The 57,671-nt window shown below is 73.2% G+C and carries 51 protein-coding genes (2 of these 51 only partly in view); 32 read left to right on the plus strand and 19 right to left on the minus strand.

What is annotated here, in order from left to right; all coding sequences use genetic code 11:
- Positions 1-93: the start of an amino acid deaminase/aldolase gene (locus tag ACFV88_RS20750; protein WP_385493136.1), read on the minus strand. The gene continues 1,107 nt to the left of window position 1, outside the view; 93 of the gene's 1,200 nt are visible here — the first part of the coding sequence; its start codon is at positions 91-93; its stop codon lies off the left edge, out of view.
- A 776-nt stretch (positions 94-869) separates the two neighbouring features.
- On the opposite strand from ACFV88_RS20750, the gene ACFV88_RS20755 reads away from it, so the two are divergent.
- Both ACFV88_RS20755 and mycP read left to right on the plus strand, forming a co-directional pair.
- Entirely contained in the window at positions 870-2,207 is a 1,338-nt protein-coding gene (locus ACFV88_RS20755) for a hypothetical protein (protein WP_385493137.1), read from the plus strand.
- Positions 2,204-3,376: a type VII secretion-associated serine protease mycosin gene (mycP, locus tag ACFV88_RS20760; RefSeq protein WP_385493138.1), complete on the plus strand. Its 1,173-nt coding sequence runs from the start codon at positions 2,204-2,206 to the stop codon at positions 3,374-3,376. The genes ACFV88_RS20755 and mycP overlap by 4 nt, the downstream gene beginning before the upstream one ends.
- 28 nt (positions 3,377-3,404) lie before the next feature.
- Here mycP and ACFV88_RS20765 read toward each other — a convergent pair whose 3' ends face one another.
- Positions 3,405-4,436 carry a serine hydrolase gene (locus ACFV88_RS20765; protein ID WP_385493139.1) on the minus strand — a complete coding sequence of 344 codons (1,032 nt, stop codon included), beginning with the start codon at positions 4,434-4,436 and terminating at the stop codon, positions 3,405-3,407.
- A 129-nt stretch (positions 4,437-4,565) separates the two neighbouring features.
- On the opposite strand from ACFV88_RS20765, the gene ACFV88_RS20770 reads away from it, so the two are divergent.
- The gene (locus ACFV88_RS20770) at positions 4,566-5,297 is read left to right on the plus strand and encodes an SseB family protein (protein ID WP_385493140.1); all 732 of its coding nucleotides are present in this window, start codon (positions 4,566-4,568) and stop codon (positions 5,295-5,297) included.
- A 72-nt stretch (positions 5,298-5,369) separates the two neighbouring features.
- Here the strand turns inward: ACFV88_RS20770 and ACFV88_RS20775 are convergent, their stop codons facing one another.
- Complete coding sequence (locus tag ACFV88_RS20775; RefSeq protein WP_385493141.1) at positions 5,370-5,765, minus strand: DUF1844 domain-containing protein; 396 nt, start codon at positions 5,763-5,765, stop codon at positions 5,370-5,372.
- Between the two features lie 377 nt (positions 5,766-6,142).
- Here ACFV88_RS20775 and infC point away from each other — a divergent pair, with 377 nt between their 5' ends.
- The 8 genes from infC (at position 6,143) to ACFV88_RS20815 (ending at position 15,141) form a co-directional block, all read left to right on the plus strand.
- Complete coding sequence (infC, locus tag ACFV88_RS20780) at positions 6,143-6,859, plus strand: translation initiation factor IF-3 (RefSeq protein ID WP_385493241.1); 717 nt, start codon at positions 6,143-6,145, stop codon at positions 6,857-6,859.
- A 106-nt stretch (positions 6,860-6,965) separates the two neighbouring features.
- Complete coding sequence (gene rpmI / locus ACFV88_RS20785) at positions 6,966-7,160, plus strand: 50S ribosomal protein L35 (protein WP_003947156.1); 195 nt, start codon at positions 6,966-6,968, stop codon at positions 7,158-7,160.
- A 101-nt stretch (positions 7,161-7,261) separates the two neighbouring features.
- Entirely contained in the window at positions 7,262-7,648 is a 387-nt protein-coding gene (gene rplT / locus ACFV88_RS20790; protein ID WP_073792201.1) for a 50S ribosomal protein L20, read from the plus strand.
- A 180-nt stretch (positions 7,649-7,828) separates the two neighbouring features.
- Entirely contained in the window at positions 7,829-8,674 is an 846-nt protein-coding gene (locus ACFV88_RS20795; protein ID WP_385493142.1) for a TrmH family RNA methyltransferase, read from the plus strand.
- Positions 8,675-8,833: 159 nt separating this feature from the next.
- Positions 8,834-9,964 (plus strand): ATP-binding protein, encoded by a 1,131-nt coding sequence (locus ACFV88_RS20800; protein WP_385493143.1) that lies wholly within the window; start codon positions 8,834-8,836, stop codon positions 9,962-9,964.
- Positions 9,965-10,193: 229 nt separating this feature from the next.
- Complete coding sequence (pheS, locus tag ACFV88_RS20805) at positions 10,194-11,318, plus strand: phenylalanine--tRNA ligase subunit alpha (RefSeq protein ID WP_385493145.1); 1,125 nt, start codon at positions 10,194-10,196, stop codon at positions 11,316-11,318.
- Positions 11,318-13,846, plus strand: coding sequence for a phenylalanine--tRNA ligase subunit beta (pheT, locus tag ACFV88_RS20810; protein ID WP_385493146.1), 2,529 nt, complete (start codon positions 11,318-11,320; stop codon positions 13,844-13,846). The genes pheS and pheT overlap by 1 nt, the downstream gene beginning before the upstream one ends.
- A 224-nt stretch (positions 13,847-14,070) precedes the next feature.
- A complete protein-coding gene (locus ACFV88_RS20815; RefSeq protein ID WP_385493147.1) occupies positions 14,071-15,141 on the plus strand; it encodes a PP2C family protein-serine/threonine phosphatase in 1,071 nt (356 codons plus the stop codon).
- Between the two features lie 65 nt (positions 15,142-15,206).
- Here ACFV88_RS20815 and ACFV88_RS20820 read toward each other — a convergent pair whose 3' ends face one another.
- On the minus strand, positions 15,207-16,067 hold the full coding sequence (locus tag ACFV88_RS20820; protein WP_385493242.1) for a 3-hydroxybutyryl-CoA dehydrogenase: 861 nt from the start codon (positions 16,065-16,067) through the stop codon (positions 15,207-15,209).
- Between the two features lie 205 nt (positions 16,068-16,272).
- On the opposite strand from ACFV88_RS20820, the gene ACFV88_RS20825 reads away from it, so the two are divergent.
- A complete protein-coding gene (locus tag ACFV88_RS20825; protein ID WP_385493148.1) occupies positions 16,273-17,532 on the plus strand; it encodes a glycoside hydrolase family 10 protein in 1,260 nt (419 codons plus the stop codon).
- Here the strand turns inward: ACFV88_RS20825 and ACFV88_RS20830 are convergent.
- On the minus strand, positions 17,523-17,735 hold the full coding sequence (locus ACFV88_RS20830) for a DUF1918 domain-containing protein (protein ID WP_385493149.1): 213 nt from the start codon (positions 17,733-17,735) through the stop codon (positions 17,523-17,525). The genes ACFV88_RS20825 and ACFV88_RS20830 overlap by 10 nt on opposite strands.
- 193 nt (positions 17,736-17,928) lie before the next feature.
- Positions 17,929-18,945, minus strand: coding sequence for a DMT family transporter (locus ACFV88_RS20835; RefSeq protein WP_385493150.1), 1,017 nt, complete (start codon positions 18,943-18,945; stop codon positions 17,929-17,931).
- Here ACFV88_RS20835 and ACFV88_RS20840 point away from each other — a divergent pair.
- From ACFV88_RS20840 to ACFV88_RS20850, 3 genes are all read left to right on the plus strand, one after another.
- Positions 18,944-20,410, plus strand: coding sequence for a PLP-dependent aminotransferase family protein (locus ACFV88_RS20840; RefSeq protein ID WP_385493151.1), 1,467 nt, complete (start codon positions 18,944-18,946; stop codon positions 20,408-20,410). The two genes, ACFV88_RS20835 and ACFV88_RS20840, sit on opposite strands and share 2 nt — an antisense overlap.
- A gap of 168 nt (positions 20,411-20,578) precedes the next feature.
- Positions 20,579-21,160, plus strand: a complete 582-nt coding sequence (locus tag ACFV88_RS20845; protein ID WP_385493152.1) for a histidine phosphatase family protein — start codon at positions 20,579-20,581, stop codon at positions 21,158-21,160.
- Between the two features lie 170 nt (positions 21,161-21,330).
- Positions 21,331-22,650, plus strand: coding sequence for a carboxylesterase family protein (locus ACFV88_RS20850; protein WP_385493153.1), 1,320 nt, complete (start codon positions 21,331-21,333; stop codon positions 22,648-22,650).
- Positions 22,651-22,682: 32 nt separating this feature from the next.
- Here the strand turns inward: ACFV88_RS20850 and ACFV88_RS20855 are convergent, their stop codons facing one another.
- On the minus strand, positions 22,683-23,153 hold the full coding sequence (locus tag ACFV88_RS20855; protein ID WP_385493154.1) for a hemerythrin domain-containing protein: 471 nt from the start codon (positions 23,151-23,153) through the stop codon (positions 22,683-22,685).
- Between the two features lie 272 nt (positions 23,154-23,425).
- On the opposite strand from ACFV88_RS20855, the gene ACFV88_RS20860 reads away from it, so the two are divergent.
- The 3 genes from ACFV88_RS20860 (at position 23,426) to ACFV88_RS20870 (ending at position 26,602) form a co-directional block, all read left to right on the plus strand.
- Positions 23,426-23,785 (plus strand): hypothetical protein, encoded by a 360-nt coding sequence (locus tag ACFV88_RS20860; protein ID WP_385493155.1) that lies wholly within the window; start codon positions 23,426-23,428, stop codon positions 23,783-23,785.
- 96 nt (positions 23,786-23,881) lie between these two features.
- Entirely contained in the window at positions 23,882-25,174 is a 1,293-nt protein-coding gene (locus ACFV88_RS20865) for a serine hydrolase domain-containing protein (RefSeq protein WP_385493156.1), read from the plus strand.
- A gap of 357 nt (positions 25,175-25,531) precedes the next feature.
- The gene (locus ACFV88_RS20870) at positions 25,532-26,602 is read left to right on the plus strand and encodes an NAD-dependent epimerase/dehydratase family protein (protein ID WP_385493158.1); all 1,071 of its coding nucleotides are present in this window, start codon (positions 25,532-25,534) and stop codon (positions 26,600-26,602) included.
- A gap of 66 nt (positions 26,603-26,668) precedes the next feature.
- On the opposite strand, the gene ACFV88_RS20875 is transcribed toward ACFV88_RS20870, so the two are convergent.
- The 8 genes from ACFV88_RS20875 to ACFV88_RS20910 all read right to left on the minus strand — a co-directional run bounded on the left by ACFV88_RS20875 (position 26,669) and on the right by ACFV88_RS20910 (position 33,506).
- The gene (locus ACFV88_RS20875; protein WP_385493159.1) at positions 26,669-26,974 is read right to left on the minus strand and encodes a hypothetical protein; all 306 of its coding nucleotides are present in this window, start codon (positions 26,972-26,974) and stop codon (positions 26,669-26,671) included.
- Between the two features lie 219 nt (positions 26,975-27,193).
- Entirely contained in the window at positions 27,194-28,264 is a 1,071-nt protein-coding gene (gene tsaD, locus ACFV88_RS20880; RefSeq protein WP_385493160.1) for a tRNA (adenosine(37)-N6)-threonylcarbamoyltransferase complex transferase subunit TsaD, read from the minus strand.
- 132 nt (positions 28,265-28,396) lie between these two features.
- On the minus strand, positions 28,397-29,014 hold the full coding sequence (locus tag ACFV88_RS20885) for a TOPRIM nucleotidyl transferase/hydrolase domain-containing protein (protein ID WP_385493161.1): 618 nt from the start codon (positions 29,012-29,014) through the stop codon (positions 28,397-28,399).
- 87 nt (positions 29,015-29,101) lie between these two features.
- Positions 29,102-30,043 (minus strand): hypothetical protein, encoded by a 942-nt coding sequence (locus ACFV88_RS20890; protein WP_385493162.1) that lies wholly within the window; start codon positions 30,041-30,043, stop codon positions 29,102-29,104.
- A 246-nt stretch (positions 30,044-30,289) separates the two neighbouring features.
- On the minus strand, positions 30,290-31,087 hold the full coding sequence (locus tag ACFV88_RS20895; RefSeq protein WP_385493164.1) for a hypothetical protein: 798 nt from the start codon (positions 31,085-31,087) through the stop codon (positions 30,290-30,292).
- A gap of 81 nt (positions 31,088-31,168) precedes the next feature.
- Positions 31,169-32,503 (minus strand): bifunctional folylpolyglutamate synthase/dihydrofolate synthase, encoded by a 1,335-nt coding sequence (locus ACFV88_RS20900; protein ID WP_385493165.1) that lies wholly within the window; start codon positions 32,501-32,503, stop codon positions 31,169-31,171.
- Between the two features lie 106 nt (positions 32,504-32,609).
- Positions 32,610-33,146, minus strand: a complete 537-nt coding sequence (locus ACFV88_RS20905; RefSeq protein ID WP_385493166.1) for a hypothetical protein — start codon at positions 33,144-33,146, stop codon at positions 32,610-32,612.
- 9 nt (positions 33,147-33,155) lie between these two features.
- A complete protein-coding gene (locus ACFV88_RS20910) occupies positions 33,156-33,506 on the minus strand; it encodes a hypothetical protein (protein ID WP_385493167.1) in 351 nt (116 codons plus the stop codon).
- A 290-nt stretch (positions 33,507-33,796) separates the two neighbouring features.
- On the opposite strand from ACFV88_RS20910, the gene argC reads away from it, so the two are divergent.
- The 5 genes from argC to ACFV88_RS20935 all read left to right on the plus strand — a co-directional run bounded on the left by argC (position 33,797) and on the right by ACFV88_RS20935 (position 38,953).
- Positions 33,797-34,825: an N-acetyl-gamma-glutamyl-phosphate reductase gene (gene argC, locus ACFV88_RS20915; protein WP_385493168.1), complete on the plus strand. Its 1,029-nt coding sequence runs from the start codon at positions 33,797-33,799 to the stop codon at positions 34,823-34,825.
- 118 nt (positions 34,826-34,943) lie between these two features.
- Complete coding sequence (argJ, locus tag ACFV88_RS20920; protein ID WP_385493169.1) at positions 34,944-36,095, plus strand: bifunctional glutamate N-acetyltransferase/amino-acid acetyltransferase ArgJ; 1,152 nt, start codon at positions 34,944-34,946, stop codon at positions 36,093-36,095.
- Between the two features lie 132 nt (positions 36,096-36,227).
- Entirely contained in the window at positions 36,228-37,211 is a 984-nt protein-coding gene (argB, locus tag ACFV88_RS20925; protein WP_385493170.1) for an acetylglutamate kinase, read from the plus strand.
- Positions 37,208-38,398, plus strand: coding sequence for an acetylornithine transaminase (locus ACFV88_RS20930; RefSeq protein WP_385493171.1), 1,191 nt, complete (start codon positions 37,208-37,210; stop codon positions 38,396-38,398). Before argB ends, ACFV88_RS20930 begins: the two co-directional genes overlap by 4 nt.
- A gap of 18 nt (positions 38,399-38,416) precedes the next feature.
- The gene (locus tag ACFV88_RS20935) at positions 38,417-38,953 is read left to right on the plus strand and encodes an arginine repressor (protein ID WP_385493172.1); all 537 of its coding nucleotides are present in this window, start codon (positions 38,417-38,419) and stop codon (positions 38,951-38,953) included.
- A gap of 68 nt (positions 38,954-39,021) precedes the next feature.
- On the opposite strand, the gene ACFV88_RS20940 is transcribed toward ACFV88_RS20935, so the two are convergent.
- Entirely contained in the window at positions 39,022-39,741 is a 720-nt protein-coding gene (locus ACFV88_RS20940) for a L,D-transpeptidase family protein (protein ID WP_385493173.1), read from the minus strand.
- Positions 39,742-39,913: 172 nt separating this feature from the next.
- On the opposite strand from ACFV88_RS20940, the gene ACFV88_RS20945 reads away from it, so the two are divergent.
- The 8 genes from ACFV88_RS20945 to ACFV88_RS20980 all read left to right on the plus strand — a co-directional run bounded on the left by ACFV88_RS20945 (position 39,914) and on the right by ACFV88_RS20980 (position 51,672).
- Positions 39,914-41,107: an argininosuccinate synthase gene (locus ACFV88_RS20945; protein WP_385493174.1), complete on the plus strand. Its 1,194-nt coding sequence runs from the start codon at positions 39,914-39,916 to the stop codon at positions 41,105-41,107.
- Between the two features lie 181 nt (positions 41,108-41,288).
- A complete protein-coding gene (argH, locus tag ACFV88_RS20950) occupies positions 41,289-42,752 on the plus strand; it encodes an argininosuccinate lyase (RefSeq protein ID WP_385493175.1) in 1,464 nt (487 codons plus the stop codon).
- 193 nt (positions 42,753-42,945) lie between these two features.
- Positions 42,946-43,497: a TetR/AcrR family transcriptional regulator gene (locus ACFV88_RS20955; RefSeq protein ID WP_385493176.1), complete on the plus strand. Its 552-nt coding sequence runs from the start codon at positions 42,946-42,948 to the stop codon at positions 43,495-43,497.
- On the plus strand, positions 43,494-45,065 hold the full coding sequence (locus tag ACFV88_RS20960; protein ID WP_385493177.1) for an MFS transporter: 1,572 nt from the start codon (positions 43,494-43,496) through the stop codon (positions 45,063-45,065). The genes ACFV88_RS20955 and ACFV88_RS20960 overlap by 4 nt, the downstream gene beginning before the upstream one ends.
- Positions 45,066-45,557: 492 nt before the next feature.
- The gene (locus tag ACFV88_RS20965) at positions 45,558-46,979 is read left to right on the plus strand and encodes a hypothetical protein (RefSeq protein ID WP_385493178.1); all 1,422 of its coding nucleotides are present in this window, start codon (positions 45,558-45,560) and stop codon (positions 46,977-46,979) included.
- Positions 46,980-46,997: 18 nt separating this feature from the next.
- Positions 46,998-47,900, plus strand: coding sequence for a hypothetical protein (locus ACFV88_RS20970; RefSeq protein WP_385493180.1), 903 nt, complete (start codon positions 46,998-47,000; stop codon positions 47,898-47,900).
- Between the two features lie 71 nt (positions 47,901-47,971).
- Entirely contained in the window at positions 47,972-49,048 is a 1,077-nt protein-coding gene (locus tag ACFV88_RS20975) for a hypothetical protein (protein WP_385493181.1), read from the plus strand.
- A gap of 35 nt (positions 49,049-49,083) precedes the next feature.
- The gene (locus ACFV88_RS20980) at positions 49,084-51,672 is read left to right on the plus strand and encodes a hypothetical protein (RefSeq protein ID WP_385493182.1); all 2,589 of its coding nucleotides are present in this window, start codon (positions 49,084-49,086) and stop codon (positions 51,670-51,672) included.
- Here the strand turns inward: ACFV88_RS20980 and ACFV88_RS20985 are convergent.
- The 3 genes from ACFV88_RS20985 to ACFV88_RS20995 form a co-directional block, all read right to left on the minus strand.
- Positions 51,623-52,642: a hypothetical protein gene (locus ACFV88_RS20985; RefSeq protein WP_385493183.1), complete on the minus strand. Its 1,020-nt coding sequence runs from the start codon at positions 52,640-52,642 to the stop codon at positions 51,623-51,625. The two genes, ACFV88_RS20980 and ACFV88_RS20985, sit on opposite strands and share 50 nt — an antisense overlap.
- A 123-nt stretch (positions 52,643-52,765) precedes the next feature.
- Positions 52,766-56,497, minus strand: coding sequence for an FxSxx-COOH system tetratricopeptide repeat protein (gene fxsT, locus ACFV88_RS20990; RefSeq protein WP_385493185.1), 3,732 nt, complete (start codon positions 56,495-56,497; stop codon positions 52,766-52,768).
- Between the two features lie 102 nt (positions 56,498-56,599).
- Complete coding sequence (locus ACFV88_RS20995) at positions 56,600-56,782, minus strand: hypothetical protein (RefSeq protein ID WP_385493186.1); 183 nt, start codon at positions 56,780-56,782, stop codon at positions 56,600-56,602.
- Positions 56,783-57,273: 491 nt separating this feature from the next.
- On the opposite strand from ACFV88_RS20995, the gene ACFV88_RS21000 reads away from it, so the two are divergent.
- Positions 57,274-57,671 carry the 5' end (the start) of an FxsB family cyclophane-forming radical SAM/SPASM peptide maturase gene (locus tag ACFV88_RS21000; protein WP_385493187.1) on the plus strand. It continues 919 nt past the right edge of the window, so the window shows 398 of its 1,317 coding nt (coding positions 1-398); the start codon lies at positions 57,274-57,276; the stop codon falls past the right edge of the window.

The raw sequence follows: 57,671 nt of genomic DNA on the forward strand, positions 1-57,671 counted from the left end.
GTCGAAGGCGTCCAGGTCCACGATCGCCAGCGGGGCGTCCAGCCCGGCGGTGGCCCGGTCGTAACGGGCCCGGTCGGCGGCGCGCGCAGTCATGCCCGCAGCCTGCCAGATGCGGTTACCGGGGGGTAGGGGGATGTACCGGGCAGATGCCGCCGGTGGCCGCTCCGGCTCCCCGATGAAGGTCATCAGCCCGTAGAGTGACGCGAACGCAAACGAACGACCGGGCCCGGGAACCACCCGCCGGACCGGTCGGCCGCATCGTCCGCCGCACGACCCGGTGGGACCGGTCGCGGTGGCCGGCCCCGTCACCGGCGGGTTCCGCCGCGGTCCCGTTGCCCGGTCGGCCCGGCCCGCGGCCGGGAGCCGGACGGCCCGACCGCCGAGGTCTTCGCGGGCGCGAGCCGTGCAGCGGTCGGCAGTGACCCGCCCGGGGCACGCACCGTCCCGGGCCCGCGGTGGGGTCCGGGCGCGGGCCGCTGGAGAGGAGCCGGGCAGCGGGCCCGGCACGGGTGACCCGGTCCCAGGGGGACCGGCCAGGAAACGGGGGGCGCATGAGCACGGACACGACCGGGCCTGCCCCCGCACACCCACCCGCCCCCCTGAACCCCCCTGTACCGCCCGCCCCCGCGCCGACCCGCGCCTTCCCGATGGACCCGGTGGGCGCGATGGACCTGGTGGGCCCGCCGCCCCCGCCGCTCCACCCACCACGCCCCTCGGCACCCCCGCGCCCCACCGGTGCGCCCCTCACGCGCCCCGGCGTCGATCTGCCCGCCCCCGCTCCGGACCGTCCGCCGACGGCGAGTTCCCGTACCCGCACTCCCGGAACTCGCAAGTCACTGGATACTCAAGGGGTGTTCGACGTTCGCGGAATGGCTGACGACAACCCGTTGCCGGACGGCCCGGGATACGCCGGCGCTCCCGGCCGGACCCGGCCGGGCCACGGCCCCCACTTCGGTGTGCCCGCACCCCCCACCGTCCCCCTGAGTCCACCCGGCCCCCCGGGCCCCACCCTGCCCCCGCCCCCGGTCGCCTCGGCCCGTTTCCCCGACGAGCCGCCGCCCGAGCCCCGCACCCCCGGCGCCCCGTCCCCGGGCGCCGCCGGGTCCGAACTGCCGGGCGCCGGGCCCGTGCACCCGCCCCGCCCCCCGTACCCGGGCCGACCGGCCGCGCCCCGCCGACCGACCCGGCCGGGACCGCGCTCGCCCCGCCCCCCGTACCCCGCGGTCGAGGAGCACCACCCCACGCCGCCGCCCGACCACCGCACCGGCGGCGGGTACTGGGACGACGACCCCCACGGCCCCCTCCCGCCCGGACCGGGCGACCCGCGCACCTGGCCCGCCCCGACCGGCCCCTACGAACCGGGGCCGTTCGACGACGAACCGGTGCACCGACTGCCCGGCGACGGACTGCGCGACCCCGCCGACCGGGACCCGGACCACCAGCCCGGCCGCTTCGCCCGTTACCGGGCCGCCACCGCCGCGAGCTGCATCATCCTCGGACTCGGCCTCATCGGCGGTGCCGTCACCGGCAGTTGGCTCACCGGGGACAGCACCGCGGCCCCCGGCCCCGCCGATCGTTTCGCCGCCCTGGCCGAGCTGTGGCACAGCACCCCGGTGGACGAACTCTTCCCCCGGACCGTGCGCGGCGAGGAAGCGGGCCCCGGCGGGGCGGACCGCCTGTGGCGCCGCGTCGCCGTCGCCCCCGACAGCACCTGCGCCAAGGGCCTCGACCCCCTGCTGCACAAGGCCCTCGACCCCGCCGGCTGCGAACGGTTGGTGCGCGCCACGTACACCGACGACACCCGCAGCCACCTCACCACCGTCGGCCTGCTGTTCACCGAGGCGGACGCCAAGGGAATGCGCGCGCTGCGCACCCGCGTCACCGAACAGGGCCTCGACCGGAGCCGCGAACTGATGCCCCGTCCGTACGCCGTCGCGGGCACCCCCGCCGCCGGCTTCGGGGACCAGCAGCGCGCGACCTGGACCCTGTCCGTCCTCACCGACGCCCCCGTCATCGCCTTCGCCGTGTCCGGGTTCGCGGACGGCCGCACCGTCACCGACCCGGAGCCCGCCACCGAGGCCGCCCGCGGCGACGGCACCTCCGCCGCCGCCCAGTCCGGACTCGGCCACGAGGCCAAGGGACTCGCGGACCGCATCGAACGCGGTCTGCGCGCCCGGGTCACCGCAGCCGCGGAGAAGACACCATGACCTCCCGTCACCGACCGGCCCGCCGCGCCACCACCGCCCTGGTCTGCGCCGGCCTCGCCACCGCCCTCACGCTCCTGCCCACCGCACCGGTCCACGCCGACAACATCCGGGCCCGCCAGTGGAGCCACGAGGCCCTCCGGGTCGAGGAGGCGTGGCGCACCACGAAGGGCGAGGGCATCACGGTCGCGGTACTCGACACCGGCGTCGACGACTCCCACCCCGACCTGACCGGCAACGTCCTGCCCGGCAAGGACCTGATCGGCTTCGGCGCCCAACGGGGCGACCGGCCCTGGGCACGGCACGGCACGGCGATGGCCGGGATCATCGCCGGCCACGGACACGGCCCCGGCAACGCGGACGGGGTCCTCGGCATCGCACCCGGGGCCAGGATCCTCCCGATCCGGGTGATCCTGGAGGACGGGGACCCGTCCCGCAAGAAGGCCCGCGACACCCGGGGCACCGCCCTCGCCGAAGGCATCCGCTGGGCCGCCGACCAGGGCGCCGACGTCATCAACCTCTCGCTCGGCGACGACTCCGCCTCCGCCCACCCCGAGCCCGCGGAGGACGCGGCCGTCCGGTACGCCCTGAAGAAGGGTGCGTCGGTCATCGCCTCCGCGGGCAACGGCGGCGAGAAGGGCGACCACGTCTCGTACCCCGCGGCCTATCCCGGGGTCATCGCGGCCACCGCCGTGGACCGGTTCGGGACCCGCGCGCCCTTCTCGACCCGCCGCTGGTACGCGACCGTCAGCGCACCCGGTGAGGACGTCGTGCTGGTGGACCCGGACCGCCGCTACTACGAGGGCTGGGGCACCAGCGCCGCGGCGGCGTTCGTCTCCGGTGCCGTGGCCCTGGTCCGGGCCGCCCACCCCGATCTGAGCCCCGCCCAGATCAAGCGCCTGCTGGAGGACACCGCCCAGCACCCGCCCGAGGGCGGTCGCGACGACTCCCGGGGCTTCGGCCTGGTCGCCCCCGCTGCCGCGATCAAGGCGGGCGCCGACCTGGGCCCGGAGCCGCGCGCCGCCGCCCAGGGCCAGCGGTACTTCGGACCCGGCCCCGACCGTCCCGTGAAGAAGGAGGGCAACGGGTGGGTCGGGCCGTTCGCCGGGGGCGTCGGGGTCGTCCTGCTGGCCGTGGCGGTCGTCCTGTGGCGGCGTCGCCCCGCCGACTGAGCTCCGGGAGCCGTCGGGTCCGTCCGGCTCAGGGGGTGGAGGGCGCCGGAGCAGCCTGCGACCCGTCCGCCGTCGTCCCGTCCGCCGCCGACCCGTCCTCCAGCGCCTCGACCGCCAGTGAGGCGACCTTCTCCACCAGTCGCACGCCCTCGTTCATCGAGGTGTGACCGTCCGACAGCACGGCCACCAGATAGCTCCGCCCCTCCACGGACACCCGCCCCACGCTGTTGATCACCCACAGTCCGGTCGCGGTCCGGGGCAGCCACCCGTTCTTCAGCGCCCGCTCGGAGCCGCCCGCCGCCGAGACCCCCCAGTCCTGGCCGGACACCACCCGCCCCATCAACTGCTGCACGTAGGCGCGTGAGGCCGCGCTCAGCGCCGAACCGCCCTGCGCGTCGAACACCGCCCGCAACAGGGCCACTTGGTCCACGGCCGTGGTCTGGGTCAGCCCCCACCGCCCGGCCGCGCCACCCGCGGTCCTGGTCAACCCGAGCCGTTCGTTCGCCGCGTCGAGACCCTGGGCCCCGCCTATCTCGGTCCACAGCGCGCTCGCGGAGGCGTTGTCGCTGCGCTCGATCATCGCCGTCGCGTTCCCCCGTTCGCCCGGGGTGAGCCGCCGCCCCGACCGCTGGGCGCCGAGCAGGAGGGCCGCCAGTATGTCCACCTTCACTATGCTCGCCGTCGCGAACGCCGTCGTGCCCCGATAGGCGACCGGGGCGCCGTCCCCGTCCAGCGGGGCCAGCGCCACCGAGTACCGGGACTTGCCCCGGGTGCGTACGGGCTCCAGGGCGCGGGCGAGCCGCTCCTCCTGCTCCACGGTGGTCTCCTCGGGCCGTGCGCTCGGGGTGGTCGACGGTGAGGGCACGGTCGACGGCGAGGATAAGGAGGGTGACGACGCCGGGGCGCCGGAGTCGGGCGGCCCGCCGGACCCCTGACGGGTGTGCCCGGGGGACGAACACCCCAACAGGACGACCAGCAGGGAGCCGACGAACGTCAACAGGACGACAGGGCGCGGGGACGGCGTGCTGGTCCTCGCCGGGTTGGGTGAGCGCGGGAACATGCGGGGATGCTCCGGTGTCCTCGTGTGGGCGCCGTGAGATGAATCTCAGCTTCCGCTGAGAATGTCGGACCGTGACCCGGGTCCTCCCGCCCGGTGGGCCCCGCGTCGGGCCCACTAGGATCGTGCCCCGTGGCGAAGAAGAACATCCCGCAGCCCGGCTACTCCGACGACGACGGCTCCGCCGACCCCCGGCTGAGCGCCGCGCTCACCGCCTGGGCCGCCGACCGCAGCGCGGAGGGCCCGCTCCTCGAAGCCCTCCGGGGCACCCGCCTGCTGGTGCCGATGGTGGCCCTGCTCGGTGAGGTCGAGGAGGACGAGAACGGGTTGCGCCGCGAGAAGACGAGCGAGATGGCCGTCCCGACGCTCAAGGCCCGGGGCCGCACCGCCCTGCCCGCGTTCACCTCCACCGCCTCCCTCGCCCGTTGGGACCCCGCGGCCCGGCCCGTCGCGGTGCCGCTGGAGCAGGCGCTCCAGGCAGCCGCCCACGAGAAGGCCGACACGATCGTCATCGACCTGGCCGGGCCCGTCCCGTACGAGCTCACCGGGCCCGCCCTGCTCGCCCTCGCGGAGGGGCGCACCAGCACCGATCCGCTCGCCGACCCGGCGGTCGCCGAGGCGGTGCGGGCCGTGGTCGCGGCCGAGCCCACCGTGGTCAGCGCCCACCTCGGCGCGGGTCACGCGGACGCCGTCCTCGCCCTCGTCCTCGACCCGACGGCGCCCGCCACCGACGTGGTGCGGGCCCTGGCCGAGCGCCTGGCCGATGACCTGACCCTCCGCGCCCGGCTGGTGCGCGGTCTCGACCTGGCGCTGTTGCCGCCGGGTAGCACCCCGCCGGGGGAGCCGCTGTACGCGCGCGTCTGAACGCCACGGACATGAGGAGAGGGGCCCCGCGGGGCCCCTCTCCTCATGTCCGTGGCGCTGCGGGTGCGCGGGTCAGCCGTAGACCACGCCCGTGTACTTCTCGCCCGGCCCCTGGCCCGGCGCGTCCGGGACGGTGGACGCCTCGCGGAAGGCCAACTGGAGCGACTTGAGGCCGTCGCGCAGCGGAGCCGCGTGGAAGGAGCTGATCTCGGTGCCGCCCGCGTCCACCAGACCGGCCAGTGCGTGGATCAGCTTGCGGGCCTCGTCGAGGTCCTTGTGCTGGTCGCCCTCCTGCGCGAGACCGAGGTTCACGGCGGCGGCACTCATCAGATGGACCGCCACCGTCGTGATCACCTCGACCGCGGGGACATCGGCGATGTCGCGGGTCATGGTGTCGAAGTCGGGGGCCGGGCCCTCGGCGTCCGCGGTGGCCGGGCCGGCCGGGTTCTCTGGGGTGGCGTCACTCATGCCCCACACGATAGGCCCAGCACCCCGCGACCAGGGCGCGCGGCCCCCGTGGCGCTGATTGGCCGTGCTGTCGGGGAACTGTTAACCTGAGTGAACGACCGGCTGGGCATTCGCGTGCCCGGCCCACAAGTGGAGGCTCCGCTCTCCCACCTGACCGCCCCCCGGGGCGGCGGGTCACCGGTCAGGCGATCACGTCCCCGAGGTGTGATCAGCCCGAATGTACGCCCCGCGCTGTCGCGGCGGTGTTCCGGTACGTGAGGAGCCCCGCTGTGATCGTCCGGGGCATTTTTCGTGTGTCGGCGCGGTTAGGTCTAACGAAAAGAGACGTTACGCGGCTGTCCAGCCAGGCCGCCGCGTGGTGCTACCGAGGAGGATCCATCAGCGCCGAGCCCCGCATCAACGACCGGATTCGCGTTCCCGAGGTGCGACTTGTCGGTCCCAGCGGCGAGCAGGTCGGGATTGTCCCGCTTGCCAAGGCCCTGGAGCTTGCGCAGGAGTACGACCTGGACCTGGTCGAGGTCGCGGCGAACGCCCGTCCGCCGGTCTGCAAGCTCATGGACTACGGGAAGTTCAAGTACGAGTCGGCCATGAAGGCCCGTGAGGCGCGCAAGAACCAGGCGCACACGGTCATCAAGGAGATGAAGCTCCGGCCGAAGATCGACCCGCACGACTATGACACCAAGAAGGGTCATGTCGTCCGGTTCCTCAAGCAGGGTGACAAGGTCAAGATCACGATCATGTTCCGTGGCCGTGAGCAGTCCCGGCCGGAGCTCGGCTACCGCCTGCTCCAGCGGCTCGCGCAGGACGTCCAGGACCTGGGTTTCATTGAGTCGAGCCCGAAGCAGGACGGCCGAAACATGATCATGGTCCTCGGTCCGCACAAGAAGAAGACCGAGGCGATGGCCGAAGCCCGGGAGGCCCAGGCCGCCCGCAAGGCCGAGCGCCAGGCCCTTCAGCCGGGCCGCACGCAGCAGCCCGCCGCTGAGGATGCTCCGGCTGAGGAAGCTCTGGCTGAGGATGTTCCGGCTGAGGAAGCTCCGGTCGAAGAGGCTCCGGTCGCGGAGACTCCGGCCGAGGCGCCCGCCGAGGCGTGATCCCGGGACTCGCGTCCGGGGATGTCCATCAACACACATGACGCTCCACCGTGCCCGGTCTCCGGACCGGGCACCGGGGCGCCACCGACGAGGAGATAACGGCGCTATGCCGAAGAACAAGTCGCACAGCGGTGCCAGCAAGCGCTTCAAGATCACCGGCTCCGGCAAGGTGCTCCGCGAGCGCGCCGGCAAGCGCCACCTGCTCGAGCACAAGTCGTCCCGTTTGACGCGTCGTCTCACCGGCAACGCCGAGATGGCCCCGGGCGACGCCAAGAAGATCAAGAAGCTTCTCGGCAAGTGACGTCGCGGGCCCCCCAGGGGGCCGTGCGACGCCAGGACCGGGACCCAATCGATACCGGGCCGCGTGACGAACACCGCGGCCCCGCTACAAGGAGCTAACAAGTGGCACGCGTCAAGCGGGCAGTCAACGCCCACAAGAAGCGCCGGGCAATCCTGGAGCAGGCCAGCGGTTACCGCGGTCAGCGTTCGCGCCTGTACCGCAAGGCGAAGGAGCAGGTCACCCACTCCCTCGTCTACAACTACAACGACCGCAAGAAGCGCAAGGGCGACTTCCGTCAGCTGTGGATCCAGCGGATCAACGCTGCGGCCCGCGCCAACGGCATCACCTACAACCGCTTCATCCAGGGTCTGAAGGCCGCCAACATCGAGGTGGACCGCAAGATCCTCGCCGAGCTGGCCGTCAACGACGCGAACGCCTTCGCGGCGCTCGTCGAGGCCGCGCAGAAGGCGCTGCCCAGCGATGTGAACGCGCCGCGCGCGGCTGCCTGAAACACCGCTCCCGCCGCACCCAGACGGTGACGCCCGGACCCGTGGACCGACCCGGTCCACGGGTCCGGCTGCGTCCGCACCCGCCGCCCGTTCCTGGCCCCGTTCCCCCGGCCGAAGCGCCGGACCGCCGGTCCGCCGCGGGGAGCGAGCCGGTCCGCACCGAACCCAGGGAGAGCCCCGATGTCCACCGGTCCCGAGCCGATCTCCGCGCGATCCGCGCGGGTCACGGCGGCCAAGCGGCTGGCGCGCCGCAACTTCCGGGGCAAGGAGCGCCTCTTCCTGGCCGAGGGACCCCAGGCCGTCCGGGAGGCGGCGGCCCACCGCACCGCGGGGCAACCCACCCTGGTGGAGATCTTCGCCACGCCGGACGCCGCGGACCGCTACCCCGACATCGTGGCCGACGCCCGTCGCGCGGGCGCCCGCGTCCACCTCGCCGGTGAGGAGGTCATCGCAGAGATCTCCACCACCGTCACCCCGCAGGGCCTCGTCGGCGTCTGCCGGTTCCTCGACACCCCCTTCGAGGACGTCGTCGCCGCCCGCCCCCGCCTGGTCGCGGTCCTCGCCCACGTCCGCGACCCGGGCAACGCCGGTACCGTCCTGCGCTGCGCCGACGCGGCCGGCGCCGACGCCGTCGTCCTCACCGACGCCTCCGTGGACCCCTACAACCCCAAGGCCGTCCGTGCCTCGGTGGGTTCCCTGTTCCACCTGCCGGTGGCCGTCGGCGTACCCGTGGAGGTGGCGGTCGCCCGGCTGCGGGAGGCGGGCGTCCGGATCGTGGCCGCCGACGGCGCGGGCGCGGACGACCTCGACACCGAGCTCGACCGGGGCACCATGGGCGGACCCACCGCCTGGGTGTTCGGCAACGAGGCGTGGGGCCTGCCCGAGGAGACCCGCGCCCTCGCCGACGCCGTGGTCCGGGTCCCCATCCACGGCAAGGCGGAGAGCCTGAACCTCGCGACCGCCGCCGCGGTCTGCCTCTACGCCTCGGCCCGGGCACAGCGCACGCGGGGCGGTTGCCAGGCGTAGGGCGCGCCCGGGGCGCACACGCACCGGCGTGCCCGCCCGCCCCGTGCCTCGGGTACCTCCCCGGGCGGCCGGCGGTTTCTGGCAGTCGGGGACCGGCGGCTAGTAGGGTGACGAACTCGGGGGCCCACTGCACCAGTTCGAGAGGTGGGGTACGGGGTTATGGCTGTCGGCACCAGCAGCGCCGCGGACACGGGCGGCGCGCCCGGTCCGGACGCGCCGTCCTGCCCGGACGCGCACGGGATCACCGCGGACGACCTCCCCGACGGGCTGGTCATCGCCGACGAGACCGGGCGGGTCATCTGTTTCAACGCCGCCGCCGCCCGGATCACCGCCGTCAGCCCCGCGGCCGCCCTCGGCGCCCCGCTGGAGCGCGCCCTGCCGCTGGAGGACCTGGAAGGCCGCCGCTGGTGGCGCCTGACCGATCCGTACGGCGGGCTCGTGATCCGCGGCGGCCAGCCCGAGCGCAACCTGCTGCTCCCCGGGGGCCGGGAGGTCATGGTCACCGCGCGCTACGTCCGCACCGAGCCGAGGGGCCCCGTGCGCCGGGTGGTCGTCTCGCTGCGGGACACCGAGGCCCGCCGGCGCACCGAGCGCAGCCACGCCGAGCTGATCGCCACCGTCGCCCACGAACTGCGCTCCCCGCTGACCTCCGTCAAGGGCTTCACCGCGACCCTGCTCGCCAAGTGGGAGCGCTTCACGGACGATCAGAAGAAGCTGATGCTGGAGACCGTCGACGCCGACGCCAACCGCGTCACCCGGCTCATCGCGGAACTCCTGGACATCTCCCGCATCGATTCGGGACGGCTGGAGGTCCGGCGCCAGCCCGTCGACATCGGCGCCGCCGTGGGCCGCCACGTCCAGGCGCACGTGGCGGCCGGGCAGCCCGTCGACCGGTTCCTCGTCCGGCTGCGGCAACCGCTGCCCGGACTGTGGGCGGACCCCGACAAGATCGACCAGGTGCTCAGCAACCTCCTGGAAAACGCGGTGCGCCACGGCGAGGGAACTGTCAGCATCGACGTGGAACCCTCGCCGTCCCCGCGCGAACCCGGCATCACCGGGACGTCGGTCACGGTCAGCGACGAGGGGCCAGGCATCCCGGAGGAGTCCATGAACCGTGTCTTCACCCGCTTCTGGCGGGGGAGCAAGCGCGGCGGCACCGGGCTCGGCCTGTACATCGTCAAGGGCATCGTCGAAGCCCACGGCGGCACCATCACCGTCGGCCGGGGCCCCGCGGGCGGCGCCGAGTTCCGATTTACGTTGCCCGTGGCCACCCCCGCCTATCTGGTCTGAGGGGTCACGGGCACGCTCCGCGCACACGCGCGGTCAGGGCAGCCGCCCGCCCCGACGGGTCCCCGCACGACGGGCCTACGGCGCGGGGGCGGCTCCCGACCCCGTTAGACTCGGCCTTTGGCACCTTTGCGTCCCCACGGTCCGGGGCGGCAACGTCCCCCACCGGGGACGGGGCGTCCACGAGCCGGGACGGGGACCATCCGCCAGCCAATCGGAAGCACGGGAAGAGATGTCGGCACCGAACAAGTCGTACGACCCTGTCGAGGTCGAGGCACTGAAACCGGAAGAGATCGAGCGCAGGCGGGACGAGGCGCTCGCCGCCTTCGCCGCCGCCGGTGACCTCGCACAGCTCCAGGAGGCGAAGATCGCCCACACGGGCGGCACCTCCCCGCTGGCGCTCGCCAACCGGGAGATCGGCGCCCTGCCCCCGCAGGCCAAGGCCGATGCGGGCAAGCGCGTCGGCCAAGCCCGGGGCGCGGTGAACAAGGCGTTCGCCGCCCGCCAGACCGAACTGGAGGCCGAGCGGGACGCCCGGGTCCTCGTCGAGGAAGCGGTCGACGTCACCCTGCCGTACGACCGCGTACCGGCCGGTGCCCGTCACCCGCTGACCACCCTGATGGAGCGGGTCGCCGACGTCTTCGTCGACATGGGCTACGAGATCGCCGAGGGCCCCGAGGTCGAGGCCGAGTGGTTCAACTTCGACGCCTTGAACTTCACCCCCGACCACCCCGCCCGGCAGATGCAGGACACGTTCTTCGTCGCCGGCCCGCAGGGCGAGGACGTCGACTCGGGCGTGGTGCTGCGCACCCACACCTCCCCGGTGCAGGCCCGTGCGCTGCTCGGCCGTGAACTCCCCGTCTACGTGGTTTGCCCGGGCCGGGTCTACCGCACCGACGAGCTGGACGCCACGCACACGCCGGTCTTCCACCAGATCGAGCTGCTCGCCGTCGACGAGGGCCTCACCATGGCCGACCTCAAGGGCACCCTCGACCACATGGTCCAGGCGCTCTTCGGGGCCGGGATGAAGACCCGACTGCGGCCCAACTACTTCCCGTTCACCGAGCCGTCCGCCGAGATGGACATGCTCTGCTACGTGTGTCGCGGCGAGTCCATCGGCAACCCGGACCGCCCCTGCCGCACCTGTGGCAGCGAGGGGTGGATCGAGCTCGGCGGCTGCGGCATGGTCAACCCGCGGGTGCTCGTCGCCTGCGGCGTCGACCCGGAGAAGTACAGCGGATTCGCCTTCGGGTTCGGCATCGAACGGATGCTGATGTTCCGCCACAACGTCGAAGACATGCGAGACATGGTCGAGGGTGACGTCCGCTTCACCCGGCCGTTCGGGATGGAGATCTGATGCGGGTCCCGCTTTCCTGGCTGCGGGAGTACGTCGACCTCCCCGCCACCGAGACCGGCCGTGACGTACAGGCCCGGCTCGTCGCCGCCGGCCTGGAGGTCGAGACGGTCGAACAGCTCGGCGCCGGCCTCAAGGGCCCCCTCGTCGTCGGTCGGGTCCTCACCATCGAGGAGCTGGAGGGGTTCAAGAAGCCCATCCGCTTCTGCACCGTCGACGTCGGCACCGCCAACGGCACCGGCGAGCCGCAGGAGATCGTCTGCGGCGCCCGCAACTTCGCGGTCGGCGACAAGGTCGTCGTCGTGCTGCCCGGTGCCGAACTGCCCGGCGGCTTCGCGATCGCCGAGCGCAAGACGTACGGCAGGGTCTCGCGCGGCATGATCTGCTCCGGCGACGAGCTGGGCATGGGCGACGACGGCACCAAGGGCATCATCGTCCTGCCGCCCGAGCACGAGGTCGGCACCGACGCGATCGCCCTCCTGGAACTCGTCGACGAGGTCCTCGACATCGCCGTCACCCCCGACCGGGGCTACTGCCTGTCGATGCGCGGCGTCGCCCGGGAGGCCGCCACCGCGTACGGGCTGCCGCTGCGCGACCCCGCTCTGCTCGACGTGCCCGGCCCCAACGCCTACGGCTACCCCGTCCAGGTCGCCGACCCGCGTGCCTGCGACCGGTTCACCGCGCGCACGGTCACCGGGCTCGACCCCGAGGCCCGGTCCCCGATCTGGCTGCGCCGCCGCCTCCAGAAGGCCGGGATGCGTCCGATCTCCCTGGCCGTCGACATCACCAACTACGTGATGCTGGAGCTGGGCCAGCCGCTGCACGCCTACGACCGCAGCCGCGTCCACGGACCCGTCGGGGTGCGTCGCGCCGAGGCCGGCGAGCAGCTGACCACCCTGGACGACGTCCGGCGGACCCTCGACGCCGAGGACCTGGTGATCACCGACGACCGCGGTCCCATCGGCCTCGCGGGCGTCATGGGCGGCGCCCACACGGAGATCGCGGACGCGGTCGTCGACCCGCAGACCGGCGCGGTCACCGGCACCAGCGAGGTCGTGATCGAGGCCGCGCACTTCGACGCCGTGACCATCGCGCGGACCGCCCGCCGCCACAAGCTGGCCACCGAGGGGTCCAAGCGCTTCGAGCGCGGTGTCGACCCGCTCGCCGCGTCCGCCGCCGCACAGCGCACCGTCGACCTGCTGATCCTGCTCGCGGGCGGCACCGCCGACGCGGGCGTCACCGAGTTCATCGGCCCGGACGCCCCGCACACCATCCGCATCCCGGCCGACCACCCGGACAAGGTCGCGGGCGTCACCTACGGTCGGGAAACGGTCGTCCGCCGCCTCCAGCAGGTCGGTTGCGACGTGTACGGGCAGGACGAGCTGACCGTCACCGTGCCCACCTGGCGGCCCGACCTCACCGACCCGAACGACCTCGCCGAAGAGGTCATCCGGCTGGAGGGCTACGAGAACCTGCCCTCCACGCTGCCCCGGCCCCCCGCGGGCCGCGGGCTCACCGACCGGCAGCGGCTGCACAGCCGGGTCGGCCGGGCGCTCGCCGGGGCCGGCTACGTCGAGGCGCTGAACTACCCGTTCATCGGTGAGCAGGCCCTCGACCAGCTCAGTCTCGCCGCCGACGACCCGAACCGTCGGACGGTCCGGCTCGTCAACCCGCTGAGCGACGAGGAACCCGCGCTGCGCACCACGCTGCTGCCGGGCCTCCTGAACGCGCTGCGCCGCAACGACGGGCGCGGCAGCCACGACCTCGCGCTCTTCGAGACCGGGTTGGTGTTCCACCCCCGTCAGGAGCAGCGGATCGCGGGCCGGCTGCCCGTCGACCGCCGCCCCTCGGACGAGGAGATCGTGGCGCTCACCGCAGCGCTGCCCGTCCAGCCCCGGCACCTCGCCGTGGTCCTCGCGGGCGCCCGCGAGCAGGCCGGCTGGTGGGGCGGTGGCCGCCCGGCCGGGTGGGCCGACGCGGTCGAGGCGGCACGCACGGTGGCCCGTGAGGCCGGTACCGAACTCGCCGTCGAGCAGGGCCAGTACGGTCCCTGGCACCCGGGGCGTTGCGCGGCGCTGTTCGTGGCGGTCGACGGGGTGAAGACGCCCGTCGGGTACGCGGGCGAACTGCACCCGCGGGTGGTCAAGGCGTTCGGGCTGCCCGCCCGGACCAGTGCGATGGAGCTGAACCTCGACCTCCTCCAGCGCGCGGGCGAGGGGCTGCCGCAGGCGCCCCGGATCTCCACCTTCCCGGTGGCGACCCAGGACGTGGCGCTCGTGGTGGACGCCGCGGTTCCCGCCGCCTTCGTGGAGCACCAGCTCCGGCTCGGCGCGGGTCCGCTGCTGGAGTCCGTCCGCCTGTTCGACGTCTACACCGGCGACCAGGTCGGGGAGGGCAAGAAGTCGCTCGCGTACGCGCTGCGCTTCCGGGCGCCCGACCGCACGCTGACCGTCGAGGAGGCGTCGGCGGCCCGTGACGCGGCCGTCGCCCGGGCGGCCGACGGAGCGGGTGCGGTGCTGCGCGGAGTCTGACCCGAGCGAGGGTCCCGCACTCCGCGGGCCCTCCTCCGGTAGGTGCCTCTCAAGGGGCGCGTTCGATGACTCGGACGCGCCCCTTCTGCATGCCCGCACTCTTGCTCACTCGTTCGGGTGGCACAGCCGGGCGAAGCGGCCCGAACGGCCGACCGGGTCGCCAGAATCGATCCGGCCGTAAGGGTTTCGACCCGAATTCAGGGCCTACGAGGGGGGCCGTCGGCATGATCCGTAGCAGCGCGGGGGTTCCGCCCTGGGTCCGTTCCTCCGCACGGGTGCTCGGTCTGCCGACCCTCTGGGGTGCGATCGCCGTCACCTACAAGCTCGTCTGCCCCCTGGCCCGGGAGGCGGGCATCGAGGCCCGGCTCGTCAACGGCGCGGTGTTCTTCGCCGTGGGCACCGGGTTCGTCGTCCACGTCCGCACCGTGGTGCGGCGGGAGGTCCAACAGGCCCTGCGGGTCGCCCGCGCCGCACAGAACGCCCTGCTGCGCCCCCTTCCGGCACGGATCGACGGCCTCACCCTCGCCGGTGGACGGCTCTCGGTGGAGCGCGGTGCGTGCGTCGGCGGCGACCTGTACGACGTCCTCGCCACCGAGCACGGAGTGCGGATCGTCATGGGCGACGTACGGGGACACGGCCTGGCCGCCCTGTCGACGGTCGCCGCGGTGCTCGGGAGCTTCCGCGAGGCGGGGCACGACGAGCCCGAACTCGCGGGGGTCGTCCGCCGGTTGGACCGCGCCCTCGCCCGTCACCTGGACGACCGCGCCCGGCTCGACCCCGCACCGGACAGCCCGGTCGCCGAGGAGTTCGTCCGCTTGCTGGTCATGGAGATCGACCCGGCCGGCGAGGTCGTCGCGGTCAACTGCGGCCATCCCTGGCCCTACCGACTGCGTGCCCTCGCCGGTCCGCGGGGGCCCCGGGGACGTGCGTTCCCCGTCACCGAGGTCGATCCGCTGCCACCGCTGGGGCTCTTCCCGCTGCCCGCCGAACTGCCGTTGGTGCGCTGCGGGCGGCTGTTGTCCGGCGAGGCGCTGTTCCTGCACACCGACGGGGCGGCGGACGCCCGGGACCGGCGCGGTCGTTTCTTCCCGCTGGAGGTGGTGCTGCTGGACGCCATCCGTAGCGTCCCGCTCTCCCCGGACGGGGTGGTCCGCGCCGTCTTCGGGCAGTTGACGCGGCACGTCTCGGGGGTGCCCGCCGATGACGTGGCGCTGCTGGTCCTGCGCAACGACCGGGTGGGCGCGGGTACCCGGTCGGGCCCGCCGTCGCCGCGGCCCGCCCACCGGGTCATCTGACCGCACCCGACGGGAGCGTGCTCGTCCTCCCGCCGGCGACGAGCCCGGCGGGAGGCGGCGGCGCGTCAGCCGTAGGGGTAGAACCCGAAGCCGGACTTGCGGCCCAGTCGCCCCGCGTCCACCATCCGCTGGAGCAACGGCGGCGCGGCGTAGAGGGGTTCCTTGTACTCCGCGTACATCGAGTCGGCGACCGAGGCCACCGTGTCCAGGCCGATCAGGTCCGCGAGCTTGAGCGGCCCCATCGGATGGGCGCAGCCCAGCTCCATGCCGTTGTCGATGTCCTCGCGGCTGGCGATGCCCGACTCGAACATCCGGATCGCGGACAGCAGGTACGGGATCAGGAGCGCGTTCACCACGAAGCCGGAGCGGTCCTGCGCCCGGATGGCGTGCTTGCCCAGCGCCTTCTCGACCATCAGCTGGGCGCGGCTGATGGTGGCCTCGGAGGTGGTGAGCGCCGGGATCAGCTCGACGAGCGCCTGCACGGGCGCCGGGTTGAAGAAGTGGATGCCGATGACCTGGTCGGGGCGCGAGGTGGCGACCGCGAGCCGCACCAGCGGGATCGAGGACGTGTTGGAGGCGAGGATCGCGTCCGGGCGGGTCACCACCTGGTCCAGCACCTGGAAGATCTCGGTCTTGACCTGCTCGTTCTCGACGACGGCCTCGATCACCAGATCGCGGTCGGCGAAGGCGCCGAGGTCCGTGGTGAAGGTGAGCCGCGCCTCGGTGGCGGTGCGCTCCTCCTGGCTGATCTTCCCGCGTTCGACGGCCTTGGCCAGGGAGCCGTGGAGCCGGGTGCGGCCGAGCTCGAGCGCCTCACCGGTCGTCTCGGCGACCTTGACGTCCAGGCCGGCGCGGGCGAAGACCTCGGCGATGCCCGCGCCCATCTGGCCGCAGCCCACCACTCCGACGCGGGTGATGTCGGTCAGCGTGTCCGTCACTTGGTCCCTTTCGTGAACTTCGTCCAGACAGGACCCTTATGGCCCAGGTGCCTGCCTTCCCCCGCACGGTACTCCGGATCCTCCCGGGACCGGGGCGCCGGGTCGGGCATGCTGGTCGGACGGGGCCGCGGTCGGCACCGGTCGCCGGGCGAAGGTCGCCGCGCGCGTGGGCAGCCCACGGAAGGGCGGATGCATGGGGTTCGTGAGCCGTAGGGCGTTCACGGTGGGCACGATGACGGCGTTGACCGGGCTCGCGGTGGCCGGCGACGCGGCGGCGGGCCCCGAGGTGCCCGCGCCCGTGCCACGGGAGGGCCCCGAGACCCGGGGCATGTGGCTCGCCAGCGTCACCAACCGGGACTGGCCCTCCGCGGCGGGGCTCACGGCAGCGGAGCAGCGCGCCGAGCTGACCGACTTCCTGGACGTCGCCGTGGAGCGGCGACTCACGGCCGTGATCCTCCAGGTCCGCCCCACCGCCGACGCCCTGTGGCCGTCACCGCACGAGCCGTGGTCGCAGTACCTCACCGGTACCCAGGGGCGCGACCCCGGCTGGGACCCCCTGGGCACCGCCGTCGAGGAGGCCCACCGCCGGGGACTGGAACTGCACGCCTGGTTCAACCCGTACCGCGTGGCCTTCCACACCGACCCGACCCGGCTCGCCGCCGGGCATCCCGCGCGCCGACACCCCGACTGGGTGGTGCCGTACGGCGGCAAGCTCTACTACAACCCGGGCCTGCCCGAGGTGCGGGCCTTCGTCCGGGAGGCGATGCTCGACGCCGCCCGCCGCTACCCGATCGACGCGATGCACTGGGACGACTACTTCTACCCGTACCCGGTCGCGGGGGAGGAGTTCGACGACGACGCCGCGTTCGCGGAGCACGGCGACGGCTTCGACTCCCGGGCCGACTGGCGCAGGCACAACGTCGACCTGCTGGTCCGGGAGACCGCCCAGCGGCTGCGCGAGGTGCGGCCGGGCACCCGGCTGGGGGTCAGCCCCTTCGGGGTGTGGCGCAACGCCGCGACGGACCCGCGCGGCTCGGACACCCGCGCCGGGGTGCAGACCTACGACGACCTGTACGCGGACACCCGCACCTGGGTGCGCAAGGGTTGGATCGACTACCTGTGCCCGCAGCTGTACTGGAACATCGGCTTCGAGCCCGCCGACTACGCCGAGCTGATCGGCTGGTGGGCCCGGGTCGCCGAGGGCACGGACGTGGACCTCTACATCGGCGAGGCCCTGTACAAGGCGGGCGACCCGAAGCAGCCCGCCGCCTGGCAGGACCCCGCCGAACTCTCCCGCCACCTCGCACTCGCCCGGGAGCACCCGCGCGTCGACGGACACGTCTTCTTCTCCGGCCGTGAGGTCCGCGACGATCCGTTCGGCGCCATGGCCCGGGTGGTCGCGGACCACTACCGGACCCGGGTGCGGGGCCGACGGCGTCCGGCTCAGCGGTAGCCGTCGTCCGTCCGCCGGTGCGTCTCGTGCCGGACCACGCAGTCCGGCCCGGGGGACTTGACCGACTCGTGCCCGTTGTCGTAGCGGACGCGGTACGGCGGGCCGCCCGCGTCGCCCATCACCTCGACGATCTCCGCGACCCTGTCCTGCTGACCCACGGTCCTGCCGTGCACCACCAGGTGGTCGCCCTTGGTTGCCCGCATCACGGTGCCCTCCTCGTACCGCCCGGGGAGCGTCGTACCCGGTGGGGCCCGTGCACCGCCCGGTCGGGCGGCCCGGACGGGCGCCGGGGCCGACGATCCGTGCCGTGTTCGTCAGTCTACGACCGGCCGCGTCCACGGGTACGCGCGTACGGGTCGCCGCCCCTCGTCCCGGTCGCCGCCCCGGGGCCGCGGCTCAGGCCCGGGCGCGTTGGGTGACCGCGATGCACACCAGGACCGCGACCGCGGTGAGCGGCGCGGTCCAGCCGAGGGGCTCGCCGAGCAGCAGCACCGACCAGCCCAGGGTCAGCAGTGGCTGGGCGAGCTGGAGCTGACTGGCGCGCGGAACGCCGATCGCCGCCATGCCCCGGTACCAGACCACCAGTCCCAGGAACTGGGAACCCACGGCCACCCACAGCAGTCCGGCCACGCCCCGCCCGGTCAGCTCCACCGACTCGTGTCCCAGGGCGATCAGGGCACCCGGCACCGTCAGCGGCAGGCACATCACCAGGGCCCAGGCGATGACCTGCCAGCCCGGGATGACCCGGGCCAACCGGCCGCCCTCGGTGTAGCCGGCGGCGCAGACCAGCAGGGCACCGAAGAGGTACAGATCGGCGGTGGTGAGGGCGCCGCCGCTGCGGGTGACGGTGAACGCGAGCACCGCGGCGGCACCGGCCCCGGCGGCACCCCAGAACGCGGGGGAGGGGCGGCTGCCCGTGCGCACGGCCGCGAAGCCCGCCGTGGTCAGCGGGAGCAATCCGACGACGACGGCCGCGTGCGCGGTACTGGCGGTCCGCAGCGCGAGGGTGGTGAGCAGGGGGAAGCCGAGCACCGTGCCCGCTGCGACGACCGCCAGGCCCGGCCAGTACCGCCGGTCCGGTACCGGCACCCGTAGTGCGAGCAGGCAGCCGCCCGCGATCAGGGCGGCCAGTGCGCTGCGGACCGTCACCAGGGACCAGGGGCCGAAGCCCTCCAGCCCCCAGGCGGTGGCGGGGAAGGTGAGGGAGAAGGCGAGGACACCGAGGGCTGCCAGCACGGTGCCCCCGCGCCGGGACGCCCCCGCGCCGCCGTCCCGCGCTCCATCCGGATCCGTGTGTACGGGCGCACCGGCGGACGCATGGGCGCAGGTGCCGGCGGGCGGAGGGGCAGAGGCCGAGGAGCGCCCGGCGACCGCTATCGACTCATCGACGGTAGCGCTATCGTTGTCTCTCATGAATGAGCGTAGCAGTGTCGATGAGCTGGTCGATCTCCTGCGAGCGGAAGTGAAGCGCTACTCGTTCGACGAGAAGCTGCCGTCGAGTCGTGCGATGGTCGAGCGCTACCGGGTCAGCCCCGTCACCGTGTCGCGGGCCCTCGCCCGACTCGCGACGGAAGGGTGGGTGGTCACCCGCCCCGGCGCCGGTGCCTTCCGCGCCGGCGGCCCGGCCGCCCCGGTCGCCCCCGCCGGGGACACCTCCTGGCAGGAGGTCGCACTCAGCGCCGACGCCACCGCCGACCCGGTGCCCCGCTCGGTGGACGCCTCCGGGGTCCTCGTCACGCTCGCCGCACCGCCGGCCGGGGTCATCGAGTTCAACGGCGGCTATCTGCACCCCTCCCTCCAGCCGGAACGTGCCATGGCCGGGGCGCTGGCCCGCGCCGGACGCCGCCCCGGGGCGTGGACCCGCCCGCCCGTGGAAGGGTTGCCGGAACTGCGCGACTGGTTCGCGCGGGAGATCGGCGGCGCGACGACTGCGGCCGAGGTCCTCGTCACCTCCGGCGGGCAGTCCGCGCTCACCACCGCCCTGCGCGCCCTGGCCCCGCCCGGTGCCCCCGTCCTCGTGGAGTCGCCCACCTACCCCGGGATGCTGGCCATCGCCCGCGCCGCCGGGCTGCGCCCGGTCCCCGTCCCCCTCGATGCGGACGGGGTGCGGCCCGAACTGCTCGCCGACGCGTTCCGGGCCACCGGGGCCCGGGTGTTCGTCTGCCAACCCCTGTTCCAGAACCCGACCGGGGCCGTGCTGTCCGCCGCCCGCCGCCCCGAGGTGCTGCGCATCGCGCGCCGGGCGGGCGCCTTCGTGATCGAGGACGACTTCGTGCGTCGCCTCGCCCACCAGGACCACGGCCCGCTGCCCCGACCGCTCGCCGCCGACGACGCCGACGGCGTGGTCGTCCATGTGGACTCGCTCACCAAGTCCACCTCGCCCAGCTTCCGGATCGGGGCACTCGCCGCCCGGGGACCCGTACTGGAACGACTGCGGGCCATCCAGGTCGTGGACACCTTCTTCGTCCCGCGCCCCCTCCAGGAAGCCGCGCTGGAACTCGTCGGATCGCCGGCCTGGCCCCGCCATCTGAAGGCCGTTTCCGAGGCGTTGCGGGTGCGGCGGGAACGGATGCGGCTGGCCCTGGAGTGCTCGCCGGCGGTGACGGGGGGCGCCCCACCGCCGCAGGTGGCGCTCGGGGGGTACCAGATGTGGCTGCGGCTGCCCGACGGCACCGACGAGGCCGCCCTGACCGCTGCGGCGCTGCGCCGCGGGGTGGCCGTGGCGCCCGGCCGACCCTACTTCTGCGCCGAGCCCCCGGCGCCGCACCTGCGACTGAGCTACGCCGGGGTCGCCGGCCCCGACGAGATCGCCGAGGGCGCCCGCCGGTTGGGCGCCGCGCGGGAGGACGTGGCACGCGACGGCGCCCCGCACGGCTGAGCGGCGCCCCGGCGGACTCCACGGGCGGGCGGTGGTGGCCGTGGATGCCCGCCGGGTGGCGGGTGGGTGCTTCGGGCGGTCGGCGGGAAGCTGCGGGAGCCCGAGGGTGCGGAAGATTACCTTCCGTGAAGTCTTGACCTTGGCCTTGCGGGACTCCACGATCACCGCATGCAGGTTCGGGTCACGCTCATCGCCGCCGCCCGCAGCTCTCCGCTGCTCGCGGAACGCTTCGACGAGGACCGGCCGCTCGACGAGGCCGGCTGGCAGGACGTACGGCTCGCCGCCCCTGCGCTCGTTGCGTTCGGGGCCGCCGAACTGCGCTACTGCTCACCGACTCCGCGCAGCCGTTCCACCGGTACCGCACTCGGGTTCGCCCCGCTCGTCCAACCCGCCCTCAGCGACTGCGACATGGGCCGGTGGCGCGGGTGCACCCTGGCCGAGGTGGCCGGGCGGGAACCCGGGGCGTTCGACGCGTGGCTGCGCGATCCGCGCTCCGCCCCGCACGGCGGCGAGTCCCTGCTGACCTTCATCACCCGGGTCGGGCACTGGCTCGACACCCGCCCCGCCGATGCCGGAGTGTGCATCGTCGCCGTCGCCGAACCCGCCGTCGTGCGCGCTGCCCTGGTGTACGCGCTCCAGGTGCACCCCAGCACCTACTGGAGCATCGACGCACGCCCCCTGTCGGCGGTGACCCTGGCGGGCGGCGCCGGCCGGTGGAGCCTGCGGCTGGGCGACGGCACCGCCCCGTAGCCCTCAACTCCTCTCGCGCGGCCTCGACCTCGGGGTCCGGTGCCGGTACCGACTGGTCGGCGTGGGTGAGCGGTCCCGCCCCGATCATCAGGAACGAACTTGCGACGCGTCTTCCGAACGGCGTACGGTCCCGGCATCGCAAGGTGACGTGCGAGGGAGGGGAGGTCCTCGTGACGGTGGTGACGGCTCCCGCCGGGACGTGGCGGGGCGAGCGGCAGGACGAGGGTTGGACCTTCCGGGGCCTGCGGTACGCCCGCGCCGACCGGTTCGCCCCACCGGAACCCGTACCCCCGCACGAGACGACGGTCGACGCGACCCGGTCCGGCCCCGGTGCCCCGCAGACGCCCTCCCGACTGGCCGCCGTGATGGGCACCCCGGCCCCCGTGCCCCAGTCCGAGGACTGTCTACGGCTCACGATCACCACCCCCGACCCGCAGGGATCGCGGCCGGTGCTCGTCTGGTTGCCCGGCGGCGCCTATCTGACCGGCAGCGGCGAGTGGAACTTCTACGACGGCCGGCGACTCAGCGCCGAGGGCGACCTCGTGGTCGTCACCGTCAGCTACCGGATCGGCGCCCTCGGATACCTGTACGCACCCGGCACCAGCGACGGCAACCTCGGACTCCAGGACCAACTCGCCGCCCTGCGCTGGGTCCAGGAGAACATCGCGGCCTTCGGCGGCGACCCGGACCGGGTCACCCTCGCCGGCCAGTCGGCCGGAGCCCACTCCGTCGCCGCGCTGCTCGGCGTCCCGGACGCCGCGCGTCTCTTCCACCGGGCCGTCCTCCAGAGCGCGCCCCTGGGCATGCCGTTCATCCCGCCGCACGCAGCCGAACGGACCGCCGGGACCTTCCTGGAGCACCTGGGCACCGACCCGCTGGCCGCGTCCGTGGAGCAGGTGCTCACCGCCCAGACCCGCACCGTGATCCAACTCGCCGGCCGGTTCGGCCTGAACACCGCGCCCGCGTTCGGCCCGGTAGCCGACGCCGGGCCGCTGCCCGCCCCGCCCGCCTGGCACCGCGCCCTGGTGCGGCGCGCGGGCCAGGGCCTCGCCGTCCTCCTCGGCACCAACCGCGACGAGATGCGCGCCTTCCACCTGCGGCACCCGCTGTTCACCCGGGTCCGCGCCCTCCCGGTGATCGGCGACGGGCTCGCCGACCGCGCCCAACGGCGGGCGCAGGAGCAGGCGTTCGACGGCCCGAACCGTCAGTTCGCGGATCTGTTGGCCTCGTCCGGCGCGGACACGTACCGCTACGTCTTCGGTCGGCTCGCCCCCGACAACCCGCTGGGCGCCTGTCACTGCGCCGAACTGCCGTTGCTCCTCGGAGACGACGCGGCCTGGCGGGACGCGCCGGTCCTGACGGGGGCCCCGGACGGGAACTTGGCCGCCGCCGGAACCCGGATGCGGTCCCGGTGGTCCGCCTTCGTGCACGACGGTGCGCCCGGCTGGCCCCGGCACACCCCGGGCGCCGGAGCACACCCCCTGCCCTGAGCGCCCGTTCCGCGTCCAGGGCAGGGGGTGCGTCACAGCGGGCCCAGCACCTCCTCGGGCGCGGCTGCCAGCTCCAGGGTTTCGAGCACGGAGAGCAGTTGCCGCTCCTCGTAGCGGAAGTGGTTCTCCATGATGGCGGCGATGCCTTCGAGGTGCTGGTCGAGCTCCTCGGGCGGTGCGGCCCGGTCGACAGCGTCACGCAGGCCGCCCAGCAGATGGGCGATCATCGAGTGATCCTGTTCGAGCGAGCGCAGCACCGGCCGGAGCTCGGGGTGCGCTGCGGCGATGGCGGGGAACAGGGTGCGGTCCTCGCCCCGGTGGTGGCCGTCGAGAGCCGCGCAGAAGCCGTGGCAGTACAACAGCAGTTCCCGGGTGGCCGCCTCGCCGGCAGTGCCGTCGGCAACGGAGTCGCGGGTCACGGCCAGCGCTTCCCGTAGTCGTTCGTGCACCTGGCGGAGTTCTCGGCTCCAGGCGACGAGCCTGGTCGTCTCGCGCTCAGTCACGCGAGAACGAAGGATGCGACGCGGACAACGTCGACCTCCTTGGATCCGGCGCCTCCATGCCTGACACGGTCTGTCATCGGCACGCGACGCTTCCCCCCACACTACCGTGCCCGCTGTCGGTCGAAGTCGCTGTCCCCCGCTCTGTGAGCCGTGTAGCCGCACCACTCCTGTTGCTCCGGCCGCGACCTGAACTCCCTTTCCCCATAGGTAACATGAGCAGATCGAGGGGGAGTGGGGCGGGTGACGGGTCTCCCGCCGCGGAAGGGGAAACGGTGGGGGTACGGTCGGACGGCAGGCGGCGGACGCTGGCCTTCGCCGTTGCGGCAGCGGTGCTGAGCACCGCGGGCTGGGGGGCCACGGAGTTCCTCAACAGCACCGCGCCCGGGACCAGTCCGCCCGAGCCGTACGCCAGCCAGGACCCCACGGGATGCGCGGCCGACCCCGCCGGCCTGTGCGCCCACCCGAGGGAGGCGACCTGCGCCGAGGTGGTCGCCGAGCTGCGCGCACACGACCGGGAACGGGCGACGCGCCGACCGACTCCGGGACTTCTCTCGGCGGAGAGCTACGCGGTCCCCGAGCGGTGTCTCCAACAGGTCGAGGACTACCGGAACGGCTCCCGTCCCCGGCCCTGACCGGCCGGGTTCCGGTGACGGCAGCGCCGCCGTGCGGGGCCGATCGTGCGGGCCTAGCCTGGGAGAGCCTTTGTCCCCGGTCAGCAGGGAGGCCCCATGAGGTTCCCACGCAGGCACTGGCGAGGAGCGTGCATCACCGCGGCGGCGGCCGGCCTGCTGGTCGCGCCGGTTTCCTCGGGCAGCGCCTACGCCGGCGCAGCGGCTCCGGCGTACGCCGCCTCGGACACCCCTTCGCCGCCGCCGACGGTGACCAGCACCGCGTTCCCCGAGCTCGACCCCGCCCTCGCGGCCCGGATCGACTCCGCCGTCCGGAAGGTCATGGACGAGACGAACGTCCCGGGCGTGACCGTCGGACTGTGGGCGTCGGGCAAGGGCAACTACGTCCGGTCGTTCGGCGTCGCCGACAAGTCGACGGGCGAGGCGATGGACCCCGACCTCTACACGAGGATCGGCAGCGAGACCAAGACGTTCACCGTGACCGCCCTCCTCGAACTCGTCGACCAGGGCAAGGTGGGCATCGACGACACGATCGACCGGTACGTCGACGGGGTGCCGAACGGCGACCGGATCACCCTGCGGGACCTCGCCAGCATGCGCAGCGGACTGTTCAACTACTCGATGGACCCGGACTTCTTCAAGGCCCTGACCTCCGATCCACGGCGGCCCTTCACTCCGCAGGAACTGCTCAACTATTCGTTCAAGCACCCGCTCCAGTTCGAGCCGGGCAGCCAGTTCGAGTACTCCAACACCAACCTCATCCTGGTGGGGCTCGTGGTGGAGAAGATGGGCGGCAAGCCCCTGAACGAGTACATCCAGCAACACGTGTTGGACCCCGCGGGGCTGCGCAACACCGTCTTCCCGACGGACGCGGCCTTCCCCAGCCCGCACGCGCAGGGCTACACCGACCAGACGGCCACCGGCAAGGTCGAGAACGCCACGGACTGGGACCCCTCCTGGGGCTGGGCCGCCGGCGCGATGATCTCCAACCTGCACGATCTGCGGATCTGGGCCCCGGTGCTGGCCAACGGAACCCTGCTGACGCCACAGACCCAGGCGGAGCGACTGAAGACCGCTCCGACCACCATCCCGGGCGCCGGATACGGACTCGGCATCTTCAACGTCCAGGGCTGGATCGGCCACAACGGCTCACTGCCCGGGTACGAGTCCCTGACGATCTACCTGCCGGGACCGAAGGCGACCCTGGTGGTGCTGCTCAACACGGACATCCTGCACGACGGACAGGAACCGAGCACCCTGTTCGGCCAGGCGATCACCAGGATCGTCACCCCTGCGCACGTGTTCGACCTCCCCGTGCAGAACCCGCCCTCCTCCTCTCCCTCCGAGTCGTCCTCCCCGTCCGCGGATTCCGCGGCGGCGTCCACCCGGTAGTACCCCACCGCCGCACACGCCCCCCACCGGGCCGCCGTGCAACGTCCCGCCCCATCCGCTCCGCCCCGCGGTGCAGCGGGCACCGCGGGGCGGCCCCGCCACGGGGAGGGCGAATCGGCCATCCACACCGCCGATGGGCTCCGGGCGACGCGGCCCCCGGCCCGTGGACCGACGGTCGCCCCTGGTGGACACCGACGCCAACGAGAGGCGTGGGCGGGGTGTGGCGGGTCCGGTGGCACGGCTCGTGACCCCGGCCGGGCCTGCGAAGATCGGGGGCCGCCCGGGCGGGGAGGGGCACTTCGGCCAACTGCGCGCAGTCGTCTCGACGGTCGTCGGGGGCCGGCACATCATGAAAAGATGCGGTATCTCATATTGGGTGGAACTGCCTTCCTCGGCCGCTCGGTCGCCCGGCACGCACTCGCCGCCGGCCATGACGTCACCTGTCTCGCACGCGGTTCGTCCGGCGCCCCGGTCGCCGGTGCCCGGTTCGTCCGGGTCGACCGCGACGACCCCCACTGTCTGGACGCCGTGGAAGGGGAGTTCGACGCCGCGATGGACGTCTCCCGGCGCCCGAGCCACGTCCGTCACGCGATGCGCTCCCTGGCCGACCGCGTCGGCCACTTCACCTTCGTCTCGACCGGCTCGGTGTACTCGGACAACGAGACGCCCGGTCAGCGCGCGGACACCGCGCCCGTGGTGCCCGCCGCACCACCGGAGGACGACGACCCCGGTATGGACCCCGGCGTCTACGGTCCCTGCAAGGTCGCCTGCGAGCAGCTCGCGCGGGACGGCCTGGGCCCGGACCGGGTGTTCGTGTGCCGGGCCGGACTCGTGGTGGGACCGGACGACCCACTGGGACGGTTCGACTACTGGGTCGCGCGGGCCAGCGCCACGGCCTCGCTGCGCTCCCTGGCCGGCGAACTCTTCGTGGTCCGGGGCGGGGAGATCCTGGTCCCCGGCGCCCCGGACGACCTCGTCCAGTTCGTCGACGTACGCGATCTGGCCGCCTGGATCGTCGAGGCCGGCGAACGCGGGCTGAGCGGCACCTTCGATGGCGTCGGGCCGCCCATGACCTGGCACGCCTTCCTGACCGGGCTGGCCGGCGACGCGGTCACCCTGACCTACGTACCGCAGGAGTTCCTGATCGAACAGCGGGTCCGGCCGTGGGCCGGGCCGCGTTCGCTGCCGATGTGGCTGCCCCTGCCCGAGTGCGCCGGGTTCATGAGCCGGGACGTCACCCCCTCCCTGGAGGCGGGGCTGCGTCCGCGACCACTGGCCCGGACCGCCCGCGACAGCGCCGGGTACGGCGGTGGACTCGAACACCGGGGCACGTACCCGACCGCCCTGACGACGGCCCAGGAGGGCGAGGTGCTCAGGGCCTGGCGCGAGCGGTCCTCCCCGCAACTCGTGTCCGGGGCGGCCGTCTGACGCCCCGACAGGTCCCCGTGGGCACCCCGTCGGAACGGTTCGGGTGCCCACGGGGACCGCGATCCGTCAGCCGCCGGCGATGACGCGGGGCAGGTCCGCCAGGATCGCGGTCAGCTCCCCGGCCGGGACGCCGCCGCCCTGGGCGACCTCGGCGGAGCAGCCGTCCTTGCCGCCGAGGAGCGCCTTGACCAACGCGGCGGCGTTGCGGCCCGTCGCCCGGGCCGGAGCGTTGACGGTCAGCACCAACCCACCGGTGGCGGTGGCGACGGCCACCACACCGGGGCGCGCCAGCGGGAGGCGGTCACGGACCGCGAGCGCGAGGGCGCGCGCCTCGTCGACCGCGCCCTCGACGGTCGTGGTGACCACGAGCACGTCGCCCACCTCGCCCGCCCGCCCGGCCAGGTCGACGGCGCGCGCCGCGGTGGTCTGCGCCTGGGCAGCGGCGCACCGGGGACCACGGTGTGGCCGCGTACGGCGAAGTGGTCGAGGAAGCGGCTGCGGATGTCGGCGGTGCGCAAGGGACGCTGCTCAGTGGGTCGGTGGATCAGGCGGTGGGGGCTCGGGCGGGGCGGGGGAGGGCTGCCGGGGTGCTCAGGCGGCTCTCGCCCCGGCCGCCGGAAGCGGGGTCAGGGCGGCGAAGTCGAGCGGGGCGGACGGATCGATCGACACGTCCAGCGGTGCGGGTTCGGCTCCGGAGCGCACGAGCAGGTCGCCGACGGCGGCGATCATGGCGCCGTTGTCGGTGCACAGGGTGAGCGGCGGTACGCGGAGCTCGATCCCGGCGCCCGCGCAGCGCTGCTCGGCCAGGGCGCGCACCCGCGAGTTGGCCGCCACCCCGCCGACCACGATCAGCGTCTTCACGTCGTGGGCGCGGCAGGCCGCGAGCGCCTTGCGGGTCAGCACGTCCGCGACGGCCTCCTGGAGCGCGGCGGCGCCGTCGGCGACCGGCGGCTCCACGCCGCGGAGGCGGTGTTGCTCGACCCAGCGGGCCGCGGCGGTCTTCAGCCCGGAGAAGGAGAAGGCGTACGGGTCGTCGCCCGACCGGGTCAGCGGCCGGGGGAAGGCCACCGCCGTCGCGTCGCCGTCCCGGGCCGCCCGGTCGATGGCCGGTCCGCCGGGGTAGGGCAGGCCGAGGATGCGGGCCACCTTGTCGAAGCACTCGCCGGCCGCGTCGTCGCGGGTGTCGCCCAGGTGCAGGATCGGCTCCCGCACCAGGTCCCGTACCAGCAGGAGGGAGGTGTGGCCGCCGGAGACGATCAGCACCACGCAGGGGTCGGGCAGCGGGCCGTGCTCCAGCGTGTCGGCGGCGACGTGCCCGGCCAGGTGGTGCACCCCGTACAGCGGCACCTCGGCCGCGTAGGCCAGGGACTTGGCGCCGGCCAGGCCCACCTGGAGGGCCCCGGACAGACCGGGCCCGGTGGTGACGGCGACGGCGTCGATCTGGCTCAGCCGCAGCCCCGCCCGGTCGAGGGCCCGGCGGACGACCGGGGTGAAGGAGTGCAGGTGTGCACGGGCCGCGATCTCCGGCACCACTCCGCCGAACCGTGCGTGCTCGTCCATGCTGGACGCGACCACGTGCGCCAGCAGCCTTCCGTCCTGCACGATCCCTGCGCCGGTCTCGTCGCACGACGACTCGATCCCCAGGACCACCGGTCCGCCCATGACGCCACTCCCTCTTGCCTAATTCCTGCAACTGCAATATATGTGCAATAGGGGGGGTGGGGGCGCACGCCGAGCGGGGTCGGGCGGTCGGAGGGCACGGCCCGGGGCGCCCGGGCGGTCGGGTCGGGGCGGTCAGAGGGCGGCGAGCAGGTCGTCGAGGGGGGCCGGGACCCGGTCGGGTTCGAGGGCCTCGACGAGGACGCGGCCGTAGTGGATCTTGCGTCCCTTCTTCGTTCCGAAGAAGCGCCTGAACTGCTGCTGCGGGCTCCGGTCCCGTTGCGCCGGCTGTTGCAGGAAGGTGCGCAGGGCCCGCAGATCGCCTTCCGCCCGGACCAGCTCCTCCACCCGGGCCACGCCCAGTACGCGGATCAGCTCGTCCTCCAGGTCCGCCCCGCAGACGAAGAAGTCCTGCGGCCGGGCACCCGCGCGGGTGAAGCCGCGGGCGTAGTAGGGCCGCTCCGCCGCGTCGCACAGCCCCGCCAGGCGCAGGCCCAGACCGGGCGGGCCGAGCAGCTGGGCGTAGCGTCCGACGCTCATCGCACCGCCGATCGACAGCACGCAGACTCCCTCGGCCGTCAGGTCCCGTCCGCGGCGCCCGGCCAGCGCGTCGACCGCCGCGACGTCGCTCGGCCCTTCGAGCAGGACGGCCGCCCGGACGGTGAGGCGCGCGGCCAGCTCGTGTGCCGGGTCGCCGGGGCCACCCGCCGCCCATGCGGTGACCGCGTCCCGGAACGCCCCCATGTCAGCCATGGGACGAGTCTCGGCCCGTGGTGGCCGCGGCGCGAGGGAATTTCCGCTGGCGGGCCACCTCCGAGCACGTGGACGTGCAGCGCGCCGTCACCCGATGCGCCCGGCCGGTACGGGTGAGCGGCGGGTCCGCACCCAGTACGAGCGGGCGCAGACGGTCAGCGCCAGCCCGTAGACGGCGAACGCGGCCGTTCCGATCCAGGCGACCAGCAGGGCGTCGTCCGAGGAGGGGAAGTCGCCCCGCCGCATCGTCATCACGCCCGCCGTGGCCAGGGCCGAGTAGGCCGTCCCCAACACGCCGTACGGAGCGAGCGTGGCGGCCCCGAGCAGGGCCGGGGTCAGCGGCAGCCAGCGCGGGACGCGACGGCCGCGCAGGGCCGGTGTCCATCGGGGGAAGACCTGCCCCCAGGGGCGGACCAGCCCCCAGAGCAGGAAGACGCCGACCGCGGCCAGCAGCACCGTGGCGTCCAGCCCCCGGGATTCCAGGGCGAGCCAGAGGTCCGAGGCGCCGTTGCGTCGGGAGACCTCCCGCATCTGCGCACCGGACACCCCGGCGAACGTGCCCCCACACGCCCAGACCAGCTTCATTCCCGCGTAGGGGAGGAAGGCCAGCGTGCCGGCCCAGGCGGCGAGGTGGACGGCCCCGGACGCGGCCGAGGGGGCGGGCGCGCGGTCGTCGTCGCGCGGTCGGTCCACCGGCCGGGCGGCGGTCGCGAGCAGGAGCGCCCCGGCCGCGGCCAGCACGTGGTTCGCCGCTGACGCCCGACCGTCCACCCCCTGACCGAACAACAAGGTGATCACGTCCATCAGCAGGCCGAAGGCGGCGAGCCCGGCCAGTGCGCACAGCGCCAGGAGCAGTCCGCGGAGCGCCGGTCGCAGCCCGTAGCGCAGCACCGCCGCGCCGGACAGCGTGCTCAGCACCCCGAGGGCGACGCCCGCCCATCCCAGCCAGGAGGGTTCCGAGGCGGCCGGGCCGAGGAACAGCGGGGTCCCGCTCCGTACGCAGACCAGGGCGAAGCCGGCGTACGTCACCCCCCACAGAACGGTCGACCGGACCGCCCGGTGCGGCTGCCCCGGCCCTCGCGCGTGCCACGGCGTGTTCGATCCCGCTGTCGATGAGGTCATGGCCCGAATCTCGCACCGCCGCCGGCCGCCCGGCATCGGCCCGCCGGGGTACGTCGAGCCCTCGCCTTCCCCCGGTGTGATGAGCCCCTCTCGCCCTGTGGGGCCACCCGGCTCCGTCGCCGGGCGCTCGGTCTCGGAGGCGGCGCTGCGGGGTCAGAGCGTGAGCACCGGCCGGGTGGTGAAGTCCTCGTAGAGGTCTTCACCGTCCGGTCCGTACACGAACTCGGCCATGTGCGGGTTGCGATGGGCCGTGGCCAGCGGCAGCCACGCCAGCAGGTGGCCGTAACCTCCGCACACCGACTCGCCGCCGTCTCCGCCGTGGACGCCGGTGACGTCGCTGGTCAGCTCCGTGCGGTAGGTGTCGTAGGCGATGCGCAGGCCGAAGGCGTTCAACTGCTGCTGCGGGCCGGTGCGGTCCCCGTACGGGACGCGGTCGAGGGGGCAGTCGTCGCCCCACCGGAAGAGGGTGTCCGCGCCGGCTCCGCAGGCGTGCTCCCACTCGTCGGAACTCGGCATCCGCAGGCCGCGGGCCGCGAGGGAAGCCGGCATGTCGGCGGGCGGCTCGGTCAGCTCCTCGTCCTCCACGGCCATGAGCACCGTCGGCAGGACGACGCTGCGGCGGGGGCTGAGCACGTGTGCCAGGTGGGCCCGGAGATCGGGGCCGTGACCGAAGCCCTGATCCAGGCTCTGCGCGTAGTCGGCGGTCTGTCGGGGCGTCGGCTGCCAGGCGTCGAGGTCGAAACCGAGGGTCAGCGGACCGCCGGGAACCAACGCGAACTCCTGTGCCTGCCGCTCGATCCGCACGCGGTGCAGCGGGGCGCCGAGGTGATCGACGGTCTCGACGAGGGTCACCCGACCGTCCACCAGATCCGCCGCCTCCTGCGCGAGACGACGTGCGGCGGGCGGTTCGAGGGACCGCCACTGATCAAGGGTGAGGTCGGCGAGGGACATGCGCCGCAGTGTGGCACGCACCTCTGACAGGGATGACGGTCGGCCGGAGCACTCCGTCACACGGGGGGTGACCGAGTCCCCTCACGCGGGCTGAAGACCGAGCGCGGTACGGGTTTCGCCCACGAGGCGCAGCGAGCCGAAGACGACGATCAGGCCGCTGGGTCCGGCGAGTTGGGCGGCCCGGCGCAGCGCCGATGGGGCGTCTTCGGCTGTCAGGCAGGGCGCCTGGCGGCCCGGGGCGAGCCGGCTGTGCAAGCTCGCGGTGCCCGCGGCCTCGTGCGAGCCGGTGCGGGTGAGGACGAGAGGCCAGTGGGAAGGGAGTGGGGCGAGCATGCCGACGACGTCCTTGTCGTCCATCGCGGCGAAGACCAGCACGGGCGGGCAGGAGTGACCGTCGGCGCGGGCGTGGCGCAGGATCTCCGGGGCGACGGTCGCGGCACCTTGCGGATTGGTGGCGCCCTCCAGGAGGACGCGGCCCGTCCAGTCGTCCAGTTGGGCGTGGGGGACCAGTTCAAGGCGGCCGGGCCAGGATGTTGCCGCCAGTCGTGCACGGAGTCGTTCGCTGTCAGGCTCGCGGACGTGCCCGCGTTCGACCATCGCGTCCATCGCGGCGATGGCGACCGCGAGGTTGTGGTGCTGGTGTGCGCCGGACAGTGGGCAGGGCAGATCGCGGTGCACGGCGCGGGGAGTGGTGACGTCGACGAGCGTCCCCGGGCCGCGGTTGCCGTCGCGGCCGGCCGCACGGGCCGTGTAGCGGATCTCCTGGTCCATACGCCACACGGCCAGTCCCGTCCGCTCCTTGAGGACTTGCTCCGCAACGGTGGACGCTTCGGGGGCCAGCCGTCCGAGAACGACATGGTCCCCGTCCTGCGCGGCTGCGATCTTGGCCTGGGTGATCCGTGTCAGGGAGTCGCCGAGCAGTCGGGTGTGGTCGAGCCCGATGCCGGTGAGAACCTTCACGTCCAGGCCGAGTTCCGCAGCTGCGGCCTTGCTCCCGCCGATGCTCGCCTCGGCCACCGCCAGCCTCACGCCGGCCCGTCGGAAATGTACGGCCGCGGTCGTCGTGAAGATGCCCTGGGCCAGGACGGGCAGGCCGTGCCGCTCGATCGTCTGCCAGACCTCGGCGAACGCCGCGGTGTACTCGGCACGCGTGACGGGGCCCCCGTCGATCCGGATGCGCTCCCGGGGCTCCTGCAAGTGCGGGCTGGGCATACTGCCCACGCGTGCGCCGGTCGCGGCCACCGCCGACACCGCGAACGCGCAGGTCGACCCCTTGCCGTTCGTCCCGACCACCAGCATCCCGCGCATCCCCCGCTGAGGACGGCCCAGCGCCGCCAGCAGCCTGGAGACATTCGCCTGACGCACCTCCCGAGGAAGCCCCTGGGTGTTCTCATGCACCTTTGCCAGAATGTCCACGCAACGTGAGTAGTCCACGCACCGGATCATGCCACCCAGCGTGACGGATCCGACACGCTGACCGAGGGACTCCGGGGCCCGGCTGCTGCCCTTGTCGTAGTCGAGGTCAGGGGCCGCTGTTCCCCTCGAAGTCGCCCAGGTTGATAAAGCTCACCCGGTCCTCCCAGGCGTCCCACCTCACATGCTTCCGAGCACCCCAGTAGTAGGTCTCGTAGCTCAGGAGGTCGCCGTATGCCTCATTCTCGTGTATTCGATCAGGCTGGCCGAAGACACTCAGGAACTCCTCGTACGAGGTCAAGTACGCGAAGTGGGAGAGATACGGGCCGCTGATCGCGAAGCCGACCACCGCTCCGGCGCACACTTTGTAGTTGATCTTGTCGGCGCCGTAGAGGAATCCGTTCGACCGGACAACGTCTTCGACGACCTCGTCCAGCGTCAGACTCCGTCCGTCAGCTGCGTAGTACTCGCTTGCGATATCGGTCCCACCGCGATACCGGGCGATGGCGGAGGACAGGCCGCCCACGATGCGCTGCCGTGGAACGGTGACAGCCGGCGCCCCCAGGGCGATGCCGTTCACCTCGACACTGGCGAGGTCGAGGTTCGGCCGGGACAGGAGGTCCAAATTCTCGAGGATCTCGATCACCGTGGGAGTTTAAGGGGCCCATCTGAGCCTTGACCCTCGCGACTCATGAAGGGTAGTGGGCGAGTAGACCTCGTCCTTGATCAGATGGCCGGGCCGGACGTCGACCAGCACCGCTGTCCCGGACGGCAGCACCAGGAGGTCCGGGGTGTGGTCCTCGGTGCCGTCGGCGGTGGTGAACCGCAACCTGAACGGCCGGGCCAGCGCCTCCTCGACGCCACCCGCGAAGTCCAACGCCAGCAGCAGGCGACGCTCAGCCGGGCTCTCGAAGCCATGCATCCGGCCCGTGGCCAGCATGTACTGCAATCCGGGACGGTGCCGCTGCCCCGCCTGCCAGGTGAAGGCGCGTACCGGGGCCGACACGAACGCCGGAAAGCCGGCCAGGTCCCGGACGGGCAGATCACCTCAGTCCGAGCCGCCTTCCACACCGTGATCCACCGACGCGTCCACCCCGGACCCGTCTCCAGGAAACCCCGCAGGTGAGAGCGGCGACCGCTACCCTGCGGGCCACCCCAGACGCTCACGGGCCAACTCGACCGCTCATGGGCCGACTGAAAGACTCAGTCACAAAGGGGGCAGTGGTCCGGAGTTCCGGCCGTTGTATAAATGTGCGCTACTGCGTATAGTCATGTCATCCAGAGGAGAGGAACGGCATGACTACGCGGGTTGCGGTGGCCGGAGCCAGTGGGTACGCCGGGGGAGAGGTGCTGCGGCTGCTCGTCGGGCACCCGGAGGTCGAGATCGGAGCGCTGACCGGCAACTCCAACGCCGGGCAACGACTGGGCGCCCTCCAACCGCACCTCGGGCCGCTCGCCGACCGCGTGCTGGAGGTGACGACCGCCGAGGTGCTCGCCGGGCACGACGTGGTGTTCCTCGCCCTGCCGCACGGCGAGTCCGCCGCCGTGGCCGAGCAGCTGGGCCCGGACGTGCTCGTCATCGACATGGGCGCCGACTTCCGCCTGCGGGACGCGGCCGACTGGGAACGGTTCTACGGCTCCCCGCACGCCGGGACCTGGCCGTACGGCCTCCCCGAGCTCCCCGGCGCCCGCACCGCACTGGCGGGGTCCAAGCGCATCGCGGTCCCCGGCTGCTACCCGACGGCCGTCACCCTCGCCCTGTTCCCCGCCTACGCGGCCGGCCTCGTCGAGCCGGAGGCCGTGATCGTCGCCGCCTCCGGAACCTCCGGCGCGGGCAAGGCGCCCAAGGCGCACCTGCTCGGCAGCGAGGTCATGGGCTCGGCCTCCCCGTACGGGGTCGGCGGCGTCCACCGGCACACCCCCGAGATGAGCCAGAACCTCGGCGCGGTCGCCGGCGAACCGGTGAGCGTCTCCTTCACCCCCACCCTCGTCCCCATGTCCCGCGGCATCCTCGCCACCTGCTCCGCCCGCGCCCGGGCCCAGGTCAGTGCCGAAGCCGTGCGCACCGCCTACGAGAAGGCGTACGCGGACGAGCCGTTCGTGCGACTGCTGCCCGAGGGCCAGTGGCCCGCCACCGCCTCCGTGTACGGCTCCAACGCCGTCCACCTCCAGGTCGTCCTCGACGAGGCCGCCCACCGGGTCATCGTGGTGAGCGCGATCGACAACCTCGCCAAGGGCACCGCGGGCGGCGCCGTCCAGAGCATGAACCTCGCACTCGGGCTGCCCGAGACCACCGGACTGCCGACGGTCGGCGTGGCCCCCTGAGCCCGCCGCACCCCGCACCCACCCGTCACCACCCAGGAACCGCGCCCCCGTCGCCGCCGACCGAGCGGCCGGCGGACGCCCTCCGCCGCCCCGCAGCGGCGTTCGAGAAGGAGATGCAGTGAGCGTCACGGCAGCACAGGGATTCACCGCGGCCGGAATCGCCGCCGGGATCAAGAGCAGCGGCGACCCCGACCTCGCCCTCGTCGTCAACACCGGGCCCCGCCTCGCCGCCGCGGGCGTCTTCACCTCCAACCGCGTCAAGGCCGCTCCCGTCCTCTGGTCGGAGCAGGTCCTCAAGGGCGGTCAGGTCTCCGCCGTCGTCCTCAACTCCGGTGGCGCCAACGCCTGCACCGGCCCCCAGGGCTTCCAGGACACGCACGCCACCGCCGAAGAGGTCGCCTCGGTCCTCGGACTGAGCGCGGGCGAGGTCGCCGTCGCCTCCACCGGCCTGATCGGTCTGCCCCTGCCGATGGACAAGCTGCTGCCCGGCGTCACCACGGCCGCCGCGCAGCTGAGCGAACACGGCGGCGAGAAGGCCGCGATCGCCATCAAGACCACCGACACCGTCCACAAGACGGCCGTCCGGGGCGGCGACGGCTGGACCGTCGGCGGCATGGCCAAGGGCGCCGGCATGCTCGCACCGGGCCTCGCCACCATGCTCGTCGTCCTCACCACCGACGCCGACGTCGACAGCGCCGGGCTCGACCGGGCGCTGCGCGACGCCACCCGCGTCACCTTCGACCGGGTCGACTCCGACGGCTGCATGTCCACCAACGACACCGTGCTGCTCCTCGCCTCCGGCGCCGCCGGCGTCACCCCCGACGCCGCCGCGTTCGCCGCCGCGGTGCGGGAGGTCTGCGACGACCTCGGCCGGCAGCTCATCGGGGACGCCGAGGGCGCCAGCAAGGAGATCCGGATCGACGTCGTGGGCGCCGCGACCGAGGACGACGCCGTCGAGGTCGGCCGGTCCATCGCCCGCAACAACCTCCTCAAGTGCGCCCTGCACGGCGAGGACCCCAACTGGGGCCGGGTGCTGTCCGCGATCGGCACCACCTCCGCGGCCTTCGAACCCGACCAGCTCAACGTCGCCATCAACGGGATCTGGGTCTGCAAGAACGGCGGCGTGGGCGAGGACCGCGACTTGGTCGACATGCGCTACCGGGAGGTCGTGATCACCGCCGATCTCGCGGCGGGCGCCGAGTCCGCGACCATCTGGACGAACGACCTCACCGCCGACTACGTCCACGAGAACAGCGCGTACTCCTCCTGAACCCGGCGGGCCCGGACCGCCCCGGCCACCCCGGGGCGGTCCGGTGTTCCCGGCCGACGCACCACCGCGACCGGGTCCGCCCGCGCCCACCGGGGCGGAGCGGGCCGAGGACCCCAGGACCCCAGAGGAGCCATGAGCACCCGCAAGCACACCGCCCTCCCCAAGGCGCAGACCCTCATCGAGGCGCTGCCCTGGCTGACCCGGCACCACGGCAAGGTCGTCGTCATCAAGTTCGGCGGCAACGCCATGGTGGACGACGAGCTGAAGGCCGCCTTCGCCCAGGACGTCGTCTTCCTGCACCACGCGGGCCTGCGCCCGGTCGTCGTGCACGGCGGCGGCCCCCAGATCAGCGCCCAGCTCGACCGTCAGGGCCTGGTCAGCGAGTTCAAGGCGGGACTGCGCGTCACCACGCCCGAGGCCATGGACGTCGTCCGGATGGTCCTCGCCGGCCAGGTGCAGCGCGAACTGGTCGGCCTCCTCAACCAGCACGGGCCGCTCGCGATCGGGCTCACCGGTGAGGACGCCCACACCATCACCGCCCGTCAGCACCGGCCCGAGATCGACGGCGAACTCGTCGACATCGGCCGGGTCGGCGAGATCACGGACATCGACACCGGGGCGATCGAGGCGCTGCTCGCCGACGGTCGCATCCCCGTCGTCTCCTCCATCGCCCGCTCCGCCGACGACACGCACGTCTACAACGTCAACGCCGACACCGCCGCCGCCGCGCTCGCCGCGGCCCTCGGCGCCGAGACCCTGATGGTCCTCACCGACGTCGAGGGGCTCTACGAGGACTGGCCGCACAGCGACGAGGTCATCAGCCGCCTCACCGCGCAGCAGTTGGAGAAGCTGCTGCCCGAACTGGCCAGCGGCATGGTCCCGAAGATGGAGGGGTGCCTGTACGCGGTGCGCAACGGAGTGCGCACCGCCCGCGTCATCGACGGCCGGGTACCCCACTCGATCCTGCTGGAGATCTTCACCGACGAGGGCATCGGCACCATGGTCGTGCTCGACGACTCGGTGCGCCCGCGCCGGACCGTCACCACGGACGAGACCACCACCACGGACGAGACCACCACCGAAGACCGGAACACCACTGAAGGAGGAACCCGGTGACCACCGCCAACGAGGCCCTGACCCAGCGCTGGCAGGGCGCACTCATGGACAACTACGGCACCCCCGCACTGCCTCTCGTCCGCGGTGCGGGAGCCCGGGTGTGGGACGCCGACGGCACCGCCTACCTGGACTTCGTCGGCGGGATCGCCGTCAATGCGCTCGGCCACGGGCACCCGGCCGTGGTCGAGGCCGTCAGCCGGCAGATCGCCTCCCTCGGGCACGTCTCCAACCTGTTCGTCGCCGAGCCCCCCGTTGCGCTGGCGGAACGCCTCCTCCAGCTCTTCGGGCGTCAGGGGCGCGTGTACTTCTGCAACTCCGGTGCGGAGGCCAACGAGGGCGCCTTCAAGATCGGTCGCCTGACCGGACGCACCCATGTGGTGGCCACCGACGGCGGCTTCCACGGCCGCACCATGGGCGCCCTCGCCCTCACCGGCCAGCCCGCCAAGCGCGACCCCTTCCTGCCGCTGCCCGGTGACGTCACCCACGTGCCCTACGGCGACGCGGACGCGCTGCGCGCGGCGGTCACCGAAGAGACCGCCCTGCTGATCGTCGAACCGATCCAGGGCGAGAACGGCGTGGTGGTCCCGCCGGCCGACTACCTGGTCCGGGCCCGCGAGATCACCGAGGCCACCGGCACCCTGCTCGTCCTGGACGAGGTGCAGACCGGCGTGGGACGCACCGGGCACTGGTTCGCGCACCAGGCCCACGAGGGCGTGCGCCCCGACGTCGTCACCCTCGCCAAGGGCCTCGGCGGCGGACTGCCGCTGGGCGCCACGGTCGCCTTCGGCCCCGCCGCGGAACTGCTGCGGCCCGGCCACCACGGCTCCACCTTCGGCGGCAACCCCGTGGTCTGCGCCGCCGGGCTCGCCGTGCTCGACACCATCGCGGGGGAGGACCTGCTCGCGAACGTGAAGCGGCACGGCGCCCACCTGCGTGACGCGATCGAGTCGCTGGGACACCCCTTGGTCCGGCGGGTCCGGGGCGCCGGGCTGCTGCTGGGTATCGTGCTCACCGAACCGCGTGCGGCCCAGGTGCAGCGCGCGGCCCAGGACGCCGGTCTCCTGGTGAACGCGCCCGCCCCCGATGTCGTCCGGCTGATGCCGCCGCTGAACCTTCGCGACGACGAGGCGGAAGCGTTTCTCCAGATCCTGCCCGGCGTTCTCGACGCAGCCCACGGGACGGACTAGCCGGAGAATGAAACGACGATGACGCAGGCGCAGGGCAACGAGCAGACCGGGCCCGCCGTACCGCAGACCCGCACCGCGCGGCACCGCAGGATCGTGGACATCCTCAACCGGCAGCCAGTGCGCTCCCAGAGCCAGCTGGCGAAGCTGCTCTCGGACGACGGGCTGAGCGTCACCCAGGCGACGCTCTCCCGGGACCTCGACGAGTTGAACGCGGTGAAGATCCGCGACTCCGACGGGGACCTGATCTACGCGGTGCCCAGCGAGGGCGGGTTCCGCACGCCCCGCGCCCCGCTCGGCGAGTCGGCGAAGGAGGAGCGGATGCGACGGCTGTCCGGTGAACTCCTGATCTCCGCCGAGGCGTCCGCGAACCTCGTGGTCCTGCGCACCCCGCCCGGCGCGGCGCAGTTCCTCGCCTCCGCCATCGACCAGGCCGAATTGCACGACATCCTGGGAACGATCGCGGGCGACGACACCCTGCTGCTCATCAGCCGGGAGCCGGCCGGCGGACAGGCGCTCGCCGCGCACCTGTTGCGCCTGGCGCAGAACGCCCGCTAGCCCGGTCCCGACGGCCCGTTCGCCCGCCCGTCCGCCCGGGGCGGGCGAACGGGTCCGCCGTCCGGCCGTCAGTACCGGGTGACGGCGGTCGCGCCGGACTCGGTGCCGATGGCGAGGTGCGGGCGACGGGCGGGTTCCGCCCAGCGCAGCAGCGCGGCCATCGCCGCCGCCGGGACGGACACGCAGCCCGCCGTCGCGCCCTCGCCGTTGACGTGCAGGAAGATCCCCGCTCCCCGGCCGCGCTCCGGGCGGTGGTAGTTGAAGCCGATCACCAGCGCGTGCGCGTACGAGGGGCCGTAGTCGACGAGGTGTTCGGCCTCGGTGGCGCGGCAGTCGGCGGGCCGCGGGTCGGTCCACCGGTTGTACGCGGTGGACTCGTTGTCCTGACACCACCAGGACGAGTCGCGCACCGGCCGGTACGGGGTCCGGGTGCCGAGCGGCGGGGCGGCCGTCCCGAAGGCGTAGGGCAGGTCGTACAGGCCCGTCGGGGTGGTGCGGGTGCCCTGCCGGCGGGTGGTGCCCTCGGTGAGGCCGCCCGCACCGAACCGCGCGGGGGCCGTGCCGGTCGCCCGCCAGCGCCCTCCGCGGCGGTCCCACCAGGTGAGCGTGCCGCGCGTGGCCCCCGCGGTGGCCGCCGTCGCGGTGACGAGCTGGCTGCCGCCGCCGGTGTCCGCCATCCGCGCGGGCAGCGGACGCGCCGGCCCCGGGTCGGCGACGGCCGGTGGCGGGAGCGGTCCGGCGAGGGCGACGAGGGTCACGGACACGAGGGCGACGGCACCGGTGCGCATGGCCCAGACCGTAGTGCGGGGGCGGGTCCGCGGCAGCCCGCGTGGGCCGTCCGGGCGGGCCCGATGGTCAGGTCCGCGTCATCGATGGCGTGATCCCGTTCCCGGCGTTGACGAAACATGCAGAGAACTGCATACTCATGCATGTCAGCGAATGCACTGTGAGGAGAAACCCGTGACCGAGCGCGTCGTACTCGCCTATTCGGGCGGCCTTGACACCTCCGTCGCCATCGGTTGGATCGCCGAGGAGACGGGCGCCGAGGTCATCGCCGTCGCCGTGGACGTCGGTCAGGGCGGTGAGGACCTGGACGTCATCCGCAAGCGCGCGCTCGCCTGCGGTGCCGTGGAAGCCGAGGTCGCGGACGCCCGGGACGAGTTCGCCGACGAGTACTGCCTCCCGGCGATCAAGGCCAACGCCCTCTACATGGACCGCTACCCGCTGGTCTCCGCCCTCTCCCGGCCGGCCATCGTCAAGCACCTGGTCGCCGCGGCCCACAAGCACGGCGCCACCACCGTCGCCCACGGCTGCACCGGCAAGGGCAACGACCAGGTCCGCTTCGAGGCCGGCATCCAGGCCCTCGGCCCCGACCTCAAGTGCATCGCCCCGGTCCGCGACTACGCGATGACCCGGGACAAGGCCATCGCCTTCTGCGAGGAGAAGAACCTCCCGATCGCGACCACCAAGAAGTCCCCGTACTCCATCGACCAGAACGTCTTCGGGCGCGCGGTCGAGACGGGCTTCCTGGAGGACATCTGGAACGCCCCGATCGAGGACATCTACGAGTACACGCAGAACCCGGCGCTGCCCCGCGAGGCCGACGAGGTCCTGATCTCCTTCAAGGAGGGCGTGCCCGTCGCGATCGACGGCAAGCCCGTCACCGTCCTCCAGGCCATCCAGCAGCTCAACGAGCGTGCGGGCGCCCAGGGCATCGGCCGGATCGACATCGTCGAGGACCGCCTCGTCGGCATCAAGTCCCGCGAGGTGTACGAGGCGCCGGGCGCGATCGCCCTGATCACCGCCCACCAGGAGCTGGAGAACGTCACCGTCGAGCGCGAGCTCGCCCGCTACAAGCGCCAGGTCGAGCAGCGCTGGGGCGAGCTGGTCTACGACGGCCTGTGGTTCTCGCCGCTCAAGCGCGCCCTGGACGGTTTCATCAACGAGGCCAACCAGCACGTCACCGGCGACGTCCGACTGACCCTGCACGGCGGACGGGCCGTCGTCACGGGACGCCGCTCCCCGGAGTCGCTGTACGACTTCAACCTCGCCACCTACGACTCCGGCGACACCTTCGACCAGTCCAAGGCGCAGGGCTTCATCGACATCTTCGCGCTGTCCGCGAAGATCGCCGCCAAGCGCGACCTGGTCTGAACCCCGCCGCCCGGCGCGAGCCGTGCGGAACCCGGCGCGAAGGGCACTCCGGTCCGCCGCCGCCCAGTAACGTGCACGCCGCCTCCTCGCCGTCCGGGCCGGGAGGCGGTGGCGCATCACGACCACCGGTCCGCACGAGCGGCCCCGCACCACCCGTCGCAAGAGCCAAGGAGCAAGTGCAGTGAGCAGCAACAGCGGTGACGTCCGGCTCTGGGGCGCGCGGTTCGCCGACGGTCCCGCCGAGGCCCTGGCGAAACTCTCCGCCTCCGTCCACTTCGACTGGCGGCTCGCCCCGTACGACATCGCCGGCTCCCGCGCCCACGCCCGGGTCCTGCACTCCGCGGGCCTCCTCAGCGACGACGAACGGGAGCGGATGCTCGCCGGACTCGACCGGCTGGAGGCCGCCGTCGCGGACGGTTCCTTCACCGGGACCGTCGCGGACGAGGACGTGCACACCGCGCTGGAGCGGGGGCTCCTGGAGCGGCTCGGCCCCGACCTCGGCGGCAAGCTGCGCGCGGGACGGTCCCGCAACGACCAGATCGCCACCCTGTTCCGCATGTACCTGCGCGACCACGCCCGGATCATCGGAGGGCTCCTCGCGGACCTCCAGGAGGCGCTGGTCTCCCTCGCCGAGGCGCACGCCGACGTGGCGATGCCGGGCCGTACGCACCTCCAGCACGCCCAGCCGGTGCTCTTCTCCCACCACGTACTGGCCCACGTCCAGGCGCTGTCCCGGGACGCCGAGCGGCTGCGCCAGTGGGACGAGCGCACGGCCGTCTCCCCGTACGGCTCCGGGGCGCTCGCCGGGTCCTCGCTCGGGCTCGACCCGCTGGCCGTCGCCCGGGACCTCGGTTTCGAAGGCGGTTCGGTGGCCAACTCCATCGACGGCACGGCCTCCCGGGACTTCGCGGCGGAGTTCGCCTTCATCACCGCGATGATCGGCGTCGACCTCTCCCGGATCGCCGAGGAGGTCATCATCTGGAACACGAAGGAGTTCTCCTTCGTCACCCTGCACGACGCGTTCTCCACCGGCTCGTCGATCATGCCGCAGAAGAAGAACCCCGACATCGCGGAGTTGGCGCGCGGCAAGAGCGGGCGGCTGATCGGCAATCTGACCGGGCTGCTCGCCACGTTGAAGGCGCTGCCCCTCGCCTACAACCGTGACCTCCAGGAGGACAAGGAGCCGGTCTTCGACTCCTGCGACCAGTTGGAGGTGCTGCTCCCGGCGTTCACCGGGATGATGGCGACCCTCACGGTCAACCGGGAGCGGATGGCCGAGTTGGCACCCGCCGGGTTCTCGCTGGCCACCGACGTCGCCGAGTGGCTGGTCAAGCGCGGGGTGCCGTTCCGGGTGGCCCACGAGGTCGCGGGCGAGTGCGTCAAGGAGTGCGAGGCCCGGGGGATCGAGCTGGACCAGCTGACCGACGAGCAGTTCGCGAAGATCTCCCCGCACCTGACGCCCGAGGTGCGCTCGGTGCTGGACGTGGCCGGTGCGCTCGCGGCGCGCAACGCCCGGGGCGGCACCGCGCCGTCCGCGGTGGCGCTGCAACTCGTCGAGGTGAAGTTCGACCTCGCGGTGCAGCGTTCCTGGGCGACGCCCGAGGTGTCCGCCGGTAGCGAGCAGTCCGCCGGCGCCGGGGAGTAGTCCGCCGCCAGCCGTCCGACCCCAGGGGCCCGCCGATCCGGCGGGCCCCTCGTCGTGCAGGTCCAGCGGTGCAGCGGTCCAGCTGTGTCGCGGTGCACCGGTGTCGCGGTACAGCGGCCCGGTACGTGCAGATGATCGATACGTTCATGTTCAGAATGAGACATCGATGTCTCATGTGGGTTATGGTTGTCTCATGGCCGTAGATCGAGAAGCAGTCCTGCGCAGTGCTGCCGCGCTGCTCACCCGGAAAGCCACCGCCACCATGGACGAGGTGGCGAAGGCCGCCGGGATCAGCCGGGCGACCCTGCACCGACACTTCGCGGGTCGCGACGCCCTGATCCGGGCCCTGGAGGACCTCGGTCTGCGCGAGTGCGAAGCCGCCCTCGACGAGGCCAGGCTCCACGAAGGCACCGCCGAAGCGGCCTTCCGACGGCTGGTCACCGCCTCCGAACCCTCGGCCGGCCTGATCGCCTTCCTGGTCACCGAGAACCAGCTGTTCGAGGGCGAGGGCGTGAACGAGGGCTGGGACCGCCTCGACCGCCGGATCGAGGAACTGTTCCGCCGGGGCCAGGAGGACGGCGAGTTCCGGATCGACCTGAGCGCCGCCTGGCTCACCGACGCGTTCTACGGCCTCGTCAGCGCCGCCGCCTGGGCCATCTCCAGCGGACGGGCCGCCGCCAACGACTACCACCCCATGCTCGTCGAGATGATGCTCGGCGGCGTACGACGGAGAGTGACCCCATGATCAGCGAGAACCGGCCCGCCACCGGGTCGGAGGAAGTCGAGCGTCGGCCCGGGAGGTGGATCGCCCTCGCCGTTCTGGTCCTCGCCGTGCTGCTCGTCGCGGTCGACGCGACGGTGCTGGGCCTGGCGACGCCCTACATCAGTGAGGACCTGGGCCCCACGGGCAACCAGCTGCTGTGGATCGGTGACGTCTACTCGTTCGTCATCGCCGGTCTCCTGGTCTCGATGGGTAGCCTCGGCGACCGCATCGGCCGCAAGAAGCTGCTGCTCATCGGCGCCAGCGCCTTCGGCGCGGTGTCCGTGCTCAATGCGTACGCCACCTCCCCCGAGCTGCTGATCCTCGCCCGGGCGCTGCTCGGTGTCGCCGGCGCCACCCTGATGCCGTCCACCCTGGCCCTGATCCGCAACCTCTTCCACGACCCGCGCGAGCGCAGCCTCGCCATCGGCATCTGGGGCGCCACCGCCTCGGCCGGCGCCGCCCTCGGCCCGGTCGTCGGTGGATTCCTGCTCGAACACTTCTGGTGGGGCTCGGTCTTCCTGATCAACCTGCCCGTGATGGCGGTACTGGTCCTGGTCGGCATCAAGCTGCTGCCCGAGTCCCGCAACCCCGAACCGGGCCCGTGGGACATGACCAGCGTGGTCCTGTCCCTGGTCGGCATGATCGGTGTCGTCTACGCGATCAAGGAGGCCGCCTCCCACGGACCGTCGGCCGGCGCGGCCGGCGCCGCGGTGGTCGGGGCGCTCGCCCTGTTCCTCTTCGTCCGGCGCCAGTTGTCGCTGCCGTCACCGCTGCTGGACATGCGGCTCTTCCAGCACCGGGGCTTCTCCGGGGCGGTCCTCGCGGACCTGCTGACCATCCTCGGCATGGCCGGCACGGTCTTCTTCCTGTCGCAGTTCCTGCAACTCGTCCAGGGCCGGCGTCCGCTGGAAGCCGGCCTCGCCGAACTGCCCGCCGCGATCGGCGCGGTGATCGCCGGCCTGATCGCCGGAACCATGGCGCGCCGCTACTCGGTGCGCGCCGTGGTGAGCGGGGGACTCGCCGCGATCGGACTGGGGCTCGCCGCGCTGACGGCCCTCAGCCAGTCCACCGGCTACCCGGTGCTCGGTGTGGTGCTCCTGGTCGTCGGCGCGGGCGCGGGCTTCGCGTTCAGCGTCACCGCGGACGTCATCCTCTCCAGCGTCCCCAAGGAACGCGCGGGTTCCGCCTCGGCGGTCTCCGAAACCGCCTACGAACTCGGCGCCGCCCTCGGCATCGCCCTGCTCGGCTCGATCCTGACCGGTGTCTACCGGGGCTTCCCCATCCCCGCCGACACCCCGCCCGAGATCGCCGCCGCGGCCCAGGAGTCCCTGGGCGGTGCCGTCGACGTGGCGCGGGCCCTGCCGCCGTCCGAGGCGGACGCCCTGGTGTCGGCAGCGCAGTCGGCCTTCGTGGACGGCATGCAACTCGCCGCCGGCATCGGAGCCGTGGTGCTCCTCGTCACCGCGGTGGCCGCCTGGTTCATGCTCCGCGGTCAGCAACTGGAGGGCGCCCCCGCCGACGAACCGGCGAAGGCGCCGGCACACGCCTGATCGGCACACAACCGCCCCGTCACTCGGGCGGGTGACACCGGGCCGGCTCCCGCACGGGAGCCGGCCCGGTGTCCTGTCCCCGCAGCCGAAACGCCCGCAGCCGAAACGCCCGGGGGCGCACGCCAGCGAAGCCGTCCGGCCCGTGACCCGCCACGCGCCGGACGCAGGCCGTGGTGGGCTCCGGCGGTCGGCCGCCGTGGCCCCGGCGCCCCTTGAGAATCGCGGGCCCAGGGGGCATGTTGGAACGGGGCGACGCCGGGGGAGGCGACAGCGTGACGCGCAAGCGGGGGAAGTTGCGGAAGCCGGGCGTGGCGCATCCCGGGTGCGGCATGATGAGGCGCCCGCACCGACGGCGTCCGCTCCCGACCGGCCGCGGGTCGGCACCGCCCGACCCGCCCGGCGCGTTCCCGTTCCGGACCCGTCCCACGGGTTCCACGGGTACGGGCTGATCCGGTACGACCGCATCGTGCACGAGGAACGGGGGAACCACTCGTGAGGAAGCGCCTCTTACGCCGCGTGGAACCGCGCGCCCTGCCCGGGGTCCTCCTGGCCGCGTCCGGTGCCGTGGCCGTCGGGGTCGCCACCGGACACCTCATCGGGTCCCGTGCGCTCACCGAAGCGTCCTGGTACCCACTGCTCGCCGGACTCCTCCTCGCCCTCGGCCTCTACGGCAGCACCCACGAGATCGACCTCCGGGAGGTCCGCCGCGACCTGCGGGCCCTCGTCCTCACCGTGACCCTGGGCGTCCTGCTCAAGTCGGCCCTCATCGCGGGCGTCATGGTCGCCGCCTTCCAGGAACCGGAGTACCTGGTCCTCGGCATCGCCGTCGCCCAGATCGACCCGCTGTCGGTGGCCGCGATGAGCCGCAGCAGTCGCATGTCGCCGCGGGCCAAGAACCTGCTCTCCGTCTGGGCGTCCTTCGACGACCCGGTGACCGTCCTGCTCACCCTCTACTTCTCCGTCCTCGCCTTCCGCCTCTCCGGCCGCTCGGGATCCCCGGGCACCGGGCCGGTCGGGGACGGGGCGGGCGCCTACGCGGCCAGCCTCGGCGGGAACCTGCTGCTGCTCGCCGCCGCCGTGGGCCTGTGGTACCTCCCCGGACTGCTGTGGCGCCGCGCCCTGGACCGCGCACGCGCCCGGTCCGGACGGCCACCCGCCCCGAAGGGGCGGGCGACCCCCGCACCGTTCCCGGGACTCCCCGGCCTGCGGGACCTGCTCTGCCTGTTCCTCGTCACCGCGGTGCTGGTGGTGGCCGCCCAGACCATGCTCATGCTCGCCGTCGCCGTCCTCGGCCTCGTCGTCCGCACCGGCCGCCACACTGCCCTGATCAACCACGCGGTCTCGGTCGCGTTCGTCCTCGCCGCGCTGGTCCTCGGACTGCTCCTCGCGGGCGGCGTCTCCCCGTGGCGCGGCCTGGCCCTCGGCCTCGCGGCGTTCGCAGCGCAGGCCCTGATCGGGCTGCTCGTCGCGCCGTTGCTCTTCCGCGGGCTGAACCGGTCCGACCGGGTCCACCTCGGGCTCGGCCAGCAGAACGGCATCACCGCGATCATCCTCGCCCTCGCCCTGGAACCCGACTTCCCGGGCACGGTGGCCATCGTCGGACCGGCCATCCTCACCATCAACACCCTGCACTACGCGTCCAACCGCGGCTGGCACGCCCACCGGGACCGCGTTGACCGACGCGCCCCCCACGGGCCCCCGCCCGAGCACCAGCGCACCGCACGGCCGGGTACCGACGACGAACCGCTGGAACACCCGACCGGCCCGCCCCCGTCCGACCCCGCCGACCCGCACCGCACGCGCGTGGTCCACCGGTCGGCCACCGACGGGCACGGCACGGACCGGACGGTCACCCCCGCGCCCCCGGACCCGCCCGCCCCCACCCTGCCGGCCAGCGACACCGCGCGGCCCTGACCGGACGGGAACCCCCTGATGAACCTGGGCGCACGCACCGCCGTCGCCACCCTGCTCCTGGCCGGCGCCGCCCTCGCCCTGACACCCCCGCAGACCGCCCGCGCCGACGGCCGCGAAGACGACCTGCACCGCGTCTACTGCCTGACCGACGAGCGCCGGGCGGACGTCGTCGAAGCCGCCGTGCGGCTCGGCGTCGCCACCGCCGTGCCCGGGGAAGCCGAAGAGCTGCGCACCGGTCCGGGCACCGACGGCGAAGTCACCGTCGAACAGTGGGCGGACCGACGGCCGGGCGACTTCCGACGGGTGTGCCGGACGGTCATGGCGGCCCGCGGGGACGCCCCCGACAAGGGCGGCGGCGACAGCCCCGGGGCGCTGGGCACCGGACTGCTGCTCGCGGCCGTCGCCGCCGTGTTCACCCTGCTGGGCAGCGCGGTCGAACGGGGCGCCACCTACCGTCGACAGCGCGACGAGGCCCTGGCCGCCGCGGTGCACGCCTACTCCTACGCCGCCGAGTCGTACCTCGCCGGCTGGCAGACCGGGGCGGCCACCCCGCACGAGGAGGTGGCCCGCTGCCGAGCGGAACTCGCCACCGCGCTCCGCGGGCTGCGGGACACCGGGAGCCGCCGCCGGCACGCCCAGCGCCTCGCCGTGGACCTCCCGCTGTCCGATGCACCGGCCACCTCGGTGCGCGCCGGCGCCGGGGGCTTCCATCCGCTCGGCGCTCAGGAGTTGCGGGCCGAGGCCACCCGGCAGCGCGGACTCCTCGCCGATGCGGTGGCCGGTGTCGAGGGGGTGAACGCCTCGTTCCCCGTGTGGCACCTGCGCCGCACCGGCCGGGGCGCACTGCGCCTGCGGTCAGCCGGGGCGCGTGCGCTACGACGGCGCTGGGGACGATCCGAAGGAGGGGGTGACGGCCGATGAGTCCGTACGAGGAGCCGGAACACCGGCGTCCGCCGCAGGACGGGGAGTCGTTCAACCCCTTCGGGGTACCCGTGACCTACGAGCGCCCCGGACGCCGCGACCTGGTCCGCTGGGAAGCGGACGCCCCGCTCACCCCCTGGTGGATCCGGGGACACGCGGACCTGTGGGTGCCGGTCGACCACACCGAGGCACTGTTCAAGCACTTCGTGGAACGGGGACCGGACCCGGTGGTGTTGGCCGACGCCGGCAACCACGGGCACGTCGTGGTCGCCAGCGGTGCCGCGGGCACCGGAAAGACCTCGTTGATCAACCGGTGCGTGGACGACCTGGCCAGGCGGCTCGCCCCGACCACGGCGGGGCTGCCCCCCGACGGGCCGTCCGACGGGGGACAGAGCGGCGCCGGGCCGTCACCGGGCGCTTCGGGGCTCTGGCTACCGCGGGACGGCTATCCGGGCGTGGAGATAATCGCCGTGGGCGGATTCCGCAACGCCGACAACGGATTCAGCAGGCGCAACGGCCGCCGAAGCGGTGTCGACGAACTCAACCGGAAGATCGCCGACCGTGTATTGGAAAGGCTCAGGGCCGACGAGGAATTCTGGCAGGGTTTCGACGAGCGTCGCACGCAGGCCGATGATCTGTCCTACCTCTATGAGGACATCAGCCGCCGACTCAACTTCGTCCGCCGCATTCTTCTGATCATCGTGCCCGATATGAGATGGCTGGACTCCGGATTGACGACGCAGTTCGTCAGCAGTTTCCACAGCTGGGCCCAACCGTCCATTGTCTTCTTCCTGGAGACCTCGCACACCACGCTCCGGGAAGAGCTGAAGGAAGAGTTCGAGGGTGTGCACCAACCCCACCTCACCCTCCTGGAGTTGGGGTCGGTGAACGCCGAGGACTGGGATGTGTTCATTACACGCCGTACAGTGGTGGATGGACTTCCGGGGGACAGCATTACCTTTGCGGAGGAAGTCATTCAGAACCGCCCAGGGCGGCATCTGTACAGAAATGTCAGACAACTACAGGGATTCCTGTACGACATGTCGGACGAGGCGATTCGGAATCGGGAAGCGGCGGTGAGGATGAATCGGCTGCTCCGCTTCGCCGAACGCCGGGACTCGGACGATCTGCCGGACCTGGAGTTCTGAAGCCGACCGCACGGCCCCCCGGGAGGACCACCGAGATGAGTCAGACCGACACCTTCCTGCGCAACGACAACCCCTTTCCCTTCAGCCCGGTCGTGCAGTTGGGCGGGTTCGCCGACGCGGTGCGCATGGGCGTCCGACCGCCCAAGCGGTACCCGACGATCGTCACGGACGAGCTGACCCGGCTGCGCCGCCAGGTCGCGGACTACCTCGAACGCCCCGGACCCGGCGGTGACCTCGGCCGGGCGGTGGCCCTGGTCGGGGACTTCGGAGTCGGCAAGAGCCATATGGCGCGCGAGGTGACCGCGGCGATCCGGGCCGACGCCTCGGTCCCGCTGTGGGTGATCAACCAGCCGACCCTCGACCTCGCGGTTGTCTACCGCAACCGCATGTTGAGCCTGCGCGACGACACCGAGGCCCGCATCGCGTTCGAACGGGTGGTGTCCGCGTACTACGCCAACGTGGTGGTGGAACTCCTGCGCAGCTCGGACGCGGCCGAACTCCACATCGGGCCCCAGCACCAGGCCGTGATCGCCGGACTGAGCGACGGCACCTTTGACCCGCGCAAGGTCATCCAGGCGTTCGGGATCGACAAGGAACTGATGCACCGCCATCTGCGCGAACACCTGCGGGTGGCCGTCGACCACCGCAAGTTCGCCGTGGGGCTCTCCCTGCTCCTGGAGGGGGACTTCAAACGGGAGGTGTGGGACTGGCTGACCGCGGAGGAGCCCAGCCAGGCCCTGCGCGACCGGGGCATCGGGGGCGCCATCGACAGCACCGAGGCGGTGTTCGACGCGCTCTGCGTGTTCAGCTTCCTCCACGGCCGCGTCGGACAGCGCTACGTGCTGGTCGTCGATGCGCTGGAAACCGTCCTCAGCTGGCCCCGGCGCGACCGCAGCGAGTTCATGAACGGCTTCGAGAAACTCGTCAACACCTATGTCAACCAGGACGGGCTGCTGGTCATGTGCATCCAGCCCGAGCCCTGGAGCCGGATGCCCCAGGGGCTGCACGAGCGGGTGCTCCAGATCTGGCCCACCGGACTCGACGGGACCGAGACGGCCCGGCTGATCAGCGGCTACCTACGGGTCAGCGGTGTGCACGACCAGCCGACCGCCACCGACCGCCCGGGCGAGGACCCGCAGTCGGGGTCCGGGGCCGCCCGCGCCCTGGACGACGCGGCGGACAGCGTGCCCACCGAACCCGCCGACTACCAGACCGTGGTACCGCCCACCGACGACGACACCGGAGACGTCGTCACGGCGCCCTTCGCTCCCGACGCCGTCGCGGAGGTCGCCGAGCTGTCGAACGGCGTGCCCCGGGAGATCCTGAAGATCTGCCGCCAGGCGTGGCAACTCGCCCGGGACGCCCTCGCCGCCCGGATCGCCGCCACCGCCACCCCACCGGACAGCGCGACCGGCCCACCGGGCGCCGGTGAAGCCCCCACCGACGCGGCGGACGCAGCCGTCGACACCGACGCGGCCGACAGCGAGACCCTCGTGGACGTGGCCCGGGTCCACGAGGCCGTCCGCCACATGTACGAACAGCGGGCCGGGGCCGACGTCCTGCGCACCGTCGAACGCTCCCTCGCCCAGGGCCAGTGGCGGCGCGAGGCCCAGCCCCCGGAGTTGGGCGACCCGCCGCTTCCCGGCACCCGGGAGATCGCCTACTGGGTACGGGTGGGAGCCGGTGCCGTCCTCGGCGTGCTGCCCTCCCGCTCCGTACTGGAGGCGCACGACGTCGAACGGATCGGCCGCGTGACCCGCGCCGCGCACGGTGCCTTCCCCCGCGGGGAGTGCGAGATCCTCGTCGTCGCCAACGGCTACGTCTCCCGGAGGATGCGCGACCGCATCGCGGAGACCACCCGCACCGCGCCCGTGGTCGTCACCGACACCGGGTTCAGCGAACACCTCGACCACGCCGTGGAGGTGTTGGCCCGACGGCTGGAGTCCGCCCAACGCGAGAGCACCCTCGACCAGGTGCGGGCCCGCCTCGGTCGGGTCACCGCACAGCAGACCGGCACCCTGGAGCGCATCGAACAACTCGACTCCCGCCTCGAACGATTGGCCCTGACCCCGGACCGGCGTCCCGCCGCGGACCCGCTCCGCGACGAACTCCCGCAGCCCGTGCGGCGGCTGTTCGCCGAGGCCGCCGAAGCCCTCGACCTGCTCATGGGGGAACCCACGGACCTGAGGCGCTCGCTCGGTGTGGACGCCGCCGGCATGGCCCCGCCGGACGGTCGCCCCGAGCGCGTCACCTTCTCCGCCCCGCAGTTCCAGGCGATCGGCGTCACCACCCTCGTACGGATGCTGCTCCGGGCCTTCCGTGAGGGCGTCGGCGACTGGCTCACCACCGTCGCCGGCGGGGACGGCGAACCCACCGACGACGAGCGCAACAGCCTCTTCGTGCTGTGCCGCAGCTTCGAGATCACCGTGGAGGTGCTGCCCGAGATCAGGCCGGAGACCCTGCCGCCCGGCCCCGCCGACCCCGACCGCGGCACCCGGGAACTGCGCAGCAGTCAGGTCGCCGAGGTCCTGAGCAGCCTGGCCGAACGCGTGCAGTCGGCCGTGCTCGGGCTCGTCACCAACGGACGGAACGGGGGCGCGGCACCTTCCGCGGCAGCTCACTGAGCACCTCGCGCAGCCGCCGCTCGGCGTTGCCCACCTCGTGCTGATCGAGGGTGACCCCGCACACGAAGTCACCGCTGCGCCCCCCGGGCAGCCAGTGGAAGTAGACCGCCCCCTCCTCCACGTCCAACACCAACCGGTTCATCGGCTCCCGGCTCACCAGCTGGAGCATGTCCCGCAGCCGGGCGATGTCGTCGCGCAACTGGTCGGCCACGTCCCGGTACTTGCGGCGCCGCGCCGACGGTTTGATGTTCAGGAACCGCTTGCCTATCCGGCTGTCGTCGAACGCGTCGCCCACGCAGGCCAGGTGCCAGTTCTCGTAGTACGCCAGGTACTGGAGGTCCACCGGGTTCAGATGGCGCTGCCACACCCCGCGCAGCCGCGCCACCAACGGCTCGTCCACCCGGCTGCCGGCGGTGAAGTGCAGTTCCTGGGAACCGTCCGGACAGTGGTACGGCTGCTCGGGCACCCCGCCGGGGTTCTCCGCCGACCGGTTCAGCACGTGGACCCGGATGTCGGTCACCAGTTCGTTGAGGGTGCGGTCCACGGCGTCCACGCCGTCCCCGCGCAGGGTGATGCCCACGATGTGCTGCTGCTCCTTGACCCGGCCGCAGTACAGTCCGCCCGTCGGGGTGGCCACCACCGTCCGCATCAGCGCACCGGTGAGCAGCGGCCCGAGCGCCTTGTCGAAGGTCTCCATGCTCAGCACCAGTTGGTGACCGGGGCGACTCTCCACGTCGATCGGTAGGTCCAGTTCCCGGCCGCCGGGCAGCGGCGGGGCGTCGGCGGGACGGATGACGAAGTCGACGACGCCGTTGTTGAAGTAGCTGAGCGACCGCAGTGCGGCGCACCCCGCCACCGCCCTCGTGCAGCGGTCGCTGATCTCCTCGAACGGCGCCCGGCGCCAGTGCTCCGCGTACAGCGGGACGAGTTCGGCGCTCTGCCGTTCGTCCGGTCGGTGGTCCCCACTCACGTGCCGTCACTCCCTCGTGCCGTCGCGTTCCCGTCCGCCGCCCCGCTCGCGCGCCGGACGCCCCCCTGCCCCGTCGTGTCGCGTTCCCGTGCCGCTCCCCACCCGGATTCCGGGCCGCCCGCGTCAGACACCGGGCAGCTCCAGGTCGACGTCCCCGCGCCGCACTCCGGGCGCGGGCCGGCCCGTGTCCAGGTGGGCGCGGGTGTCCACCAGGTTGGCGGCGATCAGCGCGCGGGAGGGGTGCTGGGTCATGCGCAGTTCCTCGAAGCCGTTCAGGGCCTGTTCCTCCAGCCACTCCGCGTCGTCGTAGGCGCCGTCCGCGACGAGCGTCCCGGCGAGCCCGGAAGCGGCGGCCAGGGTCCACGGGTGGGTGGCGCCGAGCCGGGCCTCCAGCCGTCGGTACGCATGGCCGCCCCACTCCAGTGCGACGGCCACCCGCCCCGCCTCGCGCTCGTGCACGGCGTGCCGGATGCGTGCCAGATGGGTGTACGGGTGGTCCGTGCCCATGCTGCCGTCCAGGGCCTTCAGACACAGTGCGGACTGCTCCAACGCCTCCTCCTGGCGACCGAGGGCGTGCAGGTCGCTGGCGAAGCTGAACCGGGTGCGCACGGTGACGGGACTCGACGACCCGAACAGCCGCAGGCACTCCCGCAGGACCCGGCCGTCGCGTTCCCAGGCACCCGTCGGATTGCCGAGCCGCCGTTCGCACACCGCGAGCCCGGTCTCCACCCGCGCCATCTCCGAGTAGGGGACGCCCGTCCCCGCCTCCCCGCTCTTGCGGCTCACGAACTGCTTGAGCAGGTCGTACGACTCCCGGTCCTGCCCGAGTGCCCGTTGGGCGGCGGCCAGGGGCACCAGGACCGTCCAGGCGGCGGGGTCGTCGGGCCCGCCGATGGCCCGCCGCCGGTTCAACTGGCCCTGGAGCCGGTCGAGGGCGGAGGCCACATTGCCCATCAGCGCCTCGCACAGGGCGAGGTTGTGTTCGGCCTGGGCGGTGGTCCGGTGGTCCGGGCCGAGGAGTTCCCGCATCCGCTGGTAGACGTGGTTGCCCTGGGTGAGGGCGTCCGCGAAGTGCCCGTCGGCGCGGAGTAGGGCCCCGTACGCGTCCGCGGAGAGCAGGGTCCGCGGGTGGTTCACGCCGAACGCGGAGCGGTAGCCGCGCAGGGCGATCCGTGCGTGTCGGGACGCCTCCGCGTACTCGCCGAGGACGCGCAGCGCCGACGCCATCACCGTGTGCAGCCGTAGGTACTCCGCGGAGGGCTCGTCCTCCTGCCAGTGCTTGTGGGCTCGGCCGCCCAGTTCCAGGACCTCCCGCAGCCGCAGCTCGTCACGGGTCCTCGCGAGGTTCCCCAGGTGCTCGTTGAGTCGCTGGCGGACCTCGGGGCGCGGGTCCTCCCAGATCCGCAGCGCGGTGAGCTGGCGGGCCTGCTGGTCGCTGAACTCGGCGAGGGCCCGCCCGCGGGGCTCCACCTGGGTGAACCCGGCGACCACGGCCCGCAGTTCGTGTTCGCGCTGCTGGCGCTCGGCGGCGCTCATCCGCTCCAACACCGCGTCGCGCAGCACCTGGTGCTGGCGGACCGGGCGCTCCTGCCGGGCGAAGTCGACCTCGATCAGGCCGTAGCGGGCCATCGCCCACAGGGCCACGTCGACCATCAGGTCATCACTGATCGCGGTGTCCGGTGTGTCGCCGTTCACGTCGGCGGTGCGCCGGGCGAGCGCCGCCTGCATCTGCGGGGACCGCAACAGTTGCAGGCTGGCGCCGGGGCCGGTGAGCAGGGCGCAGCACTCCAGCAGCCAGCGGGTGACGGTGCTGTCGCCGCGTTCGTGCCCCCACGCCTCCGAACCGGGGGACTGGCGCAGCGCGCGCAGCGCCACCTCCAGCACCACCCGGGACGGGGAGACCTCCTTGTGCAGGGTCAGCAGCTCCTGCTGTTGGGACACGAACGCGTCCGCGAACTCGGCGACGGCCTTGTCGACGGCGTCCTTGCGGGGCCGGTTCAAGGAGGTCAGCAGGGCCGCGCGCACCTCCACCCAGGCCGCGGCCAGCTTGACCCGCAGCGGAACGTGCGCGACGGTCCGGCTGAGCCGTTCGGCGTGCTCCGTGGTCAGGCCCCGCACCCGGGTGGTCAACAGGGCCCGGCTCTCCACCTCCGAGAAGGCGGGCACGTCCAGTTGGTGCGGTACGGACAGCCCGACCGAGCGGCGGGCGGTGAGCAGCACGTGGCCGCCGTCGCCGCCGCGCGGAACCAGATGGGTGTCGAACAGGATCTCCGGGTCCCGCACATCGTCGTAGATCAGCAGCCAGGGACCCACGGCGGCGGAACGCAGGTGTTCGATCACCCGGCGGGGTACGTCCCCGACGGTGGGCACCCCGAGGCGTTCGGCGAGCCGGGTGAGGCTGCGCCGGGCCGCCCCCGCGCTGTCCGCGCGCACCCACCACACCACCTCGTGGTCGCCGGGGAAGCGGTGGCAGTACTCCAGGGCGAGTTGGCTCTTGCCGATGCCGGGCGACCCGCTCAGCACACCGTGGCCCCGGGCCCGTTCCGCGGCGGCCAGCATCGACCTGATCCCCTCGAAGACCTCGTCCCGACCGACGAAGTCCGGGTTGCGCGGGTGCAGGTTGTTGCACGGCGGCAGCTTCGGGAACCGGCTCAGTGCCACCGGGAGTTCGCCCGCCGGCGGTAGGTGCAGTCCGCGCCGCAGCCGTAGCAGGGCCTCCGGTTCGGTCAGTCGGCGCAGCACGATCTGCTCGTGGTGGGACAGCCCGCGCGGCAGGGGCTCCTCGTCGACGAGCACCATGCGGACGTCGGGGTGGGACAGGGTGGCGAGCAGGTCCGTCTGTTCCGGGGCCACCCCGAGCGGGGACAGCGCCACCAGCATCCCGCCGGGGAGCGGTGGTTCGCCCTTGTAGAGCCCGTAGCCGAAGCGGCGCACCCGCACCCCCCGGGCCTGGAGTTGGGTCTCGATCCACTCCGCCCAGGCCAGGTGCCGGGGCGTGTGCAGCAGGGTGACCCGGCGCAGGTCCATGGGTCGGGTCCGGGAGAGTTCGTCGGCGAGCCGGAGGAAACCGGGACGCAGTCCTTCGCCGCCCGCCACCGGGTCGCCGCCGCCACTCGCCGAGGGCCGTTCCTCGTACACGGCGAGGGTGTCGGACTGGGTGTAGAGCGGGTCGTAGGGGAACTCGACGTAGTGGGCGCCTGCTCCGTCGCTGAACCCCTCGAAGGAGTCCCGGATGAGGGCGCGGGCGATGCGGAGCTGGTCATGGGTCCGGCTGTCCGCCTTGAGCCCGACGGCCAGTACCCCCAGCCGTCCGGTGGCCCGTTTGCGCAGTGCGCGGGCGAGGGCCGCCGCGCTCTCGATGAGCCAGGAGTTGAGGGTGAAGCAGACGGCGAGGACGTGCGGCAGGGGCGCGAGGACGGCCCGGTCGTCGGCGGACCGCGGGACGGGCGCGTCGATGAGCACGTCGTCGTACTCCGCGAAGGAGGCGCGGCCCGCCGCCGTGCCGCCCTGCCGCACCGGGAGGTCGGCGAGGTCGGTCGGGCGCCGCGCGCTGATCAGGTCCAGCCGGACCGGCCGCCCCTGCGGGGCGAGGGACCACACGGTGGGCCGGGGCAGGTCGGTGCCGGGCACGCGGTCCTGGGCCGGTGGCGTCTCGCACCGGTGCCCGGGCAGCGCACCGAGGTAGCGGGCGGCTCCGATCCCGGCGGCGCCGTGATCGACCACCAGCACCCGGCGGCCGGCCTCCGCGAGGATCAGCGCGGTGTTGAGGACCGTCGTGGTCTGCCCGATGTTCTCGGCCGGGGAACAGAACAGGGTGACGCGTGGGCGGATGTCGTTGTCGGCCTCAACTGCCATGGGGGTCGCTCCACTTCTGGGCTGCCGAACCCGGGTCCTCCCCGCTCGGCTCGGACGCGGCCCCGGAGGGACCGGCGCCTGCCGGGTCCGCCGGCCGGGACGCTACAGGGAATCCTGGTACTGGGAGGCGAACATGCGGTCCGGGGTCCGCACGGCCTCGTGGAGTCTGCGCAGGGCGCAGCCGAGGGCGGAGTCGGGTAGCTCCGACACCGTCTCGAAGGGCAGTTCGGCGAGGTCCACCAACAGGGATTCGAGGTCGTCTAGCACCTCGGCCGGATCGGCCATGTGGGGATCGTCCACCCTTCTCGTCTGCGGGACGGCCCGTGCCGCGGGACTGGTGGTGCGGGGCGGTACGCGTACGGATGCGCGTCGCGTACCGGTGGGGTGCGGTGGAGCGGGTGTGCGGGTGCGTGGCTGTGCGGGGTGCTGGACGGGCGGACGCACGCAAGGCCATCGTAGCCATCCGCGCAGTCAGCGACCAGGTTTCGGCATCTCGGGGCACCCTTGAGCGAGCCGCCGCCGCAGGAGCTCCCGAGCCCGGTGGCGGCTGCGCCCGGGCGGCGCCGAGGCCCCCGTCGGCCGGTGCGGACGTCGCCCGAGCAAATGCCCCGGGCGGACCGCCGGCGACCCGGCGGGCCAGTGGTGGGGCGGCAACGGGACAGGGCGGCCGATTCGCCTTCTTGACGATTGCGAGGGCCGCTGAAAATACTGAGTGGGCTTTCTGTGCTTCGGTCGGAGCACGGCCCGGCACGACCGTCCTGAGGGGTGCACGCACCGTGCGCGACGCGAATCCGGCCCGGTCCGACGAACCGGGGGCGAGGGGGACCCGGGTGCGGGACGCGGCCGTCGTCACCGGTGCCGCTCCCGACGCTCACGCCCCGGCGGTCCCCTTCCACTCCTTCATCCTCAAGATCCACAGCCGTTGTGACCTCGCCTGCGACTACTGCTACATGTACGAGGGGGCCGACCAGAGTTGGCGCGGCCAGCCGAGGACGATGGCACCCGCGGTGCTCGACCGCACGGCCGCCCGGATCGCCGAACACGCCACCACCCACGGCCTGTCCGCGGTGAAGGTCGTCCTGCACGGCGGTGAACCCCTGCTGATGGGCCCCGCCGGGCTGGGCCGCGCGGTCCGCTCCCTGCGTCGGGCCCTCGACGCGGTCCCGGTGCCGCG

It is taken from the genome of Streptomyces sp. NPDC059816, assembly GCF_042732055.1.
In the GTDB taxonomy this organism is placed as follows: Bacteria; Actinomycetota; Actinomycetes; order Streptomycetales; family Streptomycetaceae; genus Streptomyces.

Coding starts and splice junctions, on each gene's coding strand:
- ACFV88_RS20755 (WP_385493137.1), top strand. CDS start 870: ATGGCTGACGACAACCCGTTGCCGGACGGCCCGGGATACGCCGGCGCT.
- mycP (WP_385493138.1), top strand. CDS start 2,204: ATGACCTCCCGTCACCGACCGGCCCGCCGCGCCACCACCGCCCTGGTC.
- ACFV88_RS20765 (WP_385493139.1), bottom strand. CDS start 4,436: ATGTTCCCGCGCTCACCCAACCCGGCGAGGACCAGCACGCCGTCCCCG.
- ACFV88_RS20775 (WP_385493141.1), bottom strand. CDS start 5,765: ATGAGTGACGCCACCCCAGAGAACCCGGCCGGCCCGGCCACCGCGGAC.
- rpmI (WP_003947156.1), top strand. CDS start 6,966: ATGCCGAAGAACAAGTCGCACAGCGGTGCCAGCAAGCGCTTCAAGATC.
- ACFV88_RS20795 (WP_385493142.1), top strand. CDS start 7,829: ATGTCCACCGGTCCCGAGCCGATCTCCGCGCGATCCGCGCGGGTCACG.
- ACFV88_RS20800 (WP_385493143.1), top strand. CDS start 8,834: ATGGCTGTCGGCACCAGCAGCGCCGCGGACACGGGCGGCGCGCCCGGT.
- pheS (WP_385493145.1), top strand. CDS start 10,194: ATGTCGGCACCGAACAAGTCGTACGACCCTGTCGAGGTCGAGGCACTG.
- pheT (WP_385493146.1), top strand. CDS start 11,318: ATGCGGGTCCCGCTTTCCTGGCTGCGGGAGTACGTCGACCTCCCCGCC.
- ACFV88_RS20815 (WP_385493147.1), top strand. CDS start 14,071: ATGATCCGTAGCAGCGCGGGGGTTCCGCCCTGGGTCCGTTCCTCCGCA.
- ACFV88_RS20825 (WP_385493148.1), top strand. CDS start 16,273: ATGGGGTTCGTGAGCCGTAGGGCGTTCACGGTGGGCACGATGACGGCG.
- ACFV88_RS20830 (WP_385493149.1), bottom strand. CDS start 17,735: ATGCGGGCAACCAAGGGCGACCACCTGGTGGTGCACGGCAGGACCGTG.
- ACFV88_RS20840 (WP_385493151.1), top strand. CDS start 18,944: ATGAATGAGCGTAGCAGTGTCGATGAGCTGGTCGATCTCCTGCGAGCG.
- ACFV88_RS20835 (WP_385493150.1), bottom strand. CDS start 18,945: ATGAGAGACAACGATAGCGCTACCGTCGATGAGTCGATAGCGGTCGCC.
- ACFV88_RS20845 (WP_385493152.1), top strand. CDS start 20,579: ATGCAGGTTCGGGTCACGCTCATCGCCGCCGCCCGCAGCTCTCCGCTG.
- ACFV88_RS20865 (WP_385493156.1), top strand. CDS start 23,882: ATGAGGTTCCCACGCAGGCACTGGCGAGGAGCGTGCATCACCGCGGCG.
- ACFV88_RS20870 (WP_385493158.1), top strand. CDS start 25,532: ATGCGGTATCTCATATTGGGTGGAACTGCCTTCCTCGGCCGCTCGGTC.
- tsaD (WP_385493160.1), bottom strand. CDS start 28,264: ATGGGCGGACCGGTGGTCCTGGGGATCGAGTCGTCGTGCGACGAGACC.
- ACFV88_RS20885 (WP_385493161.1), bottom strand. CDS start 29,014: ATGGCTGACATGGGGGCGTTCCGGGACGCGGTCACCGCATGGGCGGCG.
- ACFV88_RS20895 (WP_385493164.1), bottom strand. CDS start 31,087: ATGTCCCTCGCCGACCTCACCCTTGATCAGTGGCGGTCCCTCGAACCG.
- argC (WP_385493168.1), top strand. CDS start 33,797: ATGACTACGCGGGTTGCGGTGGCCGGAGCCAGTGGGTACGCCGGGGGA.
- argB (WP_385493170.1), top strand. CDS start 36,228: ATGAGCACCCGCAAGCACACCGCCCTCCCCAAGGCGCAGACCCTCATC.
- ACFV88_RS20935 (WP_385493172.1), top strand. CDS start 38,417: ATGACGCAGGCGCAGGGCAACGAGCAGACCGGGCCCGCCGTACCGCAG.
- ACFV88_RS20940 (WP_385493173.1), bottom strand. CDS start 39,741: ATGCGCACCGGTGCCGTCGCCCTCGTGTCCGTGACCCTCGTCGCCCTC.
- ACFV88_RS20955 (WP_385493176.1), top strand. CDS start 42,946: ATGGCCGTAGATCGAGAAGCAGTCCTGCGCAGTGCTGCCGCGCTGCTC.
- ACFV88_RS20960 (WP_385493177.1), top strand. CDS start 43,494: ATGATCAGCGAGAACCGGCCCGCCACCGGGTCGGAGGAAGTCGAGCGT.
- ACFV88_RS20970 (WP_385493180.1), top strand. CDS start 46,998: ATGAACCTGGGCGCACGCACCGCCGTCGCCACCCTGCTCCTGGCCGGC.
- ACFV88_RS20980 (WP_385493182.1), top strand. CDS start 49,084: ATGAGTCAGACCGACACCTTCCTGCGCAACGACAACCCCTTTCCCTTC.
- fxsT (WP_385493185.1), bottom strand. CDS start 56,497: ATGGCAGTTGAGGCCGACAACGACATCCGCCCACGCGTCACCCTGTTC.
- ACFV88_RS20995 (WP_385493186.1), bottom strand. CDS start 56,782: ATGGCCGATCCGGCCGAGGTGCTAGACGACCTCGAATCCCTGTTGGTG.